Below are 57,671 nucleotides of genomic sequence, written 5' to 3' on the forward strand. Positions count from 1 at the left end.
AACTGTCTTGATAATGCCTGTGCAGAAAACTTCTTCGGATTACTCAAGACAGAATTGCTGTATTTACAAGAATTCACATCAATAGAACACTTCATATCCGAGCTTCACGCTTACATAGAGTGGTACAACACAAAGCGCATCAAGCTTAAGCTTGATGGTATGTCACCTGTTGAATACAGGCTCAATGCCGCATAACAAAAGCGACCAAGATCTCTCTTAGTCGCTTTGCATATTTTTTCTTTAAAAAGTTTGTCTAACTTTTTGGGGTCAGTTCAATGATCGGCGGTCTGTTTTTTTGTGTTTTACTCTTGATTTTTGTACAAATTTAGTGTATGATTATATTAGTATTGTATACACGAGGTGCAAAATGATAAAAAGGATCTTCAGACAGATGCTGCTTACACAGATACTATCGTCTATGACGGTAATGCTGTGTATGCTTATAGACAGCATTATGATAGGACGTTTTCTGGGCGTTGAGTCCATGACTGCTTATGGTCTTGCGACGCCTGTGCTGCTTGTATTTGCGGCGATAGGCAGTATGCTTTCTGCCGGAGTACAGGTCATGAGCGGCAAAACTATGGGAAGCGGAGACAAAAAAGGAACGGACGCTTGCTTTACCATTTCTGTTATACTGGTGGCGGCAGTCTCGGTGGTAGGTCTTATAGCTGTGCTTGGGTTCACCGATCCCATATGTCAACTTCTGGGTGCTGCCAAGAACGGAACGGACAGTGAGGTATACCGCCTTACAAAGGATTATCTCAAAGGCTTTATAATCGGTGCACCTGCTTTCCTTTCGGCTCAGGTCATGGTGCCTTATATGCAGATATCCGGAAGCAGGATACGTCTTGTTGTGGCGGTCGCTGCAATGACTGTGGGAGATATTATATTTGATGCTCTGAATGTATTTGTATTCAAACAGGGCACCTTTGGCATGGGACTTGCTTCCAGTCTGAGCTACTATATCGCATTTGTTATAGGCGTGGCTTATTTCTTCAAGAAAAGCTGTATTTTCAGATTCAGGATCAAGCTTGTCAAGGCAAGGCTTTGCGCAAGGCTTCTGAAGGACGGAGTTCCCACTCTTATCAATCAGGTCAGCCTGGTGCTGCTCACATTCGTGCTCAACAGGCTGCTGCTGAGCATTGAGGGAGAGATCGCCGTTGCGGCATACTCGGTCATAACCACCGCAGGAAACATCTGCTATGCTTTCAGCTCGGGTATTGCCTCGGTTGCGCTTATGCTTTCCTCCATATTCTACAGCGACGAGGACACCACCTCTTTGCACACACTGGTAAAGATCATGATAAGATATGCTGTTATGATCTGCGCTGTGGTGACGGTCATATCCCTTGTGGCGGCAACGCCTATGGTTACCTTGTTCCTTACGGACAAGAGCGCAAAGGGCATGGCTGTGGTAGGATTCAGACTTTTTGTCCTTTCTCTCGTTCCGTGTGCAATAAATACATCGCTGAAGAACTATTACCAGGGCATTGACAAAGTACATCTGACAAGGACAATATCCGTACTTCAGAATTTTGCTCTTCCTGCGCTGAGTTCATATCTTCTCAGCCTTGCTTTCGGCATAAACGGCGTATGGCTGGGATTTTTGAGCGGTGAAACTCTGACGCTGCTGTTTATCGGCATTGTGGTATTCATAAAAAAGGGCAAGGGGGTAAACGTAAGGAATTTTGCACTTCTGCCCGATGATTACGGTGTAAAGGAAGAGGACTGCTTTGAGATGTCGGTAAGGACATCTTCGGAGGTAGTCGTTGCATCGGAAAAGGCTTTTGATTTTTGCAGGGAGCACGGCAGGTCTTCAAAGTTCTGCTCAATGATCGCTCTTTGTATCGAAGAAATGGCAAACAACATTGTGGAATACGGTTTCGACAAGCAGGACACCACGCACAGCATTGACATCAGGGTGATGCTCAAGCCGGACGAATCCGTAATACGTATAAGGGACAACTGCAAGAACTTTGACCCTGTGGATTACCTTGAGCTTCACAAGGGCGACGATAAGCTTGCCCACATCGGTATCAGAATGATAATGGGAATGGTCAAGGATGCAAACTATGTAAATTCCCTCGGGCTTAATAACCTTACGCTGAAAATATGATGACGGGGCGATGCCCTTTACAGAATATGCATACAAAAGGACCTGTGCACAGCAATGTGCGGCAGGTCCTGTTTTTTATTCCGAAACGAGCTCTCTTGTTTCGACTTTCTTTATTTTCCTTGACGCAATAAGGGCAAACACGAAGAATCCCAGTATAAGCAGTGCCATTGGTATCAGGATGTCCAGCACGCCCGTCTCAAGTTCAAGATAGCAAAGACCTATCACTCGCAGCAGCATTTCCATCATCTTTTGTGTAAACAGCTGTGAAAGTGCAACGCCTATCAGCGAGCCAAGCAGCGCAACGAACGAGAACCTCAGTGCAAACGACAGCCTCAGCTTTGCCGATGTAAATCCAATCGCCTTGTAAATGCCTATGTCACGGCGTTCAAGCACAAAAGCCTTCGTGCAAAGCAGCACCACAGCGATAAGCATAAACACGCCAGAGAAGCTGTAAATAATTGCTTTGAGCAGATTTATCTCGCTTTCGTACATATCCTTGCCTTCGTTTTCAATGTCCCAATAGCTGCACGAGCCTTTCTTTTCACCCTTGTCGTTGACCAGAGCCTTGTCGATCTCTTCAGCTATCTGTTTTCCCTTTGATTCGTCCTTGATAACAAATCCCTCGTAGTTTATCTTAAACGAAGGGCTGAGCGTTTCAAATGCTTCGTAAGGTATTGCAAACACCATGCCTGCGTCGTTCGTCGACTGGTATATGCCAGATACGATACATTCAAGCTCGCCCTTTCTGCCTGCAACGCTGACCTTGTCGCCTATTTTCCAGCCGAACTCTTCGCTGACCAGCTGGGTAATAAGGATCTCATTTTGCTGTCTGGGTCTTCTGCCCTTGAAGATCCCTCCGATGTACTCCGGGTACTTGTATGCACGGCAGAAAAGCTTATATCCGTTGATAGAGCAGTAGCTGCTGTTGACTGCATATTTCTTTTCTATCGTTGTGTATTTCTCGATTATCTCCACAGCCCTCTTTTCAGCCTCGTCAATGGTAAGAAGATCCTCGCCTGCGTTGTTGACGTTCATATCCAGCTGCGTCACTTCCATGCCCATCATTTCAAGAGCGTTGCGAGAGGTGACAAGTCCTGCGATAAGGTTTATCGACACCATAAAGTACATAAGCAGCGCCGAGATTATCAGCATACTTATGTAGCGCCTTTTGGCTGAGGTGAACTGCCGTATGCCAAGCGTCAGCGAAAGCAGCTTCCTGCTCAGCCCCATTTTAAGTCTGCTGTCAAAGTACACATCGTCCTTTTGTCCCGTGATAGCCTGTATAGGCGAGATCTTTGTGACCTTGTGGGTCTTTATCGCCATGACCAGCAGCGATATCCCGATAAGTGTGATTATTACCAGTATTGCCTTCAAAACGCTGACCTTTATGCTGACCGGAGTTCCCACGATCTCAACGAACTCGTCTGCGATCACACCCGAAAGGAAGAACGCACCCACAAGACCGATGATAACACCTATTATCATAGCAAGTATATACTGTATCTGCATTATAAGCCTTATCTTGTGCGTGGTAAAGCCCTGCGATTTGAGTATGCCAAGCTTTTTGCGGTCTATCTCTATCTCACTTGAAATGCTGTGTCCCATAATGACCAGTGCCACCACGAACAGCATAACGATAAATGTCAGCACTATCTTTGAAAGCACGTTAGGTGCCAGCGCAGAGTAGTTGACCGACTGCGCCTTTGTAAGAGTGCCGCTTGACAGGTCGCCAAGCTTGGTTGCCAGATTTACATCTCTCTGAAACTGTGCATCGCTGCCCTTGTAGCTGTCTGACTTGAACAGATTGAAAACCTTGACCTCGATACCGTTCTGCACAGCCTCATCATTTTTGTATGCAGGATCAGCCTTTGTTTTTGCAGATATTTCAGACAGCTTATCAAAATCCTCGTCTGATATGAACACCTGCTTCCAGCCTATCTGTGAAGAACCGTTCTGTGACTCCTGAACGAAGCCCTTTATCTTGAACTCGTACTTTACGTAATAAAAGCAGGTCTCAAGCGTATCGCCTACCTTGCATTTGAGCTTTTCCCTGCACCCCAGAGGCAGATATACCTCGCCTTTTTCAAGCGCAGGAATGTTATCCTCCAAGCCTGAAACATCAGAATTTATAAGTCTGATCCCGTCATGCAGCTTCATATAAAAGTAGCTGTTGCCGTCATTGTAGTTTCCGACTTTGTTGGATACGCCGTCGTTGTGCCAGTTATCCAGCGCATCGTATACATCCAGCTTTTTTACTATGCCAAGGCTGCGCACATTGTTTTCAAGCTCAGGCGTGTAATAGTTGTTATATACAAAGCATACATCGGTCGGGTCGCCAAGATCTTTAAACGATTGTTCAAGCACCCTGTCCATACTGTCGATGAAGTTGAATATGGACAGGGATGACGCAACGATTATCGCCGACAGCAGAATGACCGCTATAAATGCGCCTTTGCGCCTTTTGATGTTAGCCTTTACAAGTGTGAATATCTCCATGCTCTCACCTCACCATTCAAGGGAAGTGAGCCATGCATTTATTTGTGTCTCACGGCTTTTTATATCCTCAGGGGAGTAAGGCGGCAGGTCAAGATCCCCCAGTATTTTTCCGTCGCTGAGGTATAGTATTCTGTCTGCTCTTGCCGCTGCACGCACGTCGTGGGTCACCATAAGTATGCTTTGCCCTTGCTTATTCAGCTCGGTCAGAAGGTCAAGCACGTCCCGGGTGTTTTTCCTGTTCAGGGCACCTGTGGGCTCGTCGGCAAAGATAAGCTTTGGCTTGTTGACTACCGCCCTTGCGATGGCGCATCTTTGCTGTTCACCGCCGGAGACCTGGGAGGGAAGGTGAGTTTTGATGTGAGAAATGCTCATCTTTTCAAGAAGCTCATCAACTCTTTTGTCTGTTTCTTTGGCGGAGACGGACTTATTAAGGTAGCCTGTAACGGCGATGTTTTCAAAAATAGTCAGATTGCTCACAAGGTGCATCTGCTGGAAAACAAATCCGAAATCGGTGTGGCGGAGCCGGGCAAGCTTGTTTTCCTTCAGCCCGGTAATGTCTGTGCCGTTATAGATGACGCTGCCGCTGGTGGCTGAGTCCATTCCGCTGAGGGCGTAAAGAAGTGTGGATTTGCCAGAGCCGGACGCTCCCATTATAACCGTGAAATCTCCCTCGTAAAGCTCCAGATCAACGTTGGAGATTATGTGCAGCTGTCCTCCGTTATGTGCAAAGCTTTTACAAAGGTCTTTTGTTTTAAGTATGATATTTTTCATTTTCTGTTCCTCCCCTGCATCTTCCCGTGGAATCTGCTTTAACTAAAAGATACAGCAAAAGATATTAAGAAATCCTTAAGATGTCTCAGATGCCGATATTTCTTTCACAGTCACCGTGACCTCAAGCCCTGAGCCTGTATTTCTCAGCGACAGCAGGGCGTTCATCTTGCGGCACAAATAGCTGCATATGTACAGTCCCAGTCCGCTTCCCGGCTCACCCCGGCAGTTATGCCCACGGTAAAACTTATCGGTGACAAAAGCCATATCTTCGTCGGGGATGCCGCCGCCATGGTCGGTAAAGCGCACCGCAAGCGTTCCGCTGTCTCGTTCAAGCGCAACGTCAATTTCGGTTTTGGCATATTTGCGTGCGTTGGTGATTATGTTTTCAAACACCTGTTTTAACCTGTCAGGGTCAACGTCCGAAACAAATGGCTTGTCGGGTGCTGCACAGTGTATCTCGTCTCCGCCGGGGTCAAGCTCTGTGACTGTCTGTAAAAGCAACTCACAGATATCCGTTTCAACCGGCTTTATATCCAGTTTTTCCAGGTCGGAGAGTGAGTGGATGAAAAGGTCGTTGGTAAGCTTTGACACCTCGTCACACTTTCGCATTATTACCTCAAGGTATTTGCGCCGCTTTTCCGGGGAGGTATCAAGGTGCGCTTCAAGACCTTCGCAATAGGCTCTTATGGAGGCAACAGGGGTCTTTATGTCATGGGAGAGGGTGGCGATGACGGTCTTGTTGTTTTCCACCGCTTGTTTTTCTCCTGCACGGGCGGCACTTATCTCACGGCGCATACTGTCAAACGCCCAGGTGAATTTGCCGAAATAGTTTTTTCTCTCGTATTCAAGCGGAATGTCAAAGTTGCCTGCTGCAAGCTGTGAGGCATACTTCTCCAACTTTGAAAACGGGCGCAGAACAGCAAAATAGGTATAGGCGGCATTCATAAAGATAAAGCCTGCACAGATAAGGCATATCCATGCTATGCTGTTATCTCTGCGGTCATCAACATCAAGCTTGCGCAGCTGTTCATCCAGCTCGTCAAGCCTTTGAGATGCCAGCTGTGCATCGCCCCGGGACACAAGGGTCTTTATCTCGCTGACAGACACCAGCTGTTCTGTCAGCATCTCGTTAAGGTTATCTTTTGAGCCGGAAATATAGAAAATTGCGCCGGCTGCTGCCACAAGTACAGAGAAGATAAGGGCTTGTATAAACAGTTTACTTTTCATCGTTTGCCTCCAGAATGTATCCTACTCCCCACACGGTCTTTATGTAAACAGGTGAGGCGGGGTCCTGTTCAAGCTTTTCACGCAGCCAGCGGATATGCACCGTAAGGGTGGACGGCTCCACCATTGAAAATGCACCCCAGACCTCGTTTATCAGCTTGTTTTTGGATATTGCTTCGTTTTTATGCTCGCAAAGATACGCCAGCAGGTCAAATTCCCTCAACGACAGGTTCACAGGCTTATTATCACGGGTGACGGTGCGTGAGGTGATATTTACGGTAATGTCTCCGAAGGTCACGGTCTTTTCCTTGTCCATGCTGCCGTAGGTGCGCCGCATAAGGGCATTGATTCGGGACAGAAGCTCTTTCATGGAATAGGGCTTTGGCAGATAGTCGTCACCGCCGATGTCAAAGCCGGTTATCCTGTCGGTCTCGCTGGTGCGTGCACTGGCAAAGATGACAGGTGTGCCGGACACCTCACGAAGCTGTCGGCAGACCTCAAAGCCCGAGCTGTCGGGCAGGTTAATATCAAGAAGGATAAGGTCAAAGCTGGTTCGGGACAGGGCATCAAAGCCTTCTGCACTGCTTTGGGCACAGCTCACCTCAAAGCCCTTGCTTTCCAGCATATCCGTGATTATCATGGAAAGGTCGCTGTCATCGTCTATGATAAGTATTTTTCTGTTTTGCAAAGTGCTCACCCCACTATGATTTCTTATAACATAGTACCACAAAATACCTTCAAAATCAACAGCAAAAGACCTGCACCGAAAAAAGTGCAGGTCTGTATCATAATATGGATATGCGGCGGTCATTCGCAGATAGCCGGTCCGACGGATAAACTCATGGCTTTTGTGTAGCAGTCTATTGTCTTGGCTGCATACTCGTCCTCAACGGTCTTGTCGACATCACCCTTTGAATAAAGCATGACTGCTTTGCCGTTTACAATGGCATAAAGGGTATTCTGACCGTAGTCGTACATTTTTTCTTCCTTTTTTACATTGGCATCGGGGGATATCTTTGCGGCATATGTCAAGCCTGATCTTACGGCAGAGACCTCCGCCAAAACCTCGTTTGGTACTGCGCCACGGGAATAAATGAGCTCAAGTATCCTGTCTTCAAATTTCCCGGTGGATCTTGAATCGTACGTCCTTGAAAAGTCAAAGTGGTAGACTTTGCCTGCGGTATCTACGCAGGTACCGGATATATTCTGTCCCCAGGCAAAGTTTGAACGTACGGTCATAAAAGCTATGGGCTTGTGTGGTATTACCGCCTTTGAGGGGGAGGGATCGGGTTGCGCCTGCTTTGTGGTTACTGTTCTGACAAGGTTGCTTTCGGTTTTTACACCGTCCTGAGTGAGGGCTTTGATGGCGCCGTCTGTGTCTGAGTCGGCAACAAAATAAAGAGTTGAGTTGGGTGTGGTGAAAATATACACCGAATCTCCGCCTTCCTCCCGGGGATTATGTATGAGTATCCCTTCGCTGAGTGTGTACCGGGCACCATAGGCGTTCTCCATGGTCAGAATGGGGTTGGCACCGCCTGTGATCTGCTGTTTCCCTTTGAGGACGATCTCTCCCTGCTTCAGCACGCTGCATATGGCTTCAAAAAGCTCATGCCTGATGTCATCGTTGGTTATTTGTCCTTCATAGTATTTTCTGATCCCTGTGCTGCGGTCATATTCTTCTGCTTTGGAATAATAGGTATAGTCGGAGAACCTGGTTTTTGCAAAGTCCTGGGCTTCAGTGGTGGCAGGGGTAAGCTTATCTATCACGCTGCTGTCGGGATCTATTTGGCTGTCTATTTTCTGTGATGCCACAGGGATATTTGATTCTGTGCCGCTCTTTGAACTGTCGGCGCAGCCTGCCATTGAAAGAACCAAGGCTGCTGCAAGTATATAAGTTGTAAATTTTTTCATGTTTTTATTCTCCTTTCGGTGTGCGTCTGATACATATACGTATAGACAGAGGAACATTTATGGGGATAAGTTGCACAAATTTCGGAGGATAATGTTGTGAACAATCACGATCCAAAAGATCAGCTCTATGGAGGGCTGATTTTTTGTGCATAAAAATCGGCGTAAATGATAAATACACAGGTACCGATGTGATATTGTGAGCTGTGTTTTTGTTGACTTTATGGGCGAAAAATGGTATAATGTCAAAACGGAGCAGACAGAAAACGTTGAAAGCACCGAGTCGGTGTAATAATAAATATTGGAGGGCGTAATTATGGCAAATAAGTACAGCGGAACACAGACCGAAAAAAATCTTCAGGCTGCTTTTGCGGGAGAGTCACAGGCAAGGAACAAGTACACTTACTTCGCTTCCAAGGCTAAAAAAGAGGGCTACGAGCAGATAGCTGCCCTTTTCCTCAAAACTGCCGATAACGAGAAAGAGCACGCAAAAATGTGGTTCAAGGAGCTTGAGGGTATTGGCTCAACAGCCGATAATCTCAAAGCAGCAGCTGACGGCGAGAATTATGAGTGGACGGATATGTATGAGGACTTTGCAAAGACTGCTGAGGCAGAGGGCTTTGCGGAGCTGGCAGAAAAATTCCGTGGCGTTGCAGCAATAGAAAAGCATCACGAGGAAAGATACCGTGCACTGCTGAAAAATGTGGAGGCGCAGGAGGTATTCAAAAAGAGCGAGGTCAAGGTGTGGGAATGTCGCAACTGCGGACATATCGTAGTTGGCACACAGGCACCCGATATTTGCCCCGTTTGCGCTCACCCACAGGCTTACTTTGAGGTCAATGCTGAAAATTATTGATAAAATAAAAAGCCTTCCGGTTCAGTTCACTGATAGCCGGGAGGCTTATTTTTTATCTTAAATTGTAAAGCCGGTTTATAAGGTGTATTTCTCCTGTGGACAGGGTCAGCGGCAGGTCGATAAGCCGCTGGTTTTCAGAGCCTCTGAAATTCAGGGAGATGTTTTTCTTTTCCTCAACGAACTCTCCGTCAACCAGTACGTCGATACAGGAAAGCATTTCGTCGGTGACCTCGCAGCGGGCACGGCTTGGCTTTAAAAGCTCCTCATCAAGCAGATAGCCTGTGTAGCACCAGATGTTCTTCTTTGGAAATCTGCTTCTGACCTCTTTAAGAAACGGCAGCAAGGCACGCTGATTATCCGGCTCCATAGGCTCGCCGCCAAGCAGGCTCAATCCGTCAATGTAGTCAGGGGAGAGCATTTCCAGCAGCTTGTCAGCAGTTTCCCGGGTGAACGGCTTGCCGTAGTTAAAGTCCCATGTCTGAGGGTTAAAGCAGCCCTTGCAGTGGTGGGTGCAGCCGGAAACGAACAGGCTCACCCGCACCCCCAAGCCGTTGGCAATATCGTAGTTTTTAATTTCACCGTAGTACATAGTATTTGCGTCCTTTGTGTGCAGTATTATTTTATTGCATCAAGATTTTAACGTTATCACTTGTGTTAAGCTGATTGTGAGTGTTCTTCTGAAATGATTTCTTCCATACCCCCTTCAAAACTCTCACTACTTTTTCGTTATTTGGGGACTTGTTCCAAAATGGCGAAAAAGCAATAAAAGGTTTCTGAGGGGGCTTTGGGGGGAACTCTTCTCCAAAAGAGTTCCCCCCCAAATTAGTTTATCACAAATGCATAACTCTTTCCTGTATCTCCTGGGTTCTGCCTTGATTCCAGAACTGAGTACCGATATAGCCGCAGGTACGTCTTGCAACGTTCATTTTGGACTGGTCACGATTGTGGCACTTGGGGCACTCCCACACCAGCTTGCCGTCATCGTTTACTATCTGTATCTCTCCGTCGTAGCCGCAGACCTGGCAATAATCGCTCTTGGTGTTCAACTCAGCATACATGATATTATCGTAGATAAATCTGATGACTTTCAGCACCGCAGGGATGTTGCCCTGCATATTTGGCACCTCAACATAGCTTATAGCTCCGCCGGGAGAAAGATGCTGGAACTGAGCTTCAAATTTCAGTTTTGTGAAGGCATCTATCTTCTCGGTAACGTGAACGTGATAGCTGTTTGTAATGTAGTTTTTATCGGTTATGCCCTCGATCTTTCCAAAACGCTTTTGCAGGCACTTTGCAAACTTGTATGTGGTGCTTTCCAGCGGTGTGCCGTAAATAGAGAAGTCGATGTTCTCCTTTGCCTTCCAGCGTTTGCAGGCATCGTTCATATACTGCATTACTTCAAGGGCAAACGGAGTAGCCTCCTCATCGGTATGGCTCTTGCCGGTCATATACTTAACGCACTCGTATAATCCTGCGTAACCCAGGGATATGGTAGAATAACCGCCGTAAAGCAGTTTGTCGATAGTTTCTCCCTTTTTCAGTCTTGCCAGCGCACCGTACTGCCACAGTATGGGCGCAGCGTCGGAAAGTGTGCCTTTAAGCCTGTTGTGACGCTCCATAAGAGCTCTGTAACACAGGTCAAGGCGCTCATCAAATATCTGCCAGAACTTGCTCATATCCTTGCCGGAGGAAAGGGCAATATCCACCAGATTGAGGGTAACAACGCCCTGATTGAACCTGCCGTAATACTTAGGCTTGCCGTTTTCGTCAACATAAGGTGTAAGGAAGCTGCGGCAGCCCATGCAGGTATAGCAGTGACCGTCGCCGTTTTTGTCCACCTTCAGTTTGAGCATCATTTTTTCGCTGATGTAATCGGGCACCATTCTCTTTGCTGTGCACTGTGCAGCCAGCTCGGTAAGGTAATAATAAGGTGTGCCCGGGTCAACGTTATCCTCCTCAAGCACATAGATAAGCTTCGGGAACGCAGGTGTGATCCATACGCCGTCCTCGTTTTTAACTCCGAGGATACGCTGTTTGAGGACTTCCTCGATTATCATTGCAAGATCTGCCTTTTCCTGCTCGCTGCGTGCCTCGTTAAGATACATAAATACTGTTACAAAAGGCGCCTGTCCGTTTGTTGTCAGCAGAGTTACCACCTGGTACTGAATTGTCTGAACGCCCCTTGTGATCTCCTCACGCAGGCGCTTTTCGGTGACCTCATCTATTCTTTCCTCGTCAGCCTCAACGCCAAGCTCCTTTATTTCTTCAAGAAGCTCTTTCCTTATTTTCTCACGGCTGATCTGAACAAACGGTGCAAGGTGAGTCAGACTTATGCTCTGACCACCGTACTGGTTTGAAGCCACCTGGGCAATTATCTGTGTAGCGATATTGCAGGCGGTGGAGAAGCTGTGAGGCTTTTCGATAAGCGTATCGCTGATGACAGTTCCGTTCTGGAGCATATCTTCAAGGTTCACCAGATCGCAGTTGTGCATATGCTGTGCGAAATAGTCGCTGTCATGGAAATGGATGATGCCTTTTTTGTGGGCATCAACAATGTCGGGAGGAAGCAGTATACGGTTGGTGATGTCACGGCTGACCTCGCCTGCCATATAGTCACGCTGAACGCTGTTTACGGTAGGATTCTTGTTGGAATTTTCCTGCTTTACTTCCTCGTTGTTACACTCGATAAGGGTGAGTATCTTGTTATCGGTAGTGTTGGATTTTCTTACAAGATACCTGGTGTAACGGTACTTAACATATCGCCTTGCAAGGTCAAATGCGCCTTTGGACATTATCTGATTTTCCACCATGTCCTGGATCTCCTCCACGGACACAGCTCTGCCCATTTTGTTGCACTTGTACTCAACATACTCGGCGATGTCCTTGATCTGCTCTTTGGTCAGATCGTTCTTATGATCTGCTTCATTTGCTTTTGAAATGGCATTTACGATCTTCTCAATATCAAAGATCTCTTCGGAACCATTCCTCTTGATTATCTTCATACCTTTTCTCCTTAGCAATAGATTATTTCTCAAAGCAGAGTCAATTTCTCTCTTTATCCCCCTTGGAGCAATATGCCAAAGCAAAGCTTGAACAAGGAAGTCGTCACAATATATTGTGCCCAAAATGCAGATAAGGTCACAGCATATTGTATTTTACACTATCTCTTTATACGTGCGCAAGAAACAGTTTACAATACTTTCACAAAATTGTCTGTTGCATTTGCAACAAAATTGTGATAAAATACAATATATAGTGATTTGGTTTGTCATAGTGCACAATTTAAAGGGGTGATTTATATGAAAACGCTATATCCGTTAATTTCGCTTAACCAAAAAGAGACTCAGGAGCTTTTTGATTGTATCAAGCCGTCAGAATATGTATTTGCCAAGGGTGAGGAGATAATGCGTCTTGACGAGGAAAACAACATGGCGGGGATAATTATTTCCGGCAGGGCATATCTTGTAACCACCACTTTTGACGGTGTGCGGACCATAGCGGATCACTATGAGCCGGGGTGCTTTTTCGGCAAGGGATTCTCTTTGTGCACAGATCTTGATCCGTACATTATCAGGGCTGCCAGCTCATGCAGGGTATACATAATGGAATACAACAAGCTGATGCACTGCTGCGATAACCGATGCGAGAAGCACGTCAGACTTATAGACTCGTTGATAATGTCCTCAATGCACCATGCTCAGCTACACATAGAGGTACTTAGCAGGCGGACAATAAGGGGCAAGCTGCTTACATTTTTCAGACAGATGTCAAAAGAAAAGGGCAGCAGGACATTTGAGCTTCCTCTTTCTCTTTCGGATCTGGCGGATTACATTTCGGTTGACCGAAGTGCAATGATGAGAGAGCTGAAAAAGCTCAACGATGAAAAGCTGATAGTTTCCCATGCAAGAAAGGTGAGCATACTTAAGGATATTATCATATAGGCAAAAAAAGGACCCATGCCATACGCATGAGTCCTTAAAAAATGTTTCTTACTTATTGTTCTGGATCTTTGCAAGGAGCTGGAGCACTTTAAGATAAAGGTAGATAACACCTGTTACCAAGCCGAAGCTTGCTGCCCACTCATATCCCTTGGGAAGACCCTGTTCAACTGTTTTTGCTGCGTTGTCAAAGTCGCAGGTAAGGACAGCCGAAGCAAGCATAACGCCGATTATTCCGAACACGATACCGATAGGACCGTTGTTTGCCTGGATAATTGCTCTTACGATGCCGGAATTCGGAGCCACAAGAGTCATAACAAAGAAGATCAATCCGCCAAGGATCGAAACCAGCAAAGTGGTATAGACTACTTTTCTGAACCTGTTGGTGACTCTGATTATGCCCTTGGAATAAAGGACTGTGAGCACGCCGATTATAAGCAGTGTAAGTCCCAGAGCTTCATAAACGATGCCCTTATATGCTGCTGCATAAGTGTAGGAAGTCCAGGTTACAAGATATCCCATGCCTACGCAGTATATTGTTCCGAAGAAAGCAGTGGTCTTTGGTGCAAATGCGGTAACAAGTGCGGAGATAAGAGTTGCTATGCAGGCACCTATGAGAATAGGATACTCCTGTGGGTAAAGGAGCTGTCCGTCTGCAACGCCGGTTTTGCCGAAATAGTAATGCAGATAGAAGAAGGCAGCCAGACCAAGTGCAAAGGTGAGCACAAAGTATACGGTCTTTGCGGCGATCCCTCCGAAGGTTGCAGCCTCAGCACCGGGAGCGTAGTCAGCCCCAAGCTTTGAAAGGTGCTTTACTCTTGGGTTAGCAAACGAGTCCATAAAAGAATTCTGTCTGTTTGCAGACTGACCGTTATTATAGCCGTACTGGTTGAACTGCTGATTGTACTGCGGCTGCTGGTACTGATTATACTGCTGCTGCTGGTACTGGTTATACTGCGGCTGTTGATACTGTTGATTATAGCCGGTCTGGTTACCAAACATATTCTGGTTGAACTGCGTGTTGCCGTTGTTATAACCGTTGCTGTTATATCCGTTGTTGTTATAACCGTTATTTCCGTTTGTAAAGTTCATTAACGTTCCTTCCTTTCCTTCATTGATAGCCTAATTATAGCATATTTACGCAAAAAGTCAAGGCGGTTTTTGTAAAAATCCCGAATTGGCATTTTGTTCCATATAGCAAAGACCCACGACAAAAGCCGTGGATCATTGCTAAAGGAAGTTTAGAAAAATATGAAGAAAAAATATGAAGATATCACTTCAATGATAAAATGATATCTTCATATTGTGATAATACTATGATAATTAAAAGAATATCAGCGAAAATTACGGCTGTCCCATAAAGTCGTCCTCAGCCAGGCAATCCTCAAGATTAAGCTCATAGAGGTTATTGTATGTAGGCTGCTGAACCGGCTCACCTGCCAGCTGATAGTAATGCTCGGAACCGTACTTAGCGATAAAGTCGGTGGTATGGCAGTTGGTCTTGAGCTCGGTAATGAGCCTTTTGACCTCTGTGCTGCCTGCGCCGCAAGCATACTCATAGAACTTAAAGATGTTCTCAAGACCGTCCATTGACTGCTGTGTAACTGTTCTTGCAGCAACAAGCAGCTTGTTAAATGCATTCTGGAGAATGAGGATACACTTCTTCTTGTTATCGTTGCCCTCGTTGGTACACTTGTCAATGTAAGCGTACAGGTTGTGAAGGATCCAGTGCTGGATCTTCTTGTTTGAAGGCGAGATATTTCTTGCACGGATAGCCTTTTCAAGGTTCTTATCTGTGTTCATGATATGCTCGGTGAGCACCTGTCTTGAAGAAAGACCGCTGTTGATCTTGATGACGGTATCCTCCAGCATCGGATGGATCTGTCTTATCATCTTTTCCATCTGGATACAGCTTCTCATGGTGTATGTAACGCTGTCGATAAGCATAAGCATTACAGCTACCTTTTCCGGACCCTCGGCAACATTGAAGTCGTCAATGTTCTGCTGAGTGATCTGTCCTTCAAGTATAGCATCTACGTCATACTTCTCACGATAACCGTTGAATATGTCATAGAACTTGGAGAAACCGTTATGAACATCGTCCTTCTGGAGATACTGTGCGATAAGGGTGTCATCAACAGGGATGCCCAGCTCTTCGTAAAGCTGCATCATTTCGGAAAGGTCTTCCCAAGCACGGGAGGTAACGATCTCCTTTGCATCCGGATGAACCAGGTAGTAATGATCTGCATGGAGCTTGAGGTATGTCATGATGCATGGATGGACGCCTGCATAATAAGCATATTCCATCCAGATGGGAAGAACAGCTTCGCAGTCAACTCTCTTGAAACGGTCCCATGTTGCCATGTCGAACTCAACAACAGATCTGTTGTACTCAGGTGGGTTACCTGCGGTAACGATTACCCATCCGGGCGGGATCTGGTGCAGACCGAAGATCTTATACTGCAGGAACTGGAGCATGATAGGTGCAAGTGATGTGGATACGCAGTTTATTTCGTCCAGGAACAGTATGCCTTCACGGATACCTGTGTCCTCCATTGTGTTATAGATGTTAGCAATGATCTCACTCATTGTATACTCGGAAACCTGCTCATCCTTACCTACATAGTTTCTGGTAACGATGTTGGGCAGACCCATTGCGGATTCTCTCGTCTGGTGAGCCATTGAGTAGGAGATAAGGTTAAGACCTGTCTCCTGGGCGATCTGCTCCATGATAGCGGTTTTACCGATACCGGGGGCACCCAGCAGAAATACAGGACGCTGGTGCTCGATGCTGATCTTATAGTCACCGAACTCGTCCTTTACGAGGTAAGCGGTGATCGCATTTTTGATCTGATCCTTTGCTTCTTTTATGTTCATACTACAACCCCTTTGTTATATGCACGGGCGCAAAGTCACTCTGCCCTGTGCATAAGATTTAACAAATTTATTATACACAAATATTTATAGTATGTCAACATATTTTTTTATCTTTGTAGTCTTGCACAATGCAATTTGTACAAAATTGTCTATTTGATTTCGTCATTGGATTTTACGGGCACATTTTCAAATAAAATAAAACCCGGTGTGCATAAGATATGTAGCCAATATGAAAAAACAGTTCAATAGTTATTGTGATATAGCCAATTATCGCAGTTGTATATAAAGAGGAAGCAAAATTTGTCTAATATATCAGCTTGAAAAAGGGTAGTAAATGTGATAGAATTATTCTGTTAATAATGGGGTCGTGCCCCATTTCAATGATACAGCTTGATTAGGCTGCAGGGAGGATGCTTTAGGTTTGAAAAACAATGACAAGTTCAATGATGCTCACGATGCTTTTGTGCAAAGCATGAGGATGAGCGCAAGGAAAAAGCGCAGAAAGATAATTACCATTGTGGCTGCAATAGTTGTGGTAATTGTGGGTTATATCGTTCTGAGTACGTGGATAAAGCATAACAGGGAAATAGATTCGGCAAAATCTTCCATGAAGCAGATCGACATAAACTCCACATTCAAAGACGCTGAGTTTTTGCCCGGCGGTGACTGGGATCTGGACGGGGTGAAGAACGGCGACGAAAAGGACGGGGGAACCAATGTCCAGAACGAAGACACGGACGGCGATGGAATATCCGACGGTGATGAGAAAGAGCTGGGCACCGATCCTCTGAAGGAGGACACGGACGGCGACGGCATTCTGGACGGATATGAGATCATTGCAGGGCTTGACCCTTTGAAAAAGATGTCGGACGGAAAGACCGATGACGCAAAAAGGGAAATGACCATTGAGAAAAAGAGCGGTGAGGTCACACTTACCATGACAGGCAGTGCCAACAACGCTGAGGTCTCTGTTGAGGAGCTGGGGATAGTTGGTATATCCACAAATACAAGTGTTGTTTCCAGGGTGTACAGCGTTTACTCTGACAGATCCATGGACAAGGCTACGCTTACATTCAAGGTCGATACAGCGATGATAAAAAGCATGGGTCTTGAGCTTTCCGAGCTTTCGGTAATGAAGTTCGATCCGGAGAAAAAGACATATACTAAATTCGATTCCAAGGTGGACGAGAAAAACGGTACGGTATCCACAGAGATCGCTGCAATAGGCACCTTTGTGGTGGGCGTTGAAAAGACAATAAACCTTAAATCCGTAACGAGAGTCTGCTTCCTTATAGACAACTCCGGTTCCATGTACCCTGCAAGTCTTTGCCCGGGTTCAACGGAAAACGACGTTGATTTCAAGCGTCTTACATTTGCTCAGAGCCTCATAGGAAAACTCGATGACGGCTGCCAGGTGGCAATAAGCAAATATACCGGCACCTACACCAAAATGATGGACTTCACATCGGACAAAAAGGCAATGGGAGATACCCTCAGTAAGATCAAGAATCAGAAAGAGGTATTTAACGGCACACATTCACAGACTGCGGTCAAAAACTGTATAAATGAATTCAAGGACGAGGAAGGCATCAAGTATTCCAACATTATCGTTATGCTCACAGACGGCGAGTCCGACGAGGAGGGCGGAGCAGCTATAGAGGAGCTTATAAAGCAGGCAAACCAGAAAAACATCATAATCCTTACTGTTGGTCTTGGACGTGACGTGGACAGAGAGTGGCTGCAGAAGCTGGCTTCGGGCACAAGAGGAAAGTACTATGCTGCTTCCGATGCAAACGCTCTTGATGACGTTTACAAGAGCATTGTGACCACACTTAATTACGACATAGTTACATACAGCGGCAAGGATGAGATAAAAGGTTACTCTATATATAACACGGGCTTTGACCCGCAGAAGAACGGATTTGCTTTCAAGAATTTCAAGGTGCTTACCACCACAAGCGTGGACTTCGGCATGGCTGTTATGGCAAGAGACTGGTACACAGGTAAGGTCAAGCTGTCTCTGGGAGATATTGACCCCAAGGATGATAGCGAGCAGAAGGTCAAGGCGGAGGGATACGATTTAAGCGATACGTCCTTCGGCAAGAAATACAGTGACCGAAAGGAGCTTCACAGCCTTGACGGAGATCTGTTCAGCGGAAAGTACACAGACGTTACCGAGTATCTGGACTATTCCTCCAAGGGCAGCAAGCTGGAGGTAGATAAGGGTTATTCCTCGGATGCTGCAAGTAAGGGCTGGGCGGTAAAGAATGTTGCTATTGACGGTTCAAACCTGAAGTGGAGCAGCGTTGATTTCCTTGCGCTTGACATAGCCGGTTCTTATGACAAGATACAAAACGGTTATTCCAAGGATCAGGCGGAGTTTGCAAAGGCTCTTTACCGACTCAATGCAATGCAGTGGGACGACAGCAAGGACGAATACAAGCTTTCCGAGGAGGGCTTTGAGAAGCTGAAAAAGCAGCTGAGCATGGGTGTTCCGGCGGTGGTTACCATTGACGGCGCACACAGTGTTAATGCGATCGGTCTTATCCAGGATTCACTTTGCCACAGAAAGTTTATCGTACAGATATACGACAACAACTATCCCGACGAGAAGAAGGAGCTTTACATTGAAAAGAGAATGCTTTGCAAGCTGAAGATCTCCGGCGGAAAGGCAGCGGTAGAGGATACCTCGTTTGCATATTCCGCAAGATACGAGGGCAAGCAGGTAGGCGTATCCTTCACAAATGTTGAGGAACACTGATAATAAGATAAAAAAGAAGGGACCGTTAAGGTCCCTTTTTATTATGATTTTTATTCGTCGTCGTAGGTTTTTTGTTTCTTGAACAGTCCGCCTTTTTTCTTGCCGCCGCCAAGGGTCAGAGTGAAAATCCTGTCACTCATAAATATACGCAGTGCAAGGAACATACATATGCAAAGCAGGACGAACTGGTAGCCAAGACCTATGAAGTATGTGGTGTAGTCACCGAACATAACGTTTTGGTTTGCGATGAATGCGTGGGTGAACGGGATAGCCATTGTAACATACTTGATAGCGGGTGATGCTGTCTTTATGTCAATGAACATTGTTACAAAATACGGTATCATAGCACAGAACATAATAGGCATCTGAAGTGTCTGTGCGCTCTTTGCGTCCTTTGCAAGTGCACCAAGGATGATCGAAACGGAAAGCACGATAAGTATTGTCACAAACATCTGTGCGCCTACCATCAGATAATCCGTCCACTTCATCGAAAGACCAAGATTCTGAAGGATCTCGTCAAAGTTCTTGTTGTCAGCCATACCGCCTGTGATGCCGTCCATCATTTTGTTCATACCGAACATATAGACAGCTGCCTGAAGTGCTGCAACGATAGCTGCTGAAAGCATTTTTGCGGAGATCACGGAAAGTCTTGAAACAGGGGATGAAAGCAGTGTTTCAAGTGTCTTGTCCAGCTTTTCCGTGGATATGGCACCCATTATCATCTGGGATGAGTACATTATAAGCAGGAACATTACGATCGGTATAAGCATGGACTGTGTGTTCATTATTCCTGCAACCTTTTCGCTTGCAACCTGATCCTGTTTGTCGGAGATAACGGTGTACTCCTCCAGCTTGATAGGATCCTCCAGCTGCTTGACCGTTCCCGTATCCAGCTTGCTCTGAGCGTAGATAGTGGATTTGATGCCTGTTTGCAGCATTTCCAGCGCAATTTTGGAGCCGGTATTGATGTTGGAGAAGGTGGCGATAGATGTCATCTTCTGGGCAAATTTTACGGTGGCTGTTTCATGCTTTTCCACCTGCGCTGTGAAACCCTTTGGAATGATAACCACGTTTTTGTAATCGGTGTTCTTCAACTCCTTGGTGAAATCATCGGATCCGATCTCGACCCTGTTTACATTCATGGTCTCATTTTTGTCCATAATGTCAAGCATTGCCTTTGTAAAGTCGGTCTGGTCACGGTCACAGATGTTGATGGTGGTAGCTTCTTTTTTGACCTCGTCAACAGCCTTTGACATTGCCTTACCTGCAAAGATAAGTATAAACACGGTCAGGAACATGGTGGCGATCGTGGTTACGCTGAGCATCTCTTTAAGCTCTTTCCTTAAAAGTACCGAGAATTTCAATGTACAGTCACCACCTTTTCAAATACTTCTTCAAGGTTCTTAACACCGTATTTAGCTACAAGCTCCGGTGCAGGACCAACCTCAAGCAGGTGTCCCTTTGAAATAATGCCGACTCTGTCCGAAACATACTCTATTTCCAGCATATTGTGAGAGGAAAGCAAAAAGCTCATTCCCTCGGCAGCCAGTTTCTTTATCATTCTTCTTATCTCAAGGGCATTGATTATATCAAGTCCCGAGGTGGGCTCGTCAAGTATTGCCAGAGACGGCTTTGACATAATGGCTCTTGCAAGCAGCAGTCGCCTTTGCATACCCCTTGAATAGTTGGAGATCTTATCGTTGAGCCTGTCCCCAAGCTCGCAGATCTCGCTGCCTCTTTTTACAAATTCTTCAACATCGCCTTTGTTCTTGGCATAGATGTTTGCCATGAATGTCAGGTATTCAACACCCTTCATGGTCTTGTATGCACCTGCCTCATCAGGCAGGTATGTAATACACTCTCTCACCTTTTCGGGCTCGGTGAGAATACTATGACCGTCCACAACAGCATCTCCTTCGGTGGCTTTCAGCAGAGTGGAGATCATTCTGATCGTAGTGGTCTTTCCTGCGCCGTTAGGTCCGATAAGTGCAAAGATCTCGCCCTTTTTTACCTGAAAGGTGACGTTCTCAGAAGCATAGACACCCTTTTTATACTGCTTGGAAAGTCCTTTAACGTCCAATACGACTTCCATTTTTTTACCCCCCCTATTCAGATTGAGCTTTTATTACAAGTAAAAAAACTCTGCAAACAGTATAACACACTTAAACGTTTTCGTCAAGCCGGAAAAAATGGCAGGCGGTGCCTATTGCCAAAAGCGGGAAACTATGATATAATCTTATAGAAATAATTAAATGGAGGAAAGAAAATGGCTGATGAAAATATAAAGCAAACATCTGCTGAGGCTGAAAAGCCCGAAGGAGAGGGAAATGTGCTGGCAGGATTTGTACTTTACAAGGACGCCAATATGGACTGGCTGCGCTTTAGAAAAATACTCAAGGATGATTGGGACATTGAATTTGACGACGAGGTCAAGGACAACGCTCTGGTGTTCAAGGTTGACGACATGATGGTAGCCTGCTCGCTGATGCCAAATCCTGTGCCCAATGACGAGGCTGTGGATGCGGCAAAACGCAATATCCTCTGGAAGGACGGAGCGGACATTGTAAAGACCCACGGTGCCCATATGATGCTTGCGGTGATGAACAAGTTTGACCCGCTGGATCAGCAGGAGCTTTTTGCAAAGGTGGCTTGCAGCCTGTTGAAGCTTGACAACGCCATTGGCATTTACAAGGATCCTACGGTATACGAAAAGGACTTCTACATCAATTTTGCACAGAGCATAGATAAGGGAGAGTACCCCATACCTATCTACGTTTACGCCGGTATGTACATTGAAAACGGTGGTGTGTACGCTTTTACATCAGGTATGCGCTTTTTCGGCAAACAGGAGATGGAGATACTGGGGTCAACTTATGAACCTGATGAGGTGCTGAGCTTTTTGTACACTATCTGCGAGTATGTTATCGTTGAGGACACTGAGCTTAAAGACGGAGAGACAATAGGATTTTCGGAGGATCAGAAGCTGCCTATCAAGCTGAGCAAGGGAGTTTCCGTTCCGGGAGATACACTTAAAATAACGCTTTAACGGCTGTGGTATGAACTTTAGGGGGAAGTATGATGAACAATAAATGGGTGAGAGCGGCGATACCTGCGCTGCTTATACACTGTTCTGTCGGCACGGTCTACTGTTGGTCCACATTCAAGGAGGCTATTGCAAACAAAATTGGCATGAGCCCGTTTTCTGTGGGCTGGGCATTCTCACTGGCGATTTTCTTCCTGGGAATGTCGGCGGCTTTCGGAGGAAAAATTGTTGAAAGAGATATCCATGTGTCATCCCTGGTGGCGTGCATCTGCTTTTCAACGGGCATGGTGGGCACAGGTCTGGTCATAAAGTTCCTTACAGGTGTGCCTGCGCTTATCGGAATTTATGTTTTCTACGGTGCGATAATGGGTATCGGTCTGGGAATAGGATATCTGACACCTGTTAAGACCCTTATGCTGTGGTTCAAAGACAACAAGGGGCTTGCCACGGGTATATCCATAATGGGATTTGGTCTTGCAAAGGCTATTGCTACGCCTATAATGGATCTTATTCAGAATAAGTTGGGCATTGTCTCCATGTTCGTGATCCTGGGACTGGCATATATGGTGCTTATGCTGCTGGGTCATTTTCTGCTGAAAAAGCCCGACGGCTGGGTGGAGGAGCCTGCCACAAATCAGGGCAGCGCACTTTCAATGTTCAAAAACAAGCAGTTTATCGGCATATGGCTCATGTTCTATCTGAATATACACTGCGGTCTTATGATAATAACCTATGAAAAACAGCTGCTTTCGTCGGCTTTCGCCACATCGCTGAAGCTGGCGACTATCGTAAGCGTAGTTCCTTCCTTCACCGCTGCGCTGAACGCTCTGGGACGAATAGGCTATTCCACCCTTTCGGATAAGATGAAAGAGCGCAACACAATTTACAAGATAATCTTCACCAGCTGCATTGCTATCAGCCTGCTTACATACTTTACCCGTGCGGTCTCTGCAGCAGAGAGTATGCTTTTGTCGGTGATAGTAATTGCGTTCCTGCTTATTATCAACGCAGGCTACGGCGGAGGCTTCTCTACGCTGCCTGCACTGCTCTCCGAAAGATTCGGTATGAAGCGTATCAGCCAGATACACGGACTGTCACTTTCCGCATGGGCGGTGGCAGGTCTTACGGGCAACAACACCTCGGAGATAATTCTGAAAGCTTCGGATAATAACTATCAGAACATCGTTATCATCGGCGCAGGACTTTATATCGTTGCGCTGGTAATTTGCATAGTTCTGGTAAGCAAAAAGAAGGACGTGACGGAGGAATGATAAAGCGTTTGTTTACCGTAATGTGCGCTGTGGTCATGTGCGTATTGTGCACCTCATGTTTTGACGAGGACAGCAGCGAGGATAAAAGGGGAGACCTTGGCAAGCTGGAGGCATTGACCCCCTACGGCTCCACCGTCATCACAGGTATCCAGCTGGAGCATCAGGCAATGTGGCGTGACGATCCGGAGATAGAGGATATCGTTAAGGAGCATGGCTTCTCCAATACCAGCGAGTATTACGAATTTGAGCTGAACGAATGGTTTGAGGTCTATATCAAAGCCTCAACAAGAGATACATTTACAAGCTATATCGTCAAGTACGACGAGAAAAAGGACTATAAAACCATTACCGAGGACGAGATAAAGCACTCGTGTATCGACAAAAGCTTAGAAGATAAATACCCCGATGAAAGCAACTACGGCGATATGGGCGGTATGAAGGTGGAAAGCAAAAAGGGCGGGACAACTGGTACATATGCGCTTATCTTTTTCCGTTTCGGCAAGCCCGAGGCGATGATAAAGTTCAAAGTAGTGCCAAGTACGGCACCGTCAGCGTCAGAAGTTTTAAAAGAACTTGAAAAACAGAAAAAGTAAAAAAAAACTGCTTTGGAAAATTCCAAGGCAGTTTTTTGGTGTCAAGGCGATAGGGGATAGTCTGTTGATGTGCTGTTGAGAGCAGTTCTTCTGAACAAGTGTTTCTCTTGAACTCTCTCGGTGCCCTTAATCATTTTCGGCGGTCGGGAGCAAAGCTCCCAGCCGCCGAAAATCAATATAAGGTTTCTGAGGGGAGTTTGAGGGGAACTCTTCTCCAAAAGAGTTCCCCTCAATAATACATCGACTGATTATTCACCCATTACCTTGACCATAACAGCTTTCTGGGCGTGGAGACGGTTTTCAGCCTCCTCAAAGATCTCATTTGCGTGAGCTTCAAACACCTTCTCGGTTATCTCCTCCTCACGATGTGCAGGCAGGCAGTGCTGCACCATAGCGTCCGGTTTAGCCACAGCCATTATCTCATCGTTTATCTGATAGCCCTCAAAGGCTATTTTGCGCTTTTCGGTCTCCGCTTCTTCGCCCATTGATGTCCACACGTCTGTGAAAAGAACGTCTGAGTCCTTAGCTGCCTCAAGGGGCACATCGGTCATAAAGAACTTATCGCCGTACTGCTTGGTGAACTCCAGCACCTCCGGGTCGGGCTGGTAGTCCTTGGGGCAGGCGATAGAAACGCTCATTCCCACTTTGAGTCCGCCTACGATAAGGGAGTTTGCCATGTTGTTGCCGTCACCGATATAGCACATCTTCAAGCCCTCAAAACGACCCTTGAACTCTCTTATGGTCATAAGGTCGGCAAGTACCTGACAAGGGTGACAGAAATCTGTAAGACCGTTGATGATAGGGATAGAGCCGTAGTTTGCCAGATCTTCAACTTCTTTCTGCTCGAAGGTGCGGATCATAATTCCGTCAAGGTAGCGGGAAAGCACCCTTGCGGTGTCCTGAACAGGCTCGCCTCTGCCTATCTGAAGGTCACGGTTGGAAAGAAAAAGTGCCTGTCCGCCCAGCTGGTACATACCTGTTTCAAAGGATACTCTTGTACGGGTGGAGGACTTCTGGAAGATCATTCCCAGGGTCTTGCCCTTGAGGATCTTGTGTTCGATGCCGTTTTTGTTCTCGTATTTAAGCTGGTCGGCAAGGTTCAGGATCTCCATTATCTCCTCTTTGGACAGATCAAGTAATTTCAGTAAATGCTTCATTTTGTTTTCCTCCTTATTTTTCATCAAGAATCTCTTTTAGAATTTCCATTCCCTTTATGATGTTTTCATCGCTAATGTTAAGCGGCGGCAGGAATCTGAGCTTTTCCTTTGCCGTAAGTATCAAAAGCCCTTTGTCTGCACACTTTGCAAGAATGTCAGAGGCTTTCTTTGTCTTCAGGCGCACCCCTATCATAAGTCCCATGCCGTCAACGCCTTCGACCTCATCTATTTTTGCAAGCTCGCTTCTGAAAAGCTCTGCCTTGCGGTTTATTTCCTTGATGAACGCAGGGTCACTCACCTTGCCGATAACCACATTTCCACCGGCACAAGCCAGGGGATTTCCGCCGAAAGTGGAGCCGTGGGTGCTCTTTGTAAGCACGTCGCAGCAGCTTTCGTCTGCAAGGCAGGCACCGATGGGGATACCGCCTGCAAGACCTTTTGCAAGGGTAGTAATGTTTGGCTTGACACCGAACAGCTTTGATGTGAGAACCGCACCTGTTCTGCCAACGCCGGTCTGCACCTCATCGGCGATGGTGAGGATATCGTCCTTGGCACATTCTTCAAAAATAGCGTCAACAAACTCCTGTGTCAAAGGACAAACGCCGCCTTCGCCCTGTACGAACTCGAACATTACGGCGCACACTCTGCCTTTGTTCTCCTCCAGCTTTGCTTTAAGGTCGTCGATATTGTTTGCCTCAACGTTTACAAAGCCCTCAAGAAACGGGAAAAAGTAGTTGTGGAAAACCTCCTGACCCGTTGCCGAAAGGGTAGCCAGCGTCCTGCCGTGGAACGAGTTTACCAGAGTTATGATCATATTTCTCTGTGCGTCTTTGCCGTACTTGTCAAAGCTGTATTTTCTTGCAAGCTTGATAGCGCACTCGTTAGCCTCTGCGCCGGAGTTGCCAAAGAATATCTTGCTGTAGCCTGTTGCGCTGCAAAGCTTTTCCGCAAAGTCCGCCTGTACCTTTGTATAGTAATAATTTGAGGTATGCTGTATGCTTCTTACCTGTGCGCAGACCGCATCTGCCCAGTCCTTATCGCAGTAGCCAAGGCTGTTTGTGCCGATACCGGAGCCGAAATCTATGTACTGTTTTCCGTCCTCTGCGGTGGCAGTCTGCTGCTGCCCTTTATCAAGCACGATGTCCAGTCGTCCGTAGGTGGACATAACATGCCGGTTGAATTTTTCTATCGTATCCATTTTATTTTACCTCCGTTTATGTCGTTTATCTTACAAAAATCAGAAGCACCGTTACCACCATTATGCAAACGCCGTAGATAAGCACCATAAAGAATCTTGCCATGCCTTTTTTTCGTATGCAGCTGTCTGTCAGCATGGAGATAAGTGCAGTGTATGCAAGAATGTAATAAAAAATGCTGTTCACATTCACCCACCGTGACAAAACTCCAAGTCCCAGCGCAAGCACAAGGCACAATGCGGTGACTATGGCTGTGACGGTCAGGGCGGTCTTTTTGCTTTTTTCGTCCATATGCGTATTAAATCAGATGAACTGTGTGCCGATACCCTCGTTGGTGAGCAGCTCGATAAGTATGGAGTGAGGTATTCTGCCGTCGATGATAGATGTCTTTCTGACGCCTCGTCTGACAGCCTCCACACAGCAGTCTATCTTGGGTATCATTCCGCCGCTGATGATGCCTTTCTTTTTCAGATAAGGCACCTCGCTGACGTTGACCGTGGGGATAAGGGTGGAATCGTCGTCCTTGTCCTCTAAAAGACCTACGATGTCGGTCATAAGGATAAGGTTTTCCGCTCTCAGACAGGCAGCTATGCGTGAAGCTGCGGTGTCTGCATTTATGTTATAGCTGTGTCCGTCTTCACCGATACCCACGGTGGAGATTATGGGCACATAGCCGTTATTTATAGCGTCGATTATAGGCTTTGTGGTTATTTTTTTGATGTCTCCCACATATCCCAGGTCTACCTCGCCCATAAGCTTCTGGGCAACTATCATCTGTCCGTCGCAGCCGCAAAGACCAAGAGCTTTGCCGCCGTGCATCTGAAGTGCGCTGACAAGCTCCTTGTTGACCTTGCCGCAAAGCACCATTTTCACTATGTCGATAGTTTCCTCGTCGGTGTAGCGCAGCCCGCCGATGAATTTGCTTTCCTTGCCCACACGCTTGAGCATTGCATTTATCTCCGGTCCGCCGCCATGGACAAGCACCACCTTTATTCCTACCATGCTCAGAAGCACGATATCATTCATGACTGCATCTTTAAGCTCGTCGTTGGTCATTGCATTTCCGCCGTATTTAACAACCACGATCTTGTCGTGATACTTCTGGATATACGGCAATGCGTCGATGAGCACCTGCGAGCGCATATTGTTTTTCAGTTCCATTTTACCTACTCCCCATCTTCCTTATATTCTTCATCTGTGGCAAGCAGAGCGTCCATAGTAAGCTGGTCGGGAAGCTCAAGCTCGTCCATCTGTGCATCTGTTTTTTGTTTGTGCAGCCCCTCGCCGTAGTCTGTAACGATGGTCCTTTGGTATTTCCTTTGGGGCGCAGCGGCAGTTTTTATCTCGCCGTAGCCGGAGCTGTTTTCGCTTATAAACTCGTTCCTCAGATCTCTGTCCATTATAAGTGTCCTGATGATCTGGAATGCCTGAGAAAAATCCCTTGTCATATATATCCCGCAGTGCTGATACGCTCCGCCGAAGATAACGGGGTATTCAGGCTCGCTTGTGGCGAAGATAACATTTCCGATCTTTGGTCCCCGCTTTTCCGGGATAACGTAGATTATATCGTTTATATCCGTTATGTTCACATCGTCCCTATGCCTTGCGATTATCCGCTTGTCGGTTATAAGATATTTTATCTTTCCGATCGCTTCAAGGTCAGGACTGGTGTCTATAAAATGCCAGTATAACAGCACACCGGTCGTATAAACAAACGGAAACGCCAGTGCAATAAGAATAAGCGCAGTTCTGGAGGTGTCGTTGAGCCACATTATAAACAAAGTTACTGCCGCTATGACAACGATCACAAGCGTGACAATAGACTTTATGTCAAAGTATCTTTTCAGGATCTTTGTATGCTTCTTTTTCTGCTTTGGCACCTTTCCCGAGCACTCGAACATTATCCTTTCGCCGCTTAGCAGATAGGCTCTGTAAAGCTTGATTATCCGCTGGTTTTCCTCCCGTGAAACAATGGTGTTGACGGGTGAATTATATCTTAATTCAAGCTCGCCGTTTATGCCGTAATTCTTGTAATACATAGCTTTCTCCCCTTGTTCTCCCTTTGTTCTTTAATTTTGTTTTTTCTTCATTCTCTCCCGGTATTTATAATATCTTTTATGTAGTTTCTTTCTTAGCTCTTCTTCCTGTGATTTTTCCTCATCACTCAGCTCATAGCCCTGCACAGGTTCTCTGCTGCCGGTAAGAAGGATCTGCCGGTTCTTATACAATTTCCTGTTGAAATCATATTCCGTTTTTGTCTACCAACTGAAAGAGAACCGCCCGTCAGCTCCTGTAATCTCCGTTTATCTTAACGTAATCGTATGTCAGGTCGCAGCCGTAGGCAGTTGCCTTGCCGTCGCCGTCACCCACGCTTACAAGGATCTGTATCTCATCCTCAACAAGGACTTTCTTTGCCGTTTCCTCAGAGAACTCAACCCCTGCGCCGTTGGTGCAAACGTGCACTTCGCCTGCTTTTGAGCGCAGCTTTACGTCAACTTTATCTATATCAAATTCCGCATCTGCATAACCTATGGCGCAAAGCACACGTCCCCAGTTTGCATCTGCGCCGAACATAGCGCACTTAAAAAGGGGAGAGCAGATAACGCTCTTTGCAATAACGATAGCTGTGTCAAGGTCCTTTGCTCCGCTGACGGTACATTCAAGGAGCTTTGTTGCGCCCTCTCCGTCCTTTGCCAGCATTTTTGTAATGTTCATCATCACGATGTAAAGAGCTTTTCTGAACTTGTCAAAAGCCTCGCCATCCGTGGTTATCTCATCGTTGCCTGCAAGTCCGTTTGCCATTACTGCAAGGGTGTCGTTGGTTGACTGGTCACTGTCAACACTAAGGCAGTTGTATGTTATCTTAACGTTTTCCACCAGAGCCTTTTTCAGCATCTCAGGTGATACTGCACAGTCAGTTGTGACTACGTTAAGGGTGGTTGCCATGTTGGGGTGTATCATTCCGCTGCCCTTGCCCATTGCGCCCATACGGCATATTCTGCCGCCAACTTCAAACTCAACGGCAACTTCCTTTTTCACGGTGTCTGTGGTCATTATCGCTGTGGCAGCTTTAACGTTACCGTCATATGACAGCCCTGAAAAAAGCTCGTCTATCTTTCTTTCCACAGGCTCGATGGGGAATATCTGTCCGATAACTCCTGTCTGTGCCACAAGCACTTCTTCGGGTTTTATGTTCATTCTTTCTGCCACAAGCTCACACATCCTGTAAGCCTTCTGCTCGCCGTCGGCATTGCAGGTGTTGGCATTTTTTGAGTTGAGTATGAACGCCTGTGCTTTACCACCGGTGGCAGAAAGGTTTTTCTGTGACACGGTCACAGGTGCGCCTTTGACTTTATTTTGTGTGAATACCGCTGCCGCATTGCACATTCTGTCGCTTGTCACAAGGCACAGGTCGTTTTTGGTGTTGCTTATAGGGCTTTCGTTGCCGTCGTTTCCGGCATGGGGGTCCTTTATGCCGCAGTACAGACCGTTAGCTTTGAAGCCTCGGGGCGCACATATTCCCCAGTCGATATATTCAAATCCTTCAAATTTCTCCTTAGTGATTTCCTTGCTCATTTTAAAACACCTCAATATATTTATGGTTCTGTTCCAACGTATTCAATAATGTTGCTCACACGCACATAGCCGTTTCCATCGTGCGCTACAAGATACACCCTGTGTATCCCCTCGCTTCCCTTTCGCCACTGATACTGCGTTTCAAGCGTCAGCTCATTTTCAGCACCGCTGCCGAGACCACACACTTTTGCGTGTCAAGCTTTGCACTCGTCACCGTGTTGTACGGCTCGTTGGGTGCTGTGCAGTAAAGCAGCACCAGATTTTTTTCAGGAACTCCGCGCAGCTCGCTTTTATTGTAGTAAAAAGCTATCTGTCCATCGTCAACGCCGTCATATTCCACCTCTATCGGCGAGCCGATAAGCCCCACCACGCGGTTGTGAAGAACGTGCATGCTTTCCGAAAGTGATGCCTTGCGCTCTATGTCGCCGCTGCACTTTCCCGAAAGCTCCACCTTTGTAAGCTCGGGCTTTTTATCGTTGTTTATCTCCAGTGTCAGTACTTGCCGACCACTATTGTCAGCCGCCTCACTCTCGCTTGCCTGTCTGCTTGAAGTATTGCTCTCACTCTGCTGCGAGAATGATACATCACCCTCGCTGCCGCCCTTTTCAGACTCACCGCACGATGCAAACAGCATACATACGCACATAACTGCTGCCATAAGCCTGCTTTTCAATTTTTGTCCTCCTGTTTTGTTATCTTAGCATCTTTTTTATGTATACCGCATAACTCATCGCCTCGCCGCAGTACGCCCCGTACTGTTCGATCGATCAGTTATCTGCGCCTTATCATCTCGTTATGTTAAGTGTCTATCCTGACCATTTCGGTGATCGTCTTGTTCCTGTATATCAGATCCTGCCGTGAGGTAAAACCGCTTTTTTCCCAGAAAGCATTTCCGGCTGTATTCTTTGAAAATACGACCAGAGCCGTCTTGTTGATGCCCAATGATTTCAATGCCCCCATAGCTTTGTTTACAAGCCTTGTGGCAATTCCCTGATGTCTGTGTTCAGGGTCAACTGCTGTGTGGTAGATATAGCCTCTTCTTCCGTCGCTGCCTGCGATTATCACGCCGACGATCTTGTGGTCATCCTGTGCAACAAAGCAGGTATCGGGATTTCTGTTCAGAAACCTTTGTATTCCCTCTTTTGAATCGTCTAAATTATTCAGCCCCATTCCCGCACAGGACAGCCACAGCTTGTAAACCTGTTCATAATCGGATATATCCATTATTCTGTATTCTATCATTTTGTTTACCCTGAATTTTTTGTTCGTAAAACTCTTGCTCGGTTTTTATGTTTTGGGGGCTTTCCGGTCGCCCCCATACCCCTTCGGGCTATCTTTACTACAAAGCAATTATGTTTTTACTCCAGTCCCGTTGCCTCGTCCAGACCCAGCATAATGTTCATGCACTGCACCGCCGCACCGCTTGCACCCTTTCCCAGGTTGTCAAGCCTTGAGCAAAGCAGTATCTGTTCGTTATTTCCGCAGACAAATATCTGCATATTGTTTGTCCCGGCAAGGGTGTTGGCAGGCAAAAAGCCGTCAGCCAGAGTTTCCTTTCCGCCAAGCTCCATTACTTTCACAAAGTGCTGACCTGCATAGTGTGCGCTCATTATCTCGTGTATATCTGCAGGGGAATATTTGTTAGTCAGACACCTGCTCACCAGCGGCAGAGTCACCACCATTCCCGCAAAGTAATCGTCAACGATAGGATTGAACATGGGCGGATATTTCAGACCGCAGACCGCCTGCATCTCGGGAAGATGCTTGTGGGTCTGACCCAGGGCATACTGGCGGGGGGAGCACATTTCTTCCGTCTTGTCCTCGCTTTCGATAGCCGCTATCATCTTTTTTCCGCCGCCGCTGTAACCGGACACCGCATGGCAGGTAACAGGGTAGTCCTGCGGAAGAACTCCCGCTTTCACAAGGGGATAGCACAGCGAGATAAAGCCGCTGGCATAGCAGCCGGGCACAGCAACTCTTTTTGAATTGCGGATATTCTCCCTGTGTTTCTCGCTCAGCTCCGGGAAGCCGTAGTCCCAGTCGGGATTTGTTCTGTGAGCTGTTGAAGCGTCAATGATACGCACATCGGGATTTGTGCAAAGGCTTACAGCCTCTTTTGCGGCAGCGTCGGGCAGACAGAGAAATGTTATGTCCGAGCTGTTGATAAGCTTTGCCCTTTCTGCGCTGTCCTTGCGCTTGTCCTCATCTATCAGCAGTATCTCAAGGTCATCACGCTTTGCAAAACGCTCAAATATCTTCAGACCTGTGGTACCTTCTTTTCCGTCAATAAAAACCTTTGTTTTCATTTTACTTTCTCTCCTAATCATCAAGGATCTTTTTGTATTTTTTATCCTCATGGAGCTTTTTGTCACGCTTTTGTTTTTTGCGCATTTCAAGCAGCTCCCTGTCTGCAAAAATGTTTCCCATGCCGCTGCCGAATAGTATGCAAAAGCCTGTGACAACCAGCACATTCGGCACTATCGCTCTCACAGAGGGGATAAGGACATACTCAGCGGCAATTATGGGTATTATGCCAAATGGCATTACCGGGGTGATACCGTTGTGCTTTGCGAATTTGAAACACAGCACAAATGTACACACGGGATACACCAGCATAAATCCCAAAAGCACCGTGAGCCCGTAGGGGATAATGTAGTCCGCCAGCATATACAGCAGATTGAATATCCCTGCCCATATCAGCACAAACAGCACTGCCCACAAGCCCGGTCTTTTTTCAATGGCATTGTGTGGTACTTTGGCTTTAGTATTTTTCAATGGCTTTTTCAACATATTCTATCTGTTCCTTTACACGCTCGGGAGCAGGACCGCCTTCGCTTTTTCTTTGCATAACGCAGGTATCAAGGTTTATAGCGTCAAACACATCGCTTTCAAACTTGTCGCACAGCTCCTTATAACACTCAAGCTCCAGTGTTTCCAGGGTACAGCCCTTTTCGATACAGGTGTGTACCAGTGTTCCGGTTATTTTATATGCATCTCTGAAAGGCATACCCTTTTTAACCAGATAATCTGCGCAGTCTGTGGCGTTGATAAAGCCCTTTGCCGCAGCCATCCGCATATTTTCCGAAAGGACTTTCATGGTTGCCAGCATAGGGTCAAAGGTGACCAAGCAAAGCTTAACGGTGTCTATTGCGTCAAATATTGCTTCCTTGTCTTCCTGCATATCCTTGTTGTACGCAAGGGGGATACCTTTCATCATTGTCAGAAGCGTCATAAGGTCGCCGTAGACTCTGCCTGTTTTGCCACGGATAAGCTCGGTAACGTCAGGGTTCTTTTTCTGGGGCATTATCGAAGAGCCTGTTGCGTAGGCATCGTCAAGCTCCACGAATTTGAATTCCCATGAGCACCAGAGAATAACCTCCTCGGAGAACCTTGAAAGGTGCATCATAAGAATGGAAAGTGCCGAGCACAGCTCACAGCAGAAATCTCTGTCCGAAACGCCGTCAAGGGAATTCTGAGTTATCTGTGCAAATCCCAGCAGGTCGCATACTCTCTGTCTGTCTATGGGATATGTTGTTCCGGCAAGTGCACCGCTGCCAAGAGGCATTGTGTCGGTCCTGTCGTAGGCATCCTTCAGCCGTCCCAGGTCTCTTACGAACATATTTGCATATGCCATAAGGTGGTGGGCAAAAGTTATTGGCTGTGCCCTCTGGAGGTGGGTATAGCCGGGCATAATGGTAAGGGTGTGCTTTTTGGCAATGTCAGTTACCGTCTGTGTGAGCTTTTTCAGCAGGGCGATGATCTCCCTTGTTTCATCTTTAAGGGTCATTCTTACGTCCAGGGCGACTTGATCGTTTCTGGATCTTGCAGTGTGCAGACGCTTTCCGGTGTCACCCAGTCTTTTTGTCAGCTCTGCCTCCACAAACATATGTATATCCTCGGCATTGGGGTCAAACTGAAGCTTGCCGCTGTCTATATCGCTGAGGATCTCCTTTAGTCCTTTTACGATAGTTTCGCTTTCGGACTTTTCAATAATTCCGCACTCGCCAAGCATTACAGCGTGAGCTATTGAACCGGTTATGTCCTGCCTGTACATCCTTGCATCGAATTTTATGGATGAGTTGAAGTCGTTGACCCTTTCATCCGCCTCTTTTGTAAATCTTCCTGCCCACATTTTCTGAGACATTGTCTTTACCGTCCTTTTACTTTATTTGTTTGTCTGTGCCGGCTAAAAAACGAGCGGGCAAAACAACTCATTCGCAGAGTTGTCCTGCCCTGAAAATTCTCAATGGAAAGCCCGATATCTTTTTTTCAAAACGGGCATCCTGTGATCGGACATTACTGCTCTTTTTCGTGCTGTTCAAGAAGCTTGCAGATGTCGATCCCGTTTATCTTCAGCCCGTCGATCTTACATTCTGTGATCTCAACGTTTGAAAGATCGCAGTGTATAAATTGTGAGTTTTTAAGATCCGGGTTTTTGAACTCAACGTTGTTCATTATGGAACAGCCGAAGCGTGTGTTGCTCAGATTTACCCCAAGGAACTTGGAATCGACCATATAAATATCCGTAAAGCTTGTGCCTCTCATATTAACGTCGTCAAACTTTGCGTTGTCCATATTCACATCGCTGAAAGTAGCTTCCTTGAGATTAACGTTCTCAAAGGTAGCACTTCCCAGGTTAACGTCTTCAAAAGTTGAGTTCGGAAGACTGTCGTAGGATATTTCCACTTTCTTATCTATTGCGGGTTCAAAAGTATTTATAACATCAGACATGGTAAAGCCTCCTTAAAAAATCAGTAATGTTAGATATGCTTAACGGTCCCTTCTGCGGCGTATGCCATGGGATCACTTGTTCTTTCTTTTCTGCTCCAGCTTTGCTCTTACCTTGATAGGCAGACCAAAGAGATTGATAAATCCTGCGGAATCAGCCTGATTGTATACATTGTCCTCGTCAAACGTAGCAACTTCCTCATCATAGAGGGTGTATGGCGAGGTAACACCTGCATTTATCATGTTGCCCTTGTAGAGCTTCAGCTTAACATCACCTGTAACGGTCTTCTGAGTTTCTGTAACGAATGCGCTCATAGCCTCACGCAGAGGTGTGAACCACTGACCGTTGTAAACGATGTCTGCGAACTTGATGCTCAGGTACTGCTTAACTCTTGAGGTTTCCTTGTCAAGGGTGATAGTCTCCAGCACCTCGTGAGCCTTGTAAAGAATAGCTCCGCCCGGTGTCTCATAAACGCCTCTTGACTTCATGCCCACCAGTCTGTTTTCCACCAGGTCTGCAAGACCGATGCCGTTTGCACCGCCCAGCTCGTTGAGCTTAGCAACAAGCTGCTTGCCGTTCATCTCTACTCCGTCAACAGCGGTAGGTATACCCTTTTCAAAGTGGATAGTTACATATGTAGGCTTGTCGGGAGCCATGATCGGTGATACGCCCAGCTCAAGGAAGCCCGGCTTTTCGTACTGCGGCTCGTTTGCAGGATCTTCAAGATCCAGACCTTCATGTGAAAGGTGCCACAGGTTCTTGTCCTTGGAATAGTTGGTCTCTCTGTTTATCTTCAGAGGAATATTGTGTGCCTCGGCATAGTCGATCTCTTCATCTCTTGATTTGATGTCCCAGATCCTCCACGGAGCAATTATCTCCATGTCAGGAGCGAATGCCTTGATAGCCAGCTCGAATCTGACCTGATCGTTGCCCTTTCCTGTGCAGCCGTGGCAGATAGCATCTGCGCCCTCCTTGATAGCAATCTCTGCTATTCTCTTTGCGATTATAGGTCTTGCAAAGGATGTGCCCAGCAGATACTGGTTCTCGTAAACTGCTCCTGCCTGTACGGTGGGGAACACATAATCCTGTATAAATTCCTCTGTAAGATCCTCGATATAAAGCTTTGAAGCACCTGTTTTCAGTGCCTTCTCCTCAAGTCCGTCAAGCTCGGTGCCCTGTCCCACATCTCCTGAAACAGCGATCACTTCACAGTTGTTATAGTTCTCTTTGAGCCACGGGATGATGATAGATGTATCAAGTCCTCCCGAATATGCCAGAACTACTTTTTTGATCTCCTTAGCCATAGTAAATTTCCTCCGTCTTTCGTTATTGTAAGGTGCACAAGCGTACAACATCTGTGCATATCATATGTTGTTAAGCATATTATACACCTTTATGAAGTATTGTCAAGGGGATATACAAATATTTTTTAAAAATATACATTATTTTTGCAATTTTAATGAATATTCAAGAGAAATATTCATTAAAATATACATTTTCGTATATCTGCACCGTATATCTCCGTAAACTTAACAATATTATACCACTTTTCAAACGAAATTGCAACAGTAAAAAGCTTGCAATTTCAAGTTTTTTGGTGTATAATCATAAAAAAGAAAGGCGGTAAAGCGTATGTCTGATAAAATGAACGAACTGGGATTTGAAAAGCTCTCCGGAGAGCAGATACTGTCTATGGATATCAACCCTTTCAAGCGCATAGGACAGGATTGGATGCTGGTGACGGCAGGTGACGAAAAGGGTTGGAACACCATGACGGCATCATGGGGATTTGCCGGGGTCATGTGGGGAAAAAACGCAATAGCTGCAGTTATACGTCCACAGAGGTATACCAAAGAGTTTATAGACAAAAGCGAGTATTTCAGCGTTTGCTTTTTTGGAGAGGAGTATAAAAAGGCACTTGCGTTCTGCGGTGGAAACAGCGGAAGGGATTTTGACAAGGCAAAGGAGACCGGTCTTGTTCCCGTGTTCACCGACGGTTCCACTGTCTTTGAACAGGCAAGCGTAGCGTTTGTCTGCAAGAAGCTGTATGCACAGGCAATGAAAGCTGAGTACTTTACCGATAAGTCCCAGATAGATGCCTGGTACAATGACGGCGGCTTCCACACCGAGTATATCGGAGAAATAGTTGCGGCATATGTAAAAAAATAATGACCTGCTTGACAAAAACAGGCGTGTGTGTTATATTAACTTTAATATGTGAAGTGCGGTGACGGGAACAAGTAAGCGGCTGTACCGGGCGTTCAGAGAGCTCTCGGCTGGTGAAAGAGAGTACGCAGGCAGTTGGTGAATACATCCCCGAGTATACCCGGTGACAATGTAGTCGGGTGCGGTTTGCCCCCGTTACAGGGCGGAGTTGACAGCGTCAACTTCTGAGGTCTGCTTTGCGAAAGGCAGATAAAACGAGGTGGTACCACGATTCATTCGTCCTCTGATAGGCTAAGGCTTATCGGAGGCTTTTTTATATACACTTGAAAGGGTGTGATGGATTGTTCAGAGAAATGAGACGGCAAAAGCAGGCGATCAGCCGGCAGGAGTGTATCGATCTTTTGAAAAGGGAAACCAGAGGCGTTCTTGCAATGGCCGGTGATGACGGTTATCCTTACTGCGTGCCGATAAATCATTATTACAGCCAGGACGACGGAAAGATATACTTTCACGGAGGAAAGACAGGGCACCGAGTTGATGCGGTAAAGGCTTGCGACAAGGTATGTTTCACGGTGTACGACAAGGGATCCGTGAAAGACGGAGACTGGGCGCTGAGTGTGAAGAGTGTTGTGGTTTTCGGTCGGATAAGGATTGTTGAGGACTTTGACAAAGCTGTTGAGCTTTGCAGACAGCTGAGTTACAAGTTTACAGATGATGAAAGCTATATTGATGAAGAGATCCGCAAATGCGCAAAAGCAACTGTTGTCATGGAGCTCGAGATAGAGCATATGACCGGAAAACTCGTCAATGAGAAATAGCAGGGGAGAATGGCTGTGAATTTCGGATTTTCATATGTGGGACTTGTTTTTCTGATAATGCTTTTTGTACCTAATATTATCTGGAGCAAAAATCAGCCTGAGGGCTACGAACAGTACGCCGATAAGGAGAACAAAGTCCTGCTTTTGTTAGAAAGAACAGGGGAGGTGCTGGTAAGTACCCTGTGCCTTATATTCAGTGATTTTAATATCCACGGATTTACAAAGCATAGTATTTTCCTGGGTGCGGCATTTGCCCTGATGATACTCTATGAGATATACTGGATACGCTATTTCAGAAGCGAAAAGACCATGGCGGATATGTACTCGGCAATACTGGGTATCCCTGTGGCGGGAGCGACTTTGCCGGTGCTTGCGTTTTTTCTGCTGGGCGTTTACGGAAAAAATATCCCGATGATGATAGCAACTGTTATTCTCGGCATCGGGCATATAGGAATACATCTTCAGCATAAAAATCAGATCAAATAAAAATGGAGGAAAAGAAAATGACTTGTTACGAAGAACTTGTAAGACGTGGGCTTATCGCTCAGGTCACAGACGAAAAAGAGATCAGCAATATGATCGACAACGGCAAAGCCACATTCTATATTGGCTTTGACCCCACCGCAGACAGCCTTCACGTTGGTCACTTTATGGCGCTTTGCCTGATGAAAAGACTTCAGATGGCAGGCAACAAGCCTATTGCACTTATCGGCGGCGGAACGGGAATGATCGGAGACCCTTCCGGTAAAAGCGACATGAGAAAAATGCTAACAAAGGAAACTATCCAGCATAACGTTGATTGCTTTAAAAAGCAGATGAGCCGCTTTATCGACTTTTCCGACGGCAAGGCTATGGTGGTGAACAATGCCGACTGGCTGCTGGATCTTAACTATGTTGATGTTCTGCGTGAGGTGGGAGCCTGCTTCTCGGTAAACAAGATGCTTTCCTTTGAATGCTACAAACAGCGTATGGAGAGAGGTCTTACCTTCCTTGAGTTCAACTATATGATAATGCAGTCCTATGACTTCTATATGCTCTATCAGAAATACGGCTGTAATATGCAGTTCGGCGGCGATGACCAGTGGGCAAATATGCTGGGCGGTACGGAGCTTATCAGAAAGAAGCTGGGCAAGGATGCTCACGCTATGACAATTACTCTGCTGCTCAATTCAGAGGGTCAGAAAATGGGCAAGACCGTGGGCGGAGCAGTATGGCTCGATCCTGAAAAGACATCTCCTTACGATTTCTATCAGTACTGGAGAAACGTTGACGATGCCGACGTTATCAAGTGCCTCAAGCTGCTGACTTTTGTTCCTATCGAGCAGATCGAGGAAATGGAAAAGACAATGCAGGGTGCAGAGCTGAACAAGGCTAAGGAGCTGCTTGCTTTTGAGCTGACAAAGCTTGTACACGGCGAGGAAGAGGCTAAAAAGGCTGACGATGCAGCAAAGGCTATCTTTGCAAAGGGCGGTGTCAGCGATGATATGCCTACCACCGAGATAGACCAGACTGAGCTTGACGGGGGAAAGATGGGAATACTTACCCTTTTGGTAAAGTGCGGACTCTGCCCGTCAAACGGCGAAGCAAGAAGACTTGTGACACAGGGCGGTGTCAGCGTGAACGATGAAAAGGTCACCGACCCCAAGATGATGATAGATATGGCTGATGCAGTTATCATCAAAAAGGGCAAAAAGGTATTCCACAAGGCAGTTGCAAAATAAAAACAGGCATAAAAAAGTCCCCCGCAGATGCGGGGGATATTTTTTTGTCAGAATGTCATTTCCACAAAGTTGGTGTCGGTGTTGAAGAAATCCACATTGTAAAGCAGTATCACCTTGTCAATGTTGTTTTGCTTTACATATTCCGCAACGGTCAGCTTCTGCATATGATAATATCTCATATCCATCATCGTTACGTCCGAATACATACTTGTGAAATAAGGCATTGCACAGTTTGCGTAGCTGTCTTTGAGGATAAGCACCTTTTTGTCCTGCTGTGCGTTATCCGCCTTTATCTCAACAACAGGGAAGTTGCCGCCAAGGAAGGTGGAATACTTGTCCTTTTTGTCCTCAAAGGAACTGTCAAAAAGTGTGTCGGTGGTCTTGTTCTGATCCACGTATTTTACAGTGAGCTTGTTGTTTTTGTCGGTATAAAGCTTCATGGTGTCCTTTGAAGAAAATGCAGAAGGAGCCTTTGAGTAAAGGGTACCCATAAAATCCTTCAGCTCTTTGACGTCATACTCCGCTTTCAGCTCGTCCTCGCCCAGGAATTTCATAAACCCGTCAAAAGCGACCCTTGCCCCGTCAGAGGTCCAGTGGTGGTCGGTCTTATAGTAGGTCTGAGTGCCGTCAGCCACCGCCTTTTTCAGCTCGTCCATAGGGCAGTAGAACTTTATGCTCTTGTCAAGCCCCGACTTTATCTTGTCGATAGTCTTCTGCTGATCTTCGGTGTTGTTTACCGAGGGTAGCTTGTCGCTCATAACGCTTATGCTGTTTGGCACAAGCATGAAATCTACCTCTGTGCCCTTGCAAAGCCCTGCCAGCTCGTTTACATAACCGATGTTCTTATTTACCTGTACCGGGAATTCCTTGTAGTTTTGCAGGTAGTACCCGTCGCTTCCGAAGTAAACACCGTTTTGCAGATTATGCATAAGCAGTCTGTCCGTGTCGGTTTTAAGTGTGACCAACGAGTCCTTGAAAGGAAGCTGGTCGGACATATAGCTCTCCAGCTCCTGTGTGAACTTTCCGTCTTTGAGCTGTTTCCAGGAAAACTCGGGAAACTGTGCCAGGTTGCGGTTCTCCATTTCCGAGAACTGCCTGTCCTTTGTAAAGAAGGTCCACACACAGAATCCCATTATAAAGATTATAAAGATGCTGACCATAATGATCTGCGATATTTTTTCCGTTTTTTTGCTCATTACAGTCACCTCCTAAAATCTGAAATAAAGGAACGGGTTAAAGGAATTACCTGCAAGATATGCCGTGGAGATAAGGAGTATCGCCATGACCATAAGTGGCTGCAAAACGCAGCTGTAAACCGCAGGGACAGCCTTTTTCAGCTTTTCGCCTATCTTTCTGATAAGCGGAGTGGATGTGAAAATGAGTATCACGAAGGTGACTGCATAGCCTGCAAACCACACTAAAGTCTGGTGGTTTACAAAGTCTATTCCCGACAGCCCGAACATATTTTTAAAGTTCTGCGACAGCTTCCCGAAGTCGTCAAATGCAAAGATACCCCAGCCGATGACTATAAGTATCAGCGCATAGATATGACCGATAAACTTAGGTATCTTTTTTAGTGCGTTGAGCAGGAAAAGCTTTTCGCAAAGAAGGATCACTCCAAAGTAAACTCCCCAGATCATAAAGTTCCAGTTTGCGCCGTGCCAGAAGCCGGTGAGGAACCATACTATCATGATGTTGACGCACTGTCTTACCTTGCCCTTGCGGTTGCCGCCCAGAGGGATATAGACGTAATCCCTGAACCAGCTTGAAAGGGACATATGCCACCTTCTCCAGAACTCTGTGATAGAGTTTGAGATGTAGGGGTAGTTGAAGTTTTCCAGAAAATCAAATCCGAACATCTTGCCCAGACCGATAGCCATATCCGAGTAACCGGAAAAGTCAAAGTATATCTGGAATGTGTAAGCGATTATCCCCATCCATGCGGCTGTTACCGACATCTGATCCTGTGGGGCGTTGCTTATTGCGTCAAACAGTGCACCGATGCTGTTGGCAAGGATGACTTTTTTACCAAGTCCGATAGCAAACCTGTGAACGCCCTGAGCGAAGTTGCTGATGGTCTCTTTGCGCTTTGCCATCTGTTCGGCAACGTCCTTGTATCTTACTATAGGACCGGCGATGAGCTGTGGGAAAAGCGCAACGTAAGTGCCAAGGGTCAGATAGTTTTTCTGAGCCTTTACGTCTCCTCTGTAAACATCGATAACGTAGGAAAGGGTCTGGAAGCTGTAAAAGGATATGCCTATAGGCATCACAAGCCCCATTTTCTCTATGCTCAGACCGAAAATGTTATTTGCGTTTTCAATGAAGAAGTTTGTGTACTTAAAGAACAAAAGCAGTCCCATGTTCCACAGTATCGCCACAATAAGCGACACCTTTGGGACCCACGGCTTTCGCCCTTGTTTTGTCTTGTCCGCTAAAAGTCCGGTGATATACGCCACAATGGTGGACGCTATCATAAGAAATACGTATATCGGTTCTCCCCATGCGTAAAACACAAGGCTGAATACAAAAAGTATCAGGTTTCGCACCTTGCGTGGGGAGGCGTAATACAGCATTAGGACTACCGGAAGAAACAAAAACAGGAATACCATGCTTGAAAAAAGCATCCGATCTATCACCGTACCTTTGTGTTAAAATGCCATATACATGAAATCGAGCCATGTTCCGCCACTTGGAATGGCGGAGCATGACCGATAAAAATGCAGTATTGATTATTTGCCGATTACCTCTTTAGCCTTGCTGTTGTTGTTTGTAAGGCAAAGGAAAACATAATTTCCGTCAACTACCAGTACAGGATCGTTGAGCTTGTCCATTTCGGCAGGAACATAGTCCTTGAAAGCTGTCTTCTGGTTCTCTATACGTGTCTTGAGAGCGGATTCAATGTCCTTTGCAGCATTTTCGTCCTTTGCCTCAAAGCAGTCGATCTCGTGAGCGGAAGCACCGGAAGCGTCTACCAGGCATACAGCCTTGGTATAAAGATCCTTCTTTACGCCGATTATCTTTTCTATTCTGCTTTCGTCGTACTCTGTCATTGTGCCCTTGACAGCATCGTCAAGTGTATCCTTCACGCCGTTTGCAATAGCATTAAGGTCCTTGGCGGTCTTTTCCTTTGTTTCAACAGCTGTTGTGCTGGTGCTTTTTGAAGAGCCGTCAGAAGTCGAGCTTGAGCTTTCTCCGCAGGATGCGAAGGCTGTTACAGCCAGCATTGTTGCAGCCAGAACTGTGCAGATTATCTTTTTTGTTTTCATAGAATTTTACCTTTCCTTTCCTATTCTCATGTTTCATCTATTATATAGTTCAACCAATACTTGCAATAATCAATGTTAAGGTGTACACCGTCCGGACTTGCCTCCTCGGGAAGTTTTCCGTCCTGACCCATGACCGCCCTGTCGCATTGCAGATAGGTGCAGCTGTTATCGGCGGCAAACTTTTTGATGTACTCGTTAAGTGCCTGAACATTCTTGTTGTTTATTGCATCTCCCTGTTGATCTCTTGATGCAGTCACCGGGAGTATTGATTCAACGTATATTTTTGCATCGGGGCTGTATTTGCGTATGGTGTCCACAAGTTTTTTGTAAAGCTCCACAAAGCTGTCGTAATAGGGCCAGCCCATTTCGTTTGTACCGAAGTTGATGTATACTCTTGAATACTTGTGACCCTGTGCCAGAGCCTGCTCCACAGTACCCATGCTGCCGTTGTCAAGGGCAACTGCCGGGGTTTGGAAAACTGTCTGCACGTTCAGTCCCACAGCGCAGTAGAAAGTCGCCTTGGGCTTGTCACAGATATTGAAAAGTCCCACGGTCCTTGAATCTCCTATGAAAAGAGTGTTTTCAAGCTCATCCTCTGTGTCCTTTGGCTGAGAATAAGGGTGAGTGTTCGGATCCGGGTCTTCCGGCTGGAGCGCAGATGGATCGGCAAGGCTGCTGTCAGCCTGAGAAAGGCTGTCACCCTGTGAGCTGTCGCTTTTTGAAGAGTTGTCTGTGGCAGGAACTGAGTCGCTGCTGCTCTGGCTCCGGGAGTCAGCTGAAAAAGTGAGAAGATCGCTTTTTTTTCCTGCCGAGTGTATTACCCAGCCCACAGCGAAAACGACGCATAAAAGGCAGCACAGCGAAACCATATTCTGCTGCAAACGCACACGGGATCTTTGCTTGCGGCTTTTATCCTTATCCGCTATCATATATCTCTATCCTTACTAATGAATTTTACACACAAAAGTATTATATCACAAAAGGTGAGCTTTTTCAAGAGCAAATGACTATTTTTTCGACTTTATTCACATATTTCCAAAAAGCTGCCAAGCCTTTGGGCTATCTCAGAAACGGGCAGTCCGACCACATTGTAGTATTCCCCGTCTATCCTTTCCACAAGCAGAGAGCCCAAGCCCTGTATGCCATAGGCGCCGGCCTTATCCATCGGCTCGCCGCTTCGGCAGTAATACTCAATATCAGTTTCCGAAAGGGTATGGAATTTGACCTTGGTGCTTACGGAAAACGACAGGAACTTCTTTTTGAAGGCTATTGTCACGCCGCTTATGACCTTGTGCTCCCTGCCCGAAAGGGCACGCAGCATTCTTTTTGCATCCTCCTCGTCGGCAGGCTTGCCATAAATAGCGTTATCGCAGATGACCATAGTGTCGCAGCCGATGACCAGGCTGTTTTCGTAGACCTCAGCTATGCTTTTGCATTTAAGGTTGGAAAGATACTCTGCCGCTTTGTCCACCGAAAGCTCCGGCGGAAGCTTTTCCTCACACTGGGGCGGTATAATGCGAAAAGTGGGACATATCAGATTCAGAAGCTCCTTGCGTCTGGGTGAGGATGAGGCAAGTATAACATCGTATTCTCTCAATTCTTCTCTTACAGTCAATGACATTATAAATTTCCCTTCTTTACTTATTTTTGCACTTTAACAAAAACAGGCGGAAATATCCCGCCTGCTGTTATTTTACACATCAGAGCTTGCTTCCGCACTGTGAGCAGAAAGCAACGCCTGCTTTTTCCCTGTGTCCGCACTGTGAGCAGAAGATAAATTCACCTGTGGGTGCCTCTGTCTTTTCAGGCTGGATCACGGGAGCTTCGGTTTTTTCTTCCTTGACCTCTTCAACTACCTTTGGCTGTTGGGTCTGGTTGGTAACAACATTTTCGTCCAAAGGCTTGTTCTCCTGTTTTCTTTCCGGAACCGGAGGTACGGAAGGGATACCTGCCAGAGGATCCACCTGTGGAGCCTGCTGAGCAGATGCTCCGTTTGCAGCGTCAGCAACCTGTGGTACAGGGGGAACAGGAGGTACTGGAGGTACCGCAGCCTGCTGCTGAGGCGGCTGGAAACCGCCGTTTCCGCCGGGCATCATGTTCTTGTTGGGGTTTGCAGGAGAATTTCCTGCGGAGGCAGGATTAAATGGAGCGCTCTGGTGCTGTGGGTATCCGCCCATAGGAGCGCCGCCCATCATCGGTCCACCCATGGGAACACCCATAGGAGCGCCCATAGGAGCACCCATCGGTGCGCCGTATCCGCCCATCTGGTTCATACCGCCCATAGGCATATTGTTCATAGGCATATCCGGCTGTTTTGTGCCGCAGGAAGGGCAGAAGGTAACGCCCATAGGTATCTGTGCATTGCAGTTGGTGCAAAGCTTGATGCCCTTGATAGCGTTAAGATCTGTGTTGAGCTGCTGAAGTCTTGCAAGGCAGTCATCAATATTACGGCAGGCGTTCTGGATATACTGATCGTCGATCTTATCCTTTAAATTCAGCTTAACATGTCTTCCTATGTCCATGTAAAGCTCATTGATCTGGTTGTGTGTCATCTGGATCTGGTCATTTACAGCCTTTTCCTGGGGGCTGACGTTTGAGAATATTCCCATATGGTTCACCTCATTATCTTGCGTTAAATCACGCAATATATTATGTATACAGCTTAACTGCATATACACATTTTATTGTAAACACAGCAAATAAAAAAGTCAAGACATAGTAAACATACGCCTTGACTTTTCAGCATTTTAAACAATTTTACACTGTTTATACAGTCACATTACACATACCGGGCTTTTACCACGGCTTAAAGAATCTTGCATTTGGCCAGGCAATGCAAAGCTGCATGGATTCAAACCAGGCTGCAACCGATGCGCCCACATATCCAGGGGTATAGAAGTACACCGCACCGTTGGTGTTATCCTCTCCTGCAAGAGCCCTCTTGCAGCAGTTTATGGTGCTCTGGTTGGGCACTTTGTACTTGTTGTAATAGTTGCTTATGGATGTAAACTGGTTGGAAGCTGTAAGTACAGCCTTTATGGAGTTTGCATAGCTGAATTTAGGAGATTTTACTCTGTTGATGATAACGTTTGCCACAGCTATCTTGTAGGCCTCGGGGCAGTTGCCTACCTCTGCCTGGACCACATAGCACATCATGTCGAAGTCTTCCTGAGTGTACTTTATGGTGGAGGAGTTATATACCGTCTTTGGTGCAGGCGTGGTAGTGGTCACGGCTGCTCTTCTGGTGGTAGTTACAGGCTTAGCAGTTGTCTGTTTTGTAGTTGTAGCAACCGGCTTTGCAGTTGTGGTTGCAGCAGCGGTAGTTGTGGTAGTTGTAGTGGTGGTAGTTGTGGTCGTAGTGGTCGTAGTCTGCTTTGCCGAAGCTACCTCGTATTCACCGATACCTGCTTTTCTCCAGCTGACAAATGTGCTGATAGTATATGTATCCTTGTCACCGCCCGCAGTTGCAGTTGTTGCACCGGTCTGTGACTGAGAGCTTTGCTGTGTCACATTCTGATCGTCAGAGGTCTTTATGTCGCTGCCGGAAAATGCAAAATAGCTTGCAGCTCCTATTGTAAGTGCCAGCGCAGCTGCCATTGTTACAAGAAAGCTTACTCTGTTTTTCTTTACCGAGGGCTTAGTGCTGCCCTTATCGTTGGTTTTCATTTTTTATCACAATACCTTTCCGGCGGTATGGACCCGCCTGTGTATATCAAAACACCTTCCCGGTGGCTTGTTCGCCTGTCAGAAATCCCAGCCCTTGTATACTTTCTTGTTGCCGAACTTGTTTGTCCATACAGCAGGGAAGTAGATGTCTTTTTCGGGTTTTGCCTTGTATGAAGATGTGATAGCGTTCAGATCGTCGTTTGCAGTAAGCTTTTTGCCGACTATGACCCACCTTACTCCGAAGCATTCGTTTGAGCAGGTTGAAAGTGTGATATACTCATCCTTGTCTGTGCAGTTTATGTCTGATGAGTACCAGGAACGCTTTTTCACATTTTCTATCCAGTCCTTGAAATTGGTCCCCTTGTCGGTGAAATCTCTCACTGTCCAGTAGTTAAATATCGTACCGTTGTCGGAAGCGGGGGTTATGTTTGATATAAAGCATCCCACAACAGCATATTTCTGGTTGGTACCGTCATAGATGCTGTTGAACTGTATCACCGGGTTGTTTTTGAGGAAGTCCACACCCTGTTTGTACTCGTGAAGGTGAGTGAATGCGGTTCCCATGTAGCCCATATGGTGACCGTAGATAGTAATGTTTCCGGACTGTTTGTCCTTTTCAATGGTGCAGCCGTAATCGGCGAACAGTGTGCCGGAAATGCTGTACTTCCTGTCAAGGTTAATGTAAAGATATTCGCTGTTGTCCTTGCCCTTGACTACAGGGGCATTTATGTAAAGGTTTCCCTTGCTGTCCTTGTGGGAAGGGATACTGAGCCAGCCTACAACGTCCTTGTTCTTTTCCACAAGCTTCTTTCCCCAGTCCTGGAGCTCTCTCACCGCAGGCTGCGGCTGAGGTGCAGCGGGCTGCTGAGGCTGTGCCTGACTGGAACTGTCGTCCTTTGCCGCAGCAGGCATATCATTCAGCTGCGGGGCATAGGACATTATCTCCTGCTGATAGTTTTCCTCTTTGCCTTTGTCTTTGAGAAAAAGACCCAGCTGTACCACAGAGACAATGAAAACCACCACAGAGAACAGAAATACTACCTTTCTGATAACATCGTCTCTGCTGTCGCCCTTTTTGGGGATAAAATAATCCCTTGCACGTTTAAAAACGTTTTTTGTTTCTGTTTCAGCCATTGCTTTTATCCTAATCCTGAACTTGTGCAAAGCTCAAATACCATTTCCAGAGCCAGCTGTGAGGATATCCTTCTTACTGTCTCTCTGTCAGGATCTTTAACAAGCTCATACACTTTAAGGTCTCTGACTAATTCTTTGTCCGCCAAGCGAACACTTACATACACCGTGCCGGCAGGCTTATCACCCACGCCGCCGGGACCTGCGATGCCGGTAACGCCCACAGCCGCCTGTGTCCCGAACAGCTTTTGTGCTCCCAGGCTCATTTCGCTTGCCACCTGTGGGGAATAAACGGTATACATTTCAAGGGTCTGTTTTTTCACACCCAGGGTCTTTTGCTTTATCTGTTCGCTGTAAGTGCATATACCTCCGGGGAATATATCCGATGCACCTGCCACGGAGGTTATCATCTGACTTATCATTCCTCCGGTGCAGCTTTCTGCCGTGGATATAGTTATACCCTTATCTATAAGATATTTTACAACATCCTCCCAAGGGGTGTCAATAGTTTTCGTAACCGATTTGTCATATTTACGAATTTCCACAGTTGATTGCCCTCCATTTCTTCGGTTTTGCACATAAAAAACCGGTATTTTTTAAACTCAATATTAAAATAAGTATATTTTAAACAATAAGCACCGAGTTTGTTTTACATATCTTGTTACGGAATTGTAATAAATTCCGGGCGCAAGCTTCCCCGGGGCAACTGTACACAAACGCAAAAATCGACGTAAAACCACATGTTTCCTTTGACGTCTGTATGGGGATGTGATATATGATTTGTGCCAACTGTCCAAAAAACTGTATAAATAATTAAAAAACGGTAACAGCACATAGGTACTGCCACCGTTTTTGTGTTGCCTCAGTCAAGCTTTATCATTTTGCAGGTAGTCTGCCCGACAGCCTTTTGTATAAGCTCTTCCCAGTCCACCCGAGCCTGCGCAGCTTCCACAGCTCCAAGCTCCGGACGTGTTTTTGGGTGCTTTGGAGTAAACACGGTACAGCAGTCCTCGTAAGGGAGTATTGAAGTCTCAAAAGTATCTATTTTGCGTGAAATGTCTATTATCTCGGTCTTGTCAAGACCAACGCATGGTCTGAACACAGGGATCCTGCAAACGGCATCGGTGCACACCATGGCATACATAGTCTGGCTTGCCACCTGCCCCAGGCTTTCTCCTGTAATAAGAGCCTGACAGCCCTCTCTTGCGGCGATACGCTGGGCGATCTCCATCATCAGGCGGCGCATAAGGATCGTGAAAAGCTCCTCGGGGCATTTGTCACGCAAGGTCTCCTGTATCTCGGTGAAGGGTACGCAGTAAAAAGCAATATCTCCGCAGTATTCCGTCATTTTCTTGGCGAGCTTTTCCACCTTTTGCTTTGCTCTTTCCGAGGTGTAGGGCGGTGCCTCAAAATGGATAGCATCTATGACCGCACCTCGCTTTGACATCATATATCCTGCCACAGGGGAGTCGATACCTCCGGAAAGCAGCAGCATTGCCTTACCGCTTGACCCCACAGGTATACCTCCTGCACCGTCAAGCTTTCCTGCATGGATAAAAGCGTATTTTTCACGTACCTCCACAGTAACGGTCACATCAGGCTTGTGAACGTCAACGCTCAGGTGAGGGAATGTTTCCAGAAGCTTCCCGCCCAGCTCGTTGCAAATGTCGGGGCTTTTGAAGGGGAATTTCTTGTCGCTTCGCTTTGCATCGACCTTGAAAGTCCTTGCAGCTTCCATATCCTCACGTATGTATTCTATTGAGTCGTTGAGTATGGCATCCATGGTTTTTTCCACCACGCAGCAGCGGCAGAGCTTGATAATGCCAAATATCTTTGAGAGCCTGTCCACCACCTCATCCACGTCGATATTCTCGTCAACGGGTTCAACGTAAACGGTGGACTGTGCCCTTGTAATATTTATCTCACCGAATTTTTTAAGTCTGCGGCGAATGCTTTTCATCATCATTGATTCAAAGGTACTTTTGTTAAGTCCTTTGAGGGCGATCTCGCCGTATTTGCAAAGTATTATCTCTTTCATCTTCATTTATCCTTTCCTTACTCGCTTTTGCCGCAATAATACCTTGCCGGCGAACAGTGTGAATATCCTATTTCATCCTGGCAAGTCTGCCCTGCGCCCGGGTTATGGCTTCAAGCAGAGCGTCTATGTCATCGTTTGTGGTCCGGTTGGAAAAGCTTATGCGAAGCACGCTGTCCGAAAGCTTTTCGGGTACCCTGAATTCCTTTATAACCGAGCTTTTCTTGCCCTTTGAGCAGGCAGAACCGCTGGAAACATAGATTCCATTTTCCTCAAGAAAATGAAGCAGTACCTCGGACTTCAGTCCCTCCACGGCAATACTGGTTATGTATGGGGAGCCGCTTGCGAAATTAACGGTGACACCGCCTGTTTCGCTGCATTTTTCTATAAGGTAGTTCTGAAGAGCTTTGGCATTCTTATAGTTCTGCTCCACCTTGCCGCAAAGAGCCGCTACCGCCGCACCGAAGCCGCATATCAACGGCACACATTCTGTTCCCGAGCGAAAATTGTTTTCCTGTCCGCCGCCAAGCAGCAGCCCGGGGATATGCACACCGCTTTTAACGTAAAGTGCGCCTATGCCTTTGGGAGCATAGACCTTGTGACCGCTGAGGGATATCATATCTGCGCTGAGCTTCTTGACTGTGAAAGGCAGCTTCATAAAGCCCTGTACGCAGTCGCAGTGAGTAAGCACCTGCGGATACTTTTTCTTTATCATTGAGAACGCTTCGCCCACATCAAAAACCGCACCTGTTTCGTTGTTTACAAGCATCATGCTCACAAGGAAAGTATCCTCGTTTACAGCATCAAGCACAGCTTTCGGGCTGATCTGTCCGTTTTCGTCCGGCGAGAGCCTTATGACTTCGCAGCCCAGCTGTTCAAGCTTGTTTATAGGCACAGCAACGCTGGGGTGCTCCACCGTGGTCGTGACCACACGGTGCTTGCGTTTGCCCTGATAGGCATAGGCTCCGAAAATAGCGGTGTTGCTGCTTTCGGTGGCACAGGAGGTGAAGAATATCTCCTTTTCCTGTGCTCCAATGGCACCGGCAATTATCTCACGCTGTTTATCCACCAGATTTTCCGCCTCAAGTCCCAGTCTGTGCAGACTTGACGGATTGCCGAAGTGTTCAAGTCCGTTCATTACCGCATCCACAGCTTCTTTGCATGGCTTTGTTGTGGCTGCATTATCAAGATATATCACCAAGGTCATTCCTTTCATTTTGTACATATTTAGTTTATTATACCACAATCGCAGCATTTTTTCAACCTCGGCGCAGGCGGCATTGCTTTTTTTACATTTTATTTATATAACCTGCGTCGTTTTTTCAAAAACAGTGGGATAAAACCGATAATACTGCACATTATTATGATGAACGGAGGAATGAAAATGAAATGCAAACGCAGATGTCTAATCAGGATATTCACCTTTGGAATCTTTGCTCTTACGGCACTTATCGCCCGCAATTTTATTCTTATGGACGAGGCACGCAGGAACACTTTGGTGCTCAACGCTTCTTATTCAAGCGCACTTGAACAGCTGGCAGATGCCTGTCAGAATATAAGCGAGACGCTTGAAAAAGAGCTTTACGCAGGCTCTGGAGAAACTCACAAGGACCTTTCCGTAAAGCTTTATCAGCAGGCAAGTGCGGCAAAGGCGGCACTTTCTCAGCTGCCTATGGGAAGGGCGCAGACAAACAACACCTACAAGTTTCTTTCCCAGGTAGGAAACTACTCGCTTGCAGTGGGCAAAAAGCTGGAAAAGGACACGGGGATTTCCGACAAGGACTATGAAAATATATCAAAGCTATACGATTTTTCCAAAAAGCTTGCTCAGAACATATGGGAGCTTGAAAGCTCTCTGAGCGCAGGAGAGATAGACTTCAGCGATGCACAGATAGACACTGAGGGAGTACCTGAGGTGACCGACGGATTTGCCGATTTTGAACAGGACTTTAAAGACTATCCCAGCCTTATCTATGACGGACCGTTTTCGGACAATATCATGGAGAAAAAGCCGAAGATGACACAGGGTGCGGCGCAGGTTTCCCGGAAAAAGGCTCTGGAAAAGTGCTGTATGGCTTTAAATATTTCCGCCAACGACCTTGAGGACGTAAGCGAGGTAGGGGGAAATATGCCTGCAATAAGGTTTTCAAACAAGGACAACACCGTTTGCAGCGAGGTCACGAAAAACGGGGGATATCTTTCCTACTTTCTCAAGAGCAGGATAGTGAAAGAGGAAAAAATGTCCAAGGAGCAGGCTCTGGAAACAGGAGAGAAGTATCTTGACTATCTGGGTATTGTGTCCATGAAAACAACCTACTATGATATCCACAACGGGATAATGACAATAAATTTTGCATACGACGACCTGGGTACCTGTGTTTACACCGACCTTGTCAAGGTGTCGGTCGCTCTTGACAACGGCGAGATTCTTGGCTATGACGCAAGAGGTTTTCTTGTGAACCACACAAAGAGGAATTACCCCAAGAAGCTGTTTTCAAAGCTTCGTGCACAGGAAAGGGTATCTCCGAAGCTGACTGTGCAAAGCAGCCGTCTGGCGGTCATACCCACGGATAATCTTGAGGAAAAGCTTTGCTATGAGTTTAAGTGCAAGGCGAAAAACGGCAGGAACGTGCTGGTGTATTTTGACGCACAGACCGGAGAAGAACAGCAGATACTTCTGCTTGTGGAAAGTCCGTCGGGAACACTGACGGTATAATAAAAAAGGAGAGGATAGTATGGATCTTAAAGACTCACAGACCAGGGTAAACCTTATGAGGGCTTACGCCGGGGAATCTCAGGCAAGGAACAGATATTCCTTTGCACAGAAAAAACTGATCGAACAAAAGCAGTTTGTTGCGGCAGACCTGTTCAGGTGGACAGCGGATCAGGAAAAAGAGCACGCACGTATCTTCTATGAGCACCTGCAAAAGGGCGGCGTTGAGGAGACGGAGATACAGGCGGCTTTCCCTGTTGACAAGGACAGCTGTGACATGGTATGTCTGTTTCAGAGCGCAGCAGAGCACGAGTTCAAGGAAAATGAGCAGATATACCCGGAGTTTGCAAGAATTGCCCGTGAGGAAGGCTTTTCACAGATAGCACAGGACTTTGAAAACATTGCCTCTATCGAGAAAAGCCACGGTGAACGCTTCAGGCGTTTTGCACAGCTCCAGAGCGAGGACAGGCTTTATTCCTCCGATGAGTCTGTGATTTGGGTATGCACCAACTGCGGGTATATCCTTGAAGGCACACAAGTTCCTCAGAATTGCCCTGTGTGCCATGGCGAGCAGGGCTATTATATCCGTCTGGACATGGCGGACTGGGGCTTGTATAAATAAATGTTTGTGCTCTCAGAAGGGGGCAAAAACAAAGGCTTCCCCCCTTTTTTGGGAGAAAGCCTTTACATATTCAGTATTTATACTCGCTGTCGCCGATAAACTCACGGATAAGAGACCGTGGCGGAATATTGTCAAGGGTTATGGCTCCTATCTGGGTAAGCGCCTGGGTGATAGGGCTGAACCGTTCGTACTTGCTGTCCTGAGCGATAGCGTTTTTCAGCTTGCCAAGGATAAAGCTTTTGTATGCAGGCACCTCATAGGGGATAAATGAATCCACAGAGTATTCCGCAAGATTTTTAAATGGCATGATATATTTTACCTCGCCTGCCTCAACGCTGTCGAACATATCAAGGGTGGCAGTTATTTCTCTGCCCCGGAAAAGAATATCTCTGATAATACGGCGCATAAGGCGTATATACGCCGGGTCAAGCAATCTGTCGTCTTCACCTTTGACGTCATACTGGAGCCTTGTTCTGACGCTGACATACATTTTGTGAGAATATCCTGTTATCTCGCCCACAATGGACGGGTTAAGGGCATGAGTACCTTCAAATATGAATATCTCGTCCTTTTCACGCTTCAGCTTTGGTCCCCAATGTCTTGACTGGTCGGGGAAGTTGAATATGGGCAATGTTATCTCCTTGCCGTTAAAAAGGTCGGTGAGCTGGCTTACAAAAAGCTCCTTATCCACATGGGCAGGGGATTCAAGGTCTACCTTTCCGTTTTCGTCAACGGGGAAACGTTCCTTTGGCACAAAGTAATTGTCAAGGGAGATATTGTAGGTTATTATCCCACGCTCAAGGAGTATCTCCCGTATTTTCAGAGCTGTGGTGGTCTTGCCCGAGCCGGAAGGACCTGCAAGCAGGAGAATGGGTCGGGAATCCTTTGAGTTCTCTATGTTGTCCGCAATGGCGGTAAGCCGCTGGGTATAGTTGTTGTCGCTTTCTGCGATAAACTTTTTTTCGTCCTGCAAAATGCGGTGGTTAAGTGCATTTACATGGATTACCTTCATAAAAGACAAGCTCCTTTCGGTTGCTTTTTAATCCTCCCACTTGGAGCAGAGGTTGTTGAGAGTATCTGTCATTTTAGCAAGCTCCTTGTTGGTAAGCCCGGAGCTTCTGTTGACAAGGGCGGTAAGGCGTTCCAGAGAAGCCACAAGCCGCTGGTATCCGGGTGAGAAGCCCTTTGACTTTTTCTCAACGGGTATCGGAGCTGCGTTGGTGAACTCGCCGGTAAGAATGTTGAGCACACCGCCGCTGTACGGTGCGTACGCTTCAAGTCCGAAGTCTTTTTTCAGGTGGGCGGTGAATTCGTCCGCAACAGACGCCTCAGAGTGATTAACAAACACCTTCTTCACGCCCTTTACGCTGCTTATCCAGCCGTTGAGACCGTCCACGTCAGCGTGTCCGCTTATGCCTGCAAGGACAAGTATCTGTGCCTTTACGGATATCTCCTCGCCGAACAGCTTTACAGTCTTTGCCCCCTCCACAAGGCTTCTGCCCAGGGTGTTCAGAGCCTGATAGCCCACAAAAAGCACCGTGTTCTCAGGCTTCCACAGGTTGTGTTTCAGGTGGTGCTTTATGCGCCCGGCCTCACACATTCCGCTGGCGGAGATTATGATCTTGGGCGTGTTGTCAAAGTTGATAGCACGGGATTCGTCGCTTGTGGTAGCAAGGTTAAGGTCATCAAAGGTTATGGGATTGATGCCCCGGTTAACAAAGCTCATAGCCTCCTCGTCGAAGCAGGAATCCTTGTTTTCTATAAATATCCGTGTTGCCTCTATGGCAAGGGGAGAGTCTACATAAACGGGAAAGCCTGCATGATTCCTGACCAGCCCCTGAGCTTTTATCTGTCTTAAAAAGTACAGAAGCTCCTGGGTCCTGCCTACTGCGAAAGAGGGTATGACTACGTTTCCGCCACGGTCAAAGGTGGTCTGAATTATCTGGGCGAATGCCTGAACATAATCCTTTGGCGGGTCATGCCGTCTGTTGCCGTAGGTGGCTTCCATTATAACATAATCAGCTGTGTCTACATACTGCGGGTCACGGATAAGGGGCTGCTTATGGTTGCCGATATCACCGGAGAACAACAGTTTTCTTGTCTGGTCCTCCTCTGTGAGCCACAGCTCAATGCTGGAAGAACCAAGCAGGTGCCCTGCGTCGGTATATCTTACCTTTATGCCGGGGCAAATATCTATCTGCTCGTCATAGTCATGGGGCACAAAGCAGGCTATTGCACCCTCGGCATCAGCCATGGTGTAAAGAGGCTCAACGTCACCGCCGCCTTTACGTCTGCCCTTCCTTGAACGCCACTCTGCTTCAAACTCCTGAATATGCGCCGAGTCACGCAGCATTATCGAGCAAAGGTTTGCGGTGGCTTTTGTGGAGTGTATCTGCCCTGAAAAACCGCCTGCATAAAGCAGCGGCAGCAGTCCGGAATGGTCGATATGAGCATGGGTGAGCAGCACAAAGTCTATGCTTGATGGAGGGCAGGGTACTTTTTCGTTCTCAAAATAGTTTATGCCCTGTTCCATGCCGAAGTCCACAAGAAATTTTTTGCCGCAGGCTTCGATATAAGTACAGCTTCCGGTGACTTCATGGGCAGCACCTAAAAAAACAAGTTTCATAAAAGCATTTCGCCTCGATTCTGAATAATATTATATTTCTAAGTACATTGTATCACATATCATTTTGATTTTCAAGCATTTTGCACAATTTTATTGTATATCAGATCTGAAAAATGTGCAAATCAATAGCCGCAGATGTTACTCTGCGGCTTGTTGTAGTTACATATGTTGGTATATCAGAGCATTATTTTTCTGTAAAGCTCTTTGAGCTCCTCAACGCTGGTATCTCTGGGGTTGCCGGGACGGCAGGCATCTGCGTAAGCATCTGCTGCGAGAGTATCAAGGTCTTCCTCCTTGACTTTCTCGTTCTTTTCCGGTATACCAACGTCCTTTGAAAGCTGCTTGACAGCGTCAACGGCTGCTTTTCTGTACTCCTGGGCGGTCATGCTGTCAACGCCCTGCACGCCCATAGCCCTTGCTATCTCCCGGTACTTTTCCCCTGTGTACTCCTGGTTGTATTCCATAACGATAGGAAGCATCATTGCGCAGGCAACACCGTGTGCAGTGTCATAATGTGCTCCAAGGGTATGAGCGATAGAGTGAGCTATGCCAAGACCCACGTTTGAAAAGCCCATTCCTGCAACGTACTGTGCAAGAGCCATACCTTCACGGTTCTCAGGAATATTATCCACAGCACCTCTGAGATTTTTTGCTATAAGGCGTATTGCCTCAAGGTGGAACATATCTGTCATTTCCCAGGCAGCTTTTGTGGTATAGCCCTCGATAGCATGAGTCAGAGCGTCCATACCTGTTGCGGCAGTCAGTCCCTTTGGCATTGATGACATCATATCCGGGTCAACTATTGCCACCTCGGGGATATCGTGCTCGTCAACGCAGACGAACTTTCTTTCCTTCTCGGTATCAGTGATAACGTAGTTTATGGTTACCTCTGCGGCTGTACCTGCGGTGGTGGGGACTGCTATTGTGGGAACGGCATGGTTCTTAGTAGGTGCGACCCCTTCAAGGGAACGTACATCTGAAAATTCTGGATTGGTGATTATTATACCGATAGCCTTTGCGGTGTCCATTGAAGAACCGCCGCCGATGGTGATGATAGAATCTGCGCCGCAAGCCTTGAAGGCCTCAACGCCCTCCTTTACGTTCTCAATGGTGGGGTTTGGCTTGATGCCCGAGTAGACGGTGTAAGCAATACCCTCCTTATCCAGAAGATCTGTTACTTTAGCAGTTACACCGAACTTTATCAGATCCGGGTCGGAGCACACGAAAATGTGCTTGAAGCCCTTGGTTTTTGCAATGGCAGGTATTTGTGCAATCGCTCCTTTGCCATGGTGGGAAACGGTGTTGAGAATGATTCTGTTTGACATAATAGTGACCTCCTTGATATATAGATTATGGGTAAGAAATCAAATATTATTCGTCGCTGTTTTGTGCGAACTGGCTTTCATGCCTTGTAAAGAAGTCGGTTCTCGGAGGCAGGAACTTTAGCTTGTGGTTCTCGCCCGTAAAGTAAGATACCGGCTCAAAAATATGCTCCCAGCTCCAGAAGCTGTCGTCCACGCCCAGATATTCCTGTATTTTCTGTGTTCCGAAAGGTGCCATCGGGTGCAGCAGTATTGCGGCAATCCTTATTACATAGAATATATCCGCAAGCACCTGCGAAAGCTCCTCTTTGGTCTGCTCCTCGGACTTGAGAGCCTTTGCCATATACTTGCTTGCGTTTCTGATATAGCTGTCAAGCACATAGGTACACTGGTGGAAAGCAAAGCGTGACATATGGCGTTCGTAGTCAAGCACTGCTTTTTTGCCCTCGGCAAGTATCTTTTCGCTGGGCGTATTTGTCGGCAGTATCCCGTCAAGCTCTTTCTGTGCGGTATAGAAAGCGGTCCTTATTATTCTGTTATAAACATTTGAAAGCAAAAGTCCGTCCTTTACCACAGGGTCCTGCTCGTCGGGCTTTGCATCGGGATTGAACGGCTTTGGCATAAAGCTTACCGAGCGCTGTCCCAGTCCCAGTCCCAGCCAGTGCATTCTAAGCTGTTCGGGGGTGTAGTAATTCAGAAGCTCGTCAGCCATAGGAGGCTTTACTGCGCCTGAGCTTGAGGCTTTTTTGTCAAGGAAAAGAATGTGGTGGTTTGCCACGATAACAGGCATCTGAAGCTCTCCGTCAGGGACATCTGCGGTCTTTTGCTCTGCCTTTTGCTGTGCCATCCACATAGCAGGCTCGGCGATGCCGTAGAAATAGATGTTATCCTGACCTATGAACTGGAACACTGATGCGTCCTTTGAGCACCAGTAATCCTTCCACTCGCTTTTATCCCTGCCCTGTGATTCAAGGTAGGTCTGGGTAAAGGATATAGGTGCCCACAGAGATTCCGGCCACACCCAGACGGTGAGGTCCTCCCCGTCAGGCTCAAATTTCGGAGCGGGAACGCCC

The 57,671-nt window shown here is 46.7% G+C and carries 55 protein-coding genes and 1 other annotated feature (1 of these 56 running past the window's edge); of the genes, 14 read left to right on the forward strand and 41 right to left on the reverse strand.

The annotated features are described in order from the left end of the window. Both T494_RS12615 and T494_RS0107265 read left to right on the forward strand, forming a co-directional pair. A partial coding sequence (locus T494_RS12615) for an IS3 family transposase (protein WP_037344251.1) occupies positions 1-195 on the forward strand: 195 nt, incomplete at its 5' end. 172 nt (positions 196-367) lie between these two features. Further along, positions 368-2,116: an MATE family efflux transporter gene (locus T494_RS0107265; RefSeq protein WP_028505727.1), complete on the forward strand. Its 1,749-nt coding sequence runs from the start codon at positions 368-370 to the stop codon at positions 2,114-2,116. A 75-nt stretch (positions 2,117-2,191) separates the two neighbouring features. On the opposite strand, the gene T494_RS0107270 is transcribed toward T494_RS0107265, so the two are convergent. The 5 genes from T494_RS0107270 to T494_RS0107290 form a co-directional block, all read right to left on the reverse strand. After that, positions 2,192-4,612 carry an FtsX-like permease family protein gene (locus tag T494_RS0107270; RefSeq protein WP_028505728.1) on the reverse strand — a complete coding sequence of 807 codons (2,421 nt, stop codon included), beginning with the start codon at positions 4,610-4,612 and terminating at the stop codon, positions 2,192-2,194. Positions 4,613-4,621: 9 nt separating this feature from the next. Further along, positions 4,622-5,383, reverse strand: a complete 762-nt coding sequence (locus T494_RS0107275) for an ABC transporter ATP-binding protein (RefSeq protein WP_028505729.1) — start codon at positions 5,381-5,383, stop codon at positions 4,622-4,624. Between the two features lie 75 nt (positions 5,384-5,458). After that, a complete protein-coding gene (locus T494_RS0107280; RefSeq protein WP_028505730.1) occupies positions 5,459-6,610 on the reverse strand; it encodes a HAMP domain-containing sensor histidine kinase in 1,152 nt (383 codons plus the stop codon). Then, positions 6,600-7,295, reverse strand: coding sequence for a response regulator transcription factor (locus tag T494_RS0107285; protein ID WP_028505731.1), 696 nt, complete (start codon positions 7,293-7,295; stop codon positions 6,600-6,602). The genes T494_RS0107280 and T494_RS0107285 overlap by 11 nt, the downstream gene beginning before the upstream one ends. A 119-nt stretch (positions 7,296-7,414) precedes the next feature. Continuing rightward, entirely contained in the window at positions 7,415-8,518 is a 1,104-nt protein-coding gene (locus T494_RS0107290) for a hypothetical protein (protein ID WP_028505732.1), read from the reverse strand. 313 nt (positions 8,519-8,831) lie between these two features. Between T494_RS0107290 and rbr the strand changes: the two genes are divergently transcribed. After that, positions 8,832-9,371, forward strand: a complete 540-nt coding sequence (gene rbr, locus T494_RS0107300) for a rubrerythrin (protein WP_028505733.1) — start codon at positions 8,832-8,834, stop codon at positions 9,369-9,371. Positions 9,372-9,423: 52 nt separating this feature from the next. Here the strand turns inward: rbr and nrdG are convergent, their stop codons facing one another. Then, positions 9,424-9,960, reverse strand: coding sequence for an anaerobic ribonucleoside-triphosphate reductase activating protein (gene nrdG / locus T494_RS0107305; protein ID WP_028505734.1), 537 nt, complete (start codon positions 9,958-9,960; stop codon positions 9,424-9,426). 241 nt (positions 9,961-10,201) lie between these two features. After that, positions 10,202-12,373, reverse strand: coding sequence for an anaerobic ribonucleoside-triphosphate reductase (nrdD, locus tag T494_RS0107315; protein WP_028505736.1), 2,172 nt, complete (start codon positions 12,371-12,373; stop codon positions 10,202-10,204). A gap of 297 nt (positions 12,374-12,670) precedes the next feature. On the opposite strand from nrdD, the gene T494_RS12620 reads away from it, so the two are divergent. Next, the gene (locus tag T494_RS12620; RefSeq protein WP_051540200.1) at positions 12,671-13,312 is read left to right on the forward strand and encodes a Crp/Fnr family transcriptional regulator; all 642 of its coding nucleotides are present in this window, start codon (positions 12,671-12,673) and stop codon (positions 13,310-13,312) included. A 48-nt stretch (positions 13,313-13,360) separates the two neighbouring features. Here the strand turns inward: T494_RS12620 and T494_RS13425 are convergent, their stop codons facing one another. Continuing rightward, the gene (locus T494_RS13425; protein ID WP_051540202.1) at positions 13,361-14,401 is read right to left on the reverse strand and encodes a Bax inhibitor-1/YccA family protein; all 1,041 of its coding nucleotides are present in this window, start codon (positions 14,399-14,401) and stop codon (positions 13,361-13,363) included. Between the two features lie 252 nt (positions 14,402-14,653). Further along, entirely contained in the window at positions 14,654-16,186 is a 1,533-nt protein-coding gene (locus T494_RS0107330; RefSeq protein ID WP_028505737.1) for a MoxR family ATPase, read from the reverse strand. 421 nt (positions 16,187-16,607) lie between these two features. Between T494_RS0107330 and T494_RS0107335 the strand changes: the two genes are divergently transcribed. Beyond that, on the forward strand, positions 16,608-18,947 hold the full coding sequence (locus T494_RS0107335) for a VWA domain-containing protein (protein ID WP_028505738.1): 2,340 nt from the start codon (positions 16,608-16,610) through the stop codon (positions 18,945-18,947). A gap of 50 nt (positions 18,948-18,997) precedes the next feature. On the opposite strand, the gene T494_RS12630 is transcribed toward T494_RS0107335, so the two are convergent. Beyond that, complete coding sequence (locus tag T494_RS12630; RefSeq protein ID WP_051540204.1) at positions 18,998-20,311, reverse strand: ABC transporter permease; 1,314 nt, start codon at positions 20,309-20,311, stop codon at positions 18,998-19,000. After that, positions 20,308-21,039, reverse strand: coding sequence for an ABC transporter ATP-binding protein (locus T494_RS0107345; protein ID WP_028505739.1), 732 nt, complete (start codon positions 21,037-21,039; stop codon positions 20,308-20,310). The genes T494_RS12630 and T494_RS0107345 overlap by 4 nt, the downstream gene beginning before the upstream one ends. 174 nt (positions 21,040-21,213) lie before the next feature. Between T494_RS0107345 and T494_RS0107350 the strand changes: the two genes are divergently transcribed. Genes T494_RS0107350 through T494_RS0107360 form a run of 3 tightly spaced genes read left to right on the forward strand, consistent with a single transcriptional unit; the run spans position 21,214 to position 23,854 of the window. Next, the gene (locus tag T494_RS0107350; protein ID WP_051540205.1) at positions 21,214-21,993 is read left to right on the forward strand and encodes a DUF4261 domain-containing protein; all 780 of its coding nucleotides are present in this window, start codon (positions 21,214-21,216) and stop codon (positions 21,991-21,993) included. A 29-nt stretch (positions 21,994-22,022) separates the two neighbouring features. Next, complete coding sequence (locus tag T494_RS0107355; RefSeq protein ID WP_197021137.1) at positions 22,023-23,261, forward strand: OFA family MFS transporter; 1,239 nt, start codon at positions 22,023-22,025, stop codon at positions 23,259-23,261. After that, positions 23,258-23,854 carry a hypothetical protein gene (locus T494_RS0107360; protein WP_028505742.1) on the forward strand — a complete coding sequence of 199 codons (597 nt, stop codon included), beginning with the start codon at positions 23,258-23,260 and terminating at the stop codon, positions 23,852-23,854. The genes T494_RS0107355 and T494_RS0107360 overlap by 4 nt, the downstream gene beginning before the upstream one ends. Before the next feature lie 248 nt (positions 23,855-24,102). On the opposite strand, the gene argF is transcribed toward T494_RS0107360, so the two are convergent. From argF to T494_RS0107430, 15 genes are all read right to left on the reverse strand, one after another. Then, entirely contained in the window at positions 24,103-25,011 is a 909-nt protein-coding gene (gene argF / locus T494_RS0107365; RefSeq protein WP_028505743.1) for an ornithine carbamoyltransferase, read from the reverse strand. A gap of 13 nt (positions 25,012-25,024) precedes the next feature. Further along, a complete protein-coding gene (locus T494_RS0107370) occupies positions 25,025-26,209 on the reverse strand; it encodes an acetylornithine/succinylornithine family transaminase (RefSeq protein ID WP_028505744.1) in 1,185 nt (394 codons plus the stop codon). Positions 26,210-26,234: 25 nt separating this feature from the next. Continuing rightward, positions 26,235-26,498, reverse strand: a complete 264-nt coding sequence (locus tag T494_RS0107375) for a hypothetical protein (RefSeq protein ID WP_028505745.1) — start codon at positions 26,496-26,498, stop codon at positions 26,235-26,237. Between the two features lie 12 nt (positions 26,499-26,510). Continuing rightward, positions 26,511-27,368, reverse strand: a complete 858-nt coding sequence (argB, locus tag T494_RS0107380; protein WP_028505746.1) for an acetylglutamate kinase — start codon at positions 27,366-27,368, stop codon at positions 26,511-26,513. Between the two features lie 5 nt (positions 27,369-27,373). Beyond that, on the reverse strand, positions 27,374-28,246 hold the full coding sequence (locus T494_RS0107385) for a hypothetical protein (RefSeq protein WP_028505747.1): 873 nt from the start codon (positions 28,244-28,246) through the stop codon (positions 27,374-27,376). Positions 28,247-28,276: 30 nt separating this feature from the next. Continuing rightward, complete coding sequence (locus T494_RS14145) at positions 28,277-28,435, reverse strand: hypothetical protein (protein ID WP_155984060.1); 159 nt, start codon at positions 28,433-28,435, stop codon at positions 28,277-28,279. Positions 28,436-28,490: 55 nt separating this feature from the next. After that, complete coding sequence (gene argJ, locus T494_RS0107395; protein WP_037344254.1) at positions 28,491-29,783, reverse strand: bifunctional glutamate N-acetyltransferase/amino-acid acetyltransferase ArgJ; 1,293 nt, start codon at positions 29,781-29,783, stop codon at positions 28,491-28,493. Positions 29,784-29,803: 20 nt separating this feature from the next. Next, on the reverse strand, positions 29,804-29,968 hold the full coding sequence (locus T494_RS14150) for a hypothetical protein (protein ID WP_155984061.1): 165 nt from the start codon (positions 29,966-29,968) through the stop codon (positions 29,804-29,806). Then, the gene (locus T494_RS0107400) at positions 29,932-30,456 is read right to left on the reverse strand and encodes a hypothetical protein (protein WP_028505749.1); all 525 of its coding nucleotides are present in this window, start codon (positions 30,454-30,456) and stop codon (positions 29,932-29,934) included. Before T494_RS0107400 ends, T494_RS14150 begins: the two co-directional genes overlap by 37 nt. Positions 30,457-30,581: 125 nt before the next feature. After that, complete coding sequence (locus tag T494_RS0107405; protein ID WP_155984062.1) at positions 30,582-31,025, reverse strand: GNAT family N-acetyltransferase; 444 nt, start codon at positions 31,023-31,025, stop codon at positions 30,582-30,584. 116 nt (positions 31,026-31,141) lie between these two features. Then, entirely contained in the window at positions 31,142-32,089 is a 948-nt protein-coding gene (argC, locus tag T494_RS0107410) for an N-acetyl-gamma-glutamyl-phosphate reductase (RefSeq protein ID WP_028505751.1), read from the reverse strand. A 13-nt stretch (positions 32,090-32,102) separates the two neighbouring features. Continuing rightward, positions 32,103-32,558 (reverse strand): hypothetical protein, encoded by a 456-nt coding sequence (locus T494_RS0107415; RefSeq protein WP_155984063.1) that lies wholly within the window; start codon positions 32,556-32,558, stop codon positions 32,103-32,105. After that, positions 32,545-33,927: an argininosuccinate lyase gene (gene argH / locus T494_RS0107420; RefSeq protein WP_028505753.1), complete on the reverse strand. Its 1,383-nt coding sequence runs from the start codon at positions 33,925-33,927 to the stop codon at positions 32,545-32,547. Before argH ends, T494_RS0107415 begins: the two co-directional genes overlap by 14 nt. A 152-nt stretch (positions 33,928-34,079) precedes the next feature. Further along, on the reverse strand, positions 34,080-34,514 hold the full coding sequence (locus T494_RS0107425) for a pentapeptide repeat-containing protein (RefSeq protein ID WP_028505754.1): 435 nt from the start codon (positions 34,512-34,514) through the stop codon (positions 34,080-34,082). A 72-nt stretch (positions 34,515-34,586) separates the two neighbouring features. Continuing rightward, the gene (locus tag T494_RS0107430) at positions 34,587-35,816 is read right to left on the reverse strand and encodes an argininosuccinate synthase (RefSeq protein WP_028505755.1); all 1,230 of its coding nucleotides are present in this window, start codon (positions 35,814-35,816) and stop codon (positions 34,587-34,589) included. A gap of 328 nt (positions 35,817-36,144) precedes the next feature. On the opposite strand from T494_RS0107430, the gene T494_RS0107435 reads away from it, so the two are divergent. The 4 genes from T494_RS0107435 (at position 36,145) to tyrS (ending at position 39,217) form a co-directional block, all read left to right on the forward strand. Then, entirely contained in the window at positions 36,145-36,681 is a 537-nt protein-coding gene (locus T494_RS0107435) for a flavin reductase (protein WP_037344257.1), read from the forward strand. Positions 36,682-36,730: 49 nt separating this feature from the next. Continuing rightward, positions 36,731-36,965, forward strand: a binding site (T-box leader). A 54-nt stretch (positions 36,966-37,019) separates the two neighbouring features. Next, the gene (locus T494_RS0107440; RefSeq protein WP_028505757.1) at positions 37,020-37,496 is read left to right on the forward strand and encodes a pyridoxamine 5'-phosphate oxidase family protein; all 477 of its coding nucleotides are present in this window, start codon (positions 37,020-37,022) and stop codon (positions 37,494-37,496) included. Positions 37,497-37,505: 9 nt separating this feature from the next. After that, complete coding sequence (locus T494_RS0107445; protein WP_028505758.1) at positions 37,506-37,982, forward strand: hypothetical protein; 477 nt, start codon at positions 37,506-37,508, stop codon at positions 37,980-37,982. A gap of 17 nt (positions 37,983-37,999) precedes the next feature. Further along, a complete protein-coding gene (gene tyrS, locus T494_RS0107450; protein WP_028505759.1) occupies positions 38,000-39,217 on the forward strand; it encodes a tyrosine--tRNA ligase in 1,218 nt (405 codons plus the stop codon). Between the two features lie 47 nt (positions 39,218-39,264). Here tyrS and T494_RS0107455 read toward each other — a convergent pair whose 3' ends face one another. From T494_RS0107455 to T494_RS0107505, 11 genes are all read right to left on the reverse strand, one after another. After that, positions 39,265-40,413, reverse strand: a complete 1,149-nt coding sequence (locus tag T494_RS0107455; RefSeq protein ID WP_028505760.1) for a DHHW family protein — start codon at positions 40,411-40,413, stop codon at positions 39,265-39,267. Between the two features lie 12 nt (positions 40,414-40,425). Beyond that, the gene (locus tag T494_RS0107460) at positions 40,426-41,841 is read right to left on the reverse strand and encodes an MBOAT family protein (RefSeq protein WP_028505761.1); all 1,416 of its coding nucleotides are present in this window, start codon (positions 41,839-41,841) and stop codon (positions 40,426-40,428) included. A 105-nt stretch (positions 41,842-41,946) separates the two neighbouring features. Continuing rightward, the gene (locus T494_RS13430; RefSeq protein WP_051540206.1) at positions 41,947-42,483 is read right to left on the reverse strand and encodes a DUF4358 domain-containing protein; all 537 of its coding nucleotides are present in this window, start codon (positions 42,481-42,483) and stop codon (positions 41,947-41,949) included. Between the two features lie 26 nt (positions 42,484-42,509). Next, a complete protein-coding gene (locus T494_RS0107470) occupies positions 42,510-43,412 on the reverse strand; it encodes a GDSL-type esterase/lipase family protein (RefSeq protein ID WP_028505762.1) in 903 nt (300 codons plus the stop codon). A 92-nt stretch (positions 43,413-43,504) separates the two neighbouring features. Continuing rightward, positions 43,505-44,104, reverse strand: a complete 600-nt coding sequence (locus tag T494_RS0107475; RefSeq protein ID WP_051540208.1) for a Maf family protein — start codon at positions 44,102-44,104, stop codon at positions 43,505-43,507. Between the two features lie 79 nt (positions 44,105-44,183). Next, positions 44,184-45,092 (reverse strand): zinc ribbon domain-containing protein, encoded by a 909-nt coding sequence (locus T494_RS0107480; protein ID WP_028505764.1) that lies wholly within the window; start codon positions 45,090-45,092, stop codon positions 44,184-44,186. 187 nt (positions 45,093-45,279) lie between these two features. Next, positions 45,280-46,149 carry a cell wall hydrolase gene (locus T494_RS13855; RefSeq protein WP_051540210.1) on the reverse strand — a complete coding sequence of 290 codons (870 nt, stop codon included), beginning with the start codon at positions 46,147-46,149 and terminating at the stop codon, positions 45,280-45,282. Between the two features lie 78 nt (positions 46,150-46,227). Continuing rightward, positions 46,228-47,283, reverse strand: a complete 1,056-nt coding sequence (locus T494_RS0107490) for a class B sortase (RefSeq protein WP_028505765.1) — start codon at positions 47,281-47,283, stop codon at positions 46,228-46,230. A gap of 5 nt (positions 47,284-47,288) precedes the next feature. Beyond that, the gene (locus T494_RS0107495; protein WP_028505766.1) at positions 47,289-47,825 is read right to left on the reverse strand and encodes a CinA family protein; all 537 of its coding nucleotides are present in this window, start codon (positions 47,823-47,825) and stop codon (positions 47,289-47,291) included. 317 nt (positions 47,826-48,142) lie between these two features. After that, positions 48,143-49,318: a tRNA uracil 4-sulfurtransferase ThiI gene (gene thiI / locus T494_RS0107500; protein ID WP_028505767.1), complete on the reverse strand. Its 1,176-nt coding sequence runs from the start codon at positions 49,316-49,318 to the stop codon at positions 48,143-48,145. 67 nt (positions 49,319-49,385) lie between these two features. Then, on the reverse strand, positions 49,386-50,540 hold the full coding sequence (locus T494_RS0107505; RefSeq protein WP_242836411.1) for a cysteine desulfurase family protein: 1,155 nt from the start codon (positions 50,538-50,540) through the stop codon (positions 49,386-49,388). 159 nt (positions 50,541-50,699) lie between these two features. Between T494_RS0107505 and T494_RS0107510 the strand changes: the two genes are divergently transcribed. Beyond that, on the forward strand, positions 50,700-52,031 hold the full coding sequence (locus tag T494_RS0107510; protein ID WP_028505769.1) for a PepSY1/2 domain-containing protein: 1,332 nt from the start codon (positions 50,700-50,702) through the stop codon (positions 52,029-52,031). Between the two features lie 19 nt (positions 52,032-52,050). Continuing rightward, positions 52,051-52,650, forward strand: coding sequence for a ferritin family protein (locus tag T494_RS0107515; RefSeq protein WP_028505770.1), 600 nt, complete (start codon positions 52,051-52,053; stop codon positions 52,648-52,650). A gap of 70 nt (positions 52,651-52,720) precedes the next feature. Here T494_RS0107515 and T494_RS0107520 read toward each other — a convergent pair whose 3' ends face one another. From T494_RS0107520 to T494_RS0107535, 4 genes are all read right to left on the reverse strand, one after another. Continuing rightward, the gene (locus T494_RS0107520; RefSeq protein WP_028505771.1) at positions 52,721-53,662 is read right to left on the reverse strand and encodes a nucleoside kinase; all 942 of its coding nucleotides are present in this window, start codon (positions 53,660-53,662) and stop codon (positions 52,721-52,723) included. A gap of 27 nt (positions 53,663-53,689) precedes the next feature. Then, positions 53,690-55,276 (reverse strand): MBL fold metallo-hydrolase, encoded by a 1,587-nt coding sequence (locus tag T494_RS0107525; RefSeq protein ID WP_028505772.1) that lies wholly within the window; start codon positions 55,274-55,276, stop codon positions 53,690-53,692. A 176-nt stretch (positions 55,277-55,452) separates the two neighbouring features. Then, the gene (gene fucO, locus T494_RS0107530) at positions 55,453-56,601 is read right to left on the reverse strand and encodes a lactaldehyde reductase (RefSeq protein WP_028505773.1); all 1,149 of its coding nucleotides are present in this window, start codon (positions 56,599-56,601) and stop codon (positions 55,453-55,455) included. A 46-nt stretch (positions 56,602-56,647) separates the two neighbouring features. After that, a protein-coding gene (locus tag T494_RS0107535; protein ID WP_028505774.1) for a class I tRNA ligase family protein crosses the window boundary here: on the reverse strand, positions 56,648-57,671 show its 3' portion. It continues 995 nt past the right edge of the window; only the last 1,024 of its 2,019 coding nucleotides appear in the window; its start codon lies off the right edge, out of view; it ends in the stop codon at positions 56,648-56,650.

This window comes from Ruminococcus sp. FC2018 (assembly GCF_000621805.1).
Lineage (GTDB): Bacteria > Bacillota > Clostridia > Oscillospirales > Ruminococcaceae > Hominimerdicola.

Bases quoted from the DNA above. Each gene is read 5' to 3' on its own strand.
- T494_RS0107265 (WP_028505727.1), top strand. From the start codon at position 368: ATGATAAAAAGGATCTTCAGACAGATGCTGCTTACACAGATACTATCG.
- T494_RS0107270 (WP_028505728.1), bottom strand. From the start codon at position 4,612: ATGGAGATATTCACACTTGTAAAGGCTAACATCAAAAGGCGCAAAGGC.
- T494_RS0107275 (WP_028505729.1), bottom strand. From the start codon at position 5,383: ATGAAAAATATCATACTTAAAACAAAAGACCTTTGTAAAAGCTTTGCA.
- T494_RS0107280 (WP_028505730.1), bottom strand. From the start codon at position 6,610: ATGAAAAGTAAACTGTTTATACAAGCCCTTATCTTCTCTGTACTTGTG.
- T494_RS0107290 (WP_028505732.1), bottom strand. From the start codon at position 8,518: ATGAAAAAATTTACAACTTATATACTTGCAGCAGCCTTGGTTCTTTCA.
- rbr (WP_028505733.1), top strand. From the start codon at position 8,832: ATGGCAAATAAGTACAGCGGAACACAGACCGAAAAAAATCTTCAGGCT.
- nrdG (WP_028505734.1), bottom strand. From the start codon at position 9,960: ATGTACTACGGTGAAATTAAAAACTACGATATTGCCAACGGCTTGGGG.
- nrdD (WP_028505736.1), bottom strand. From the start codon at position 12,373: ATGAAGATAATCAAGAGGAATGGTTCCGAAGAGATCTTTGATATTGAG.
- T494_RS12620 (WP_051540200.1), top strand. From the start codon at position 12,671: ATGAAAACGCTATATCCGTTAATTTCGCTTAACCAAAAAGAGACTCAG.
- T494_RS13425 (WP_051540202.1), bottom strand. From the start codon at position 14,401: ATGAACTTTACAAACGGAAATAACGGTTATAACAACAACGGATATAAC.
- T494_RS0107330 (WP_028505737.1), bottom strand. From the start codon at position 16,186: ATGAACATAAAAGAAGCAAAGGATCAGATCAAAAATGCGATCACCGCT.
- T494_RS0107345 (WP_028505739.1), bottom strand. From the start codon at position 21,039: ATGGAAGTCGTATTGGACGTTAAAGGACTTTCCAAGCAGTATAAAAAG.
- T494_RS0107350 (WP_051540205.1), top strand. From the start codon at position 21,214: ATGGCTGATGAAAATATAAAGCAAACATCTGCTGAGGCTGAAAAGCCC.
- T494_RS0107355 (WP_197021137.1), top strand. From the start codon at position 22,023: ATGATGAACAATAAATGGGTGAGAGCGGCGATACCTGCGCTGCTTATA.
- T494_RS0107360 (WP_028505742.1), top strand. From the start codon at position 23,258: ATGATAAAGCGTTTGTTTACCGTAATGTGCGCTGTGGTCATGTGCGTA.
- argF (WP_028505743.1), bottom strand. From the start codon at position 25,011: ATGAAGCATTTACTGAAATTACTTGATCTGTCCAAAGAGGAGATAATG.
- T494_RS0107370 (WP_028505744.1), bottom strand. From the start codon at position 26,209: ATGGATACGATAGAAAAATTCAACCGGCATGTTATGTCCACCTACGGA.
- T494_RS0107375 (WP_028505745.1), bottom strand. From the start codon at position 26,498: ATGGACGAAAAAAGCAAAAAGACCGCCCTGACCGTCACAGCCATAGTC.
- argB (WP_028505746.1), bottom strand. From the start codon at position 27,368: ATGGAACTGAAAAACAATATGCGCTCGCAGGTGCTCATCGACGCATTG.
- T494_RS0107385 (WP_028505747.1), bottom strand. From the start codon at position 28,246: ATGTATTACAAGAATTACGGCATAAACGGCGAGCTTGAATTAAGATAT.
- argJ (WP_037344254.1), bottom strand. From the start codon at position 29,783: ATGAGCAAGGAAATCACTAAGGAGAAATTTGAAGGATTTGAATATATC.
- T494_RS0107405 (WP_155984062.1), bottom strand. From the start codon at position 31,025: ATGATAGAATACAGAATAATGGATATATCCGATTATGAACAGGTTTAC.
- argC (WP_028505751.1), bottom strand. From the start codon at position 32,089: ATGAAAACAAAGGTTTTTATTGACGGAAAAGAAGGTACCACAGGTCTG.
- argH (WP_028505753.1), bottom strand. From the start codon at position 33,927: ATGTCTCAGAAAATGTGGGCAGGAAGATTTACAAAAGAGGCGGATGAA.
- T494_RS0107425 (WP_028505754.1), bottom strand. From the start codon at position 34,514: ATGTCTGATGTTATAAATACTTTTGAACCCGCAATAGATAAGAAAGTG.
- T494_RS0107430 (WP_028505755.1), bottom strand. From the start codon at position 35,816: ATGGCTAAGGAGATCAAAAAAGTAGTTCTGGCATATTCGGGAGGACTT.
- T494_RS0107435 (WP_037344257.1), top strand. From the start codon at position 36,145: ATGTCTGATAAAATGAACGAACTGGGATTTGAAAAGCTCTCCGGAGAG.
- T494_RS0107445 (WP_028505758.1), top strand. From the start codon at position 37,506: ATGGCTGTGAATTTCGGATTTTCATATGTGGGACTTGTTTTTCTGATA.
- tyrS (WP_028505759.1), top strand. From the start codon at position 38,000: ATGACTTGTTACGAAGAACTTGTAAGACGTGGGCTTATCGCTCAGGTC.
- T494_RS0107455 (WP_028505760.1), bottom strand. From the start codon at position 40,413: ATGAGCAAAAAAACGGAAAAAATATCGCAGATCATTATGGTCAGCATC.
- T494_RS0107460 (WP_028505761.1), bottom strand. From the start codon at position 41,841: ATGCTTTTTTCAAGCATGGTATTCCTGTTTTTGTTTCTTCCGGTAGTC.
- T494_RS13430 (WP_051540206.1), bottom strand. From the start codon at position 42,483: ATGAAAACAAAAAAGATAATCTGCACAGTTCTGGCTGCAACAATGCTG.
- T494_RS0107470 (WP_028505762.1), bottom strand. From the start codon at position 43,412: ATGATAGCGGATAAGGATAAAAGCCGCAAGCAAAGATCCCGTGTGCGT.
- T494_RS0107475 (WP_051540208.1), bottom strand. From the start codon at position 44,104: ATGTCATTGACTGTAAGAGAAGAATTGAGAGAATACGATGTTATACTT.
- T494_RS0107480 (WP_028505764.1), bottom strand. From the start codon at position 45,092: ATGGGAATATTCTCAAACGTCAGCCCCCAGGAAAAGGCTGTAAATGAC.
- T494_RS13855 (WP_051540210.1), bottom strand. From the start codon at position 46,149: ATGAAAACCAACGATAAGGGCAGCACTAAGCCCTCGGTAAAGAAAAAC.
- T494_RS0107490 (WP_028505765.1), bottom strand. From the start codon at position 47,283: ATGGCTGAAACAGAAACAAAAAACGTTTTTAAACGTGCAAGGGATTAT.
- thiI (WP_028505767.1), bottom strand. From the start codon at position 49,318: ATGAAAGAGATAATACTTTGCAAATACGGCGAGATCGCCCTCAAAGGA.
- T494_RS0107505 (WP_242836411.1), bottom strand. From the start codon at position 50,540: ATGTACAAAATGAAAGGAATGACCTTGGTGATATATCTTGATAATGCA.
- T494_RS0107510 (WP_028505769.1), top strand. From the start codon at position 50,700: ATGAAATGCAAACGCAGATGTCTAATCAGGATATTCACCTTTGGAATC.
- T494_RS0107515 (WP_028505770.1), top strand. From the start codon at position 52,051: ATGGATCTTAAAGACTCACAGACCAGGGTAAACCTTATGAGGGCTTAC.
- T494_RS0107520 (WP_028505771.1), bottom strand. From the start codon at position 53,662: ATGAAGGTAATCCATGTAAATGCACTTAACCACCGCATTTTGCAGGAC.
- T494_RS0107525 (WP_028505772.1), bottom strand. From the start codon at position 55,276: ATGAAACTTGTTTTTTTAGGTGCTGCCCATGAAGTCACCGGAAGCTGT.
- fucO (WP_028505773.1), bottom strand. From the start codon at position 56,601: ATGTCAAACAGAATCATTCTCAACACCGTTTCCCACCATGGCAAAGGA.